The sequence below is a fragment of the Gelidibacter salicanalis genome, from assembly GCF_007997285.1.
GTDB lineage: Bacteria > Bacteroidota > Bacteroidia > Flavobacteriales > Flavobacteriaceae > Gelidibacter > Gelidibacter salicanalis.
In genome coordinates this window covers 692,057-737,818 of the sequence record NZ_VORX01000001.1, presented here as the reverse complement: position 1 = coordinate 737,818, position 45,762 = coordinate 692,057, and the positions used below count along the sequence as shown (strand labels likewise).

40 protein-coding genes (1 of these 40 running past the window's edge) are annotated in these 45,762 nt (G+C 37.5%); 22 read left to right on the top strand and 18 right to left on the bottom strand.

Features of this window, described 5'->3' with window-relative positions:
• The 5 genes from ES711_RS16350 to ES711_RS03215 all read left to right on the top strand — a co-directional run.
• The coding region (locus ES711_RS16350) for a hypothetical protein (protein WP_211363043.1) at positions 1–215 on the top strand (215 nt) is incomplete at its 5' end.
• A gap of 28 nt (positions 216–243) precedes the next feature.
• Positions 244–675, top strand: coding sequence for a DUF6146 family protein (locus ES711_RS03230; RefSeq protein ID WP_146889837.1), 432 nt, complete (start codon positions 244–246; stop codon positions 673–675).
• 36 nt (positions 676–711) lie between these two features.
• Positions 712–1,206 (top strand): DUF6787 family protein, encoded by a 495-nt coding sequence (locus ES711_RS03225; protein WP_146889834.1) that lies wholly within the window; start codon positions 712–714, stop codon positions 1,204–1,206.
• Complete coding sequence (locus ES711_RS03220) at positions 1,206–1,544, top strand: hypothetical protein (protein WP_146889832.1); 339 nt, start codon at positions 1,206–1,208, stop codon at positions 1,542–1,544. Before ES711_RS03225 ends, ES711_RS03220 begins: the two co-directional genes overlap by 1 nt.
• 54 nt (positions 1,545–1,598) lie before the next feature.
• Positions 1,599–3,836 carry a TonB-dependent receptor gene (locus ES711_RS03215; protein ID WP_146889829.1) on the top strand — a complete coding sequence of 746 codons (2,238 nt, stop codon included), beginning with the start codon at positions 1,599–1,601 and terminating at the stop codon, positions 3,834–3,836.
• 38 nt (positions 3,837–3,874) lie between these two features.
• Here ES711_RS03215 and ES711_RS03210 read toward each other — a convergent pair whose 3' ends face one another.
• Positions 3,875–4,147, bottom strand: a complete 273-nt coding sequence (locus ES711_RS03210; protein ID WP_146889826.1) for a hypothetical protein — start codon at positions 4,145–4,147, stop codon at positions 3,875–3,877.
• Between the two features lie 183 nt (positions 4,148–4,330).
• On the opposite strand from ES711_RS03210, the gene ES711_RS03205 reads away from it, so the two are divergent.
• Positions 4,331–4,990: an ABC transporter ATP-binding protein gene (locus ES711_RS03205; RefSeq protein ID WP_146889823.1), complete on the top strand. Its 660-nt coding sequence runs from the start codon at positions 4,331–4,333 to the stop codon at positions 4,988–4,990.
• Positions 4,991–5,152: 162 nt separating this feature from the next.
• Here ES711_RS03205 and ES711_RS16240 read toward each other — a convergent pair whose 3' ends face one another.
• A complete protein-coding gene (locus ES711_RS16240; RefSeq protein ID WP_170245228.1) occupies positions 5,153–5,299 on the bottom strand; it encodes a hypothetical protein in 147 nt (48 codons plus the stop codon).
• Between the two features lie 200 nt (positions 5,300–5,499).
• Here ES711_RS16240 and ES711_RS03200 point away from each other — a divergent pair, with 200 nt between their 5' ends.
• The 8 genes from ES711_RS03200 (at position 5,500) to ES711_RS03165 (ending at position 14,490) form a co-directional block, all read left to right on the top strand.
• Positions 5,500–6,288, top strand: coding sequence for a TIGR02757 family protein (locus ES711_RS03200; protein ID WP_146889820.1), 789 nt, complete (start codon positions 5,500–5,502; stop codon positions 6,286–6,288).
• Positions 6,289–6,318: 30 nt separating this feature from the next.
• The gene (locus ES711_RS03195; RefSeq protein WP_146889818.1) at positions 6,319–7,512 is read left to right on the top strand and encodes a sensor histidine kinase; all 1,194 of its coding nucleotides are present in this window, start codon (positions 6,319–6,321) and stop codon (positions 7,510–7,512) included.
• Positions 7,513–7,663: 151 nt separating this feature from the next.
• Entirely contained in the window at positions 7,664–9,145 is a 1,482-nt protein-coding gene (locus ES711_RS03190; protein WP_146889815.1) for a S10 family peptidase, read from the top strand.
• Between the two features lie 68 nt (positions 9,146–9,213).
• The gene (locus tag ES711_RS03185; protein ID WP_146889812.1) at positions 9,214–10,221 is read left to right on the top strand and encodes a glycosyltransferase family 2 protein; all 1,008 of its coding nucleotides are present in this window, start codon (positions 9,214–9,216) and stop codon (positions 10,219–10,221) included.
• A 106-nt stretch (positions 10,222–10,327) separates the two neighbouring features.
• Positions 10,328–12,253 (top strand): BatA domain-containing protein, encoded by a 1,926-nt coding sequence (locus tag ES711_RS03180; protein ID WP_146889809.1) that lies wholly within the window; start codon positions 10,328–10,330, stop codon positions 12,251–12,253.
• Positions 12,250–13,503 carry a dihydroorotase gene (locus tag ES711_RS03175; RefSeq protein ID WP_146889806.1) on the top strand — a complete coding sequence of 418 codons (1,254 nt, stop codon included), beginning with the start codon at positions 12,250–12,252 and terminating at the stop codon, positions 13,501–13,503. Before ES711_RS03180 ends, ES711_RS03175 begins: the two co-directional genes overlap by 4 nt.
• Position 13,504: 1 nt before the next feature.
• Entirely contained in the window at positions 13,505–13,831 is a 327-nt protein-coding gene (locus tag ES711_RS03170; protein ID WP_146889803.1) for a DUF4870 domain-containing protein, read from the top strand.
• A gap of 2 nt (positions 13,832–13,833) precedes the next feature.
• Complete coding sequence (locus tag ES711_RS03165; protein ID WP_146889800.1) at positions 13,834–14,490, top strand: alpha/beta hydrolase; 657 nt, start codon at positions 13,834–13,836, stop codon at positions 14,488–14,490.
• Between the two features lie 36 nt (positions 14,491–14,526).
• Here ES711_RS03165 and ES711_RS03160 read toward each other — a convergent pair whose 3' ends face one another.
• The gene (locus tag ES711_RS03160) at positions 14,527–14,721 is read right to left on the bottom strand and encodes a hypothetical protein (protein ID WP_146889797.1); all 195 of its coding nucleotides are present in this window, start codon (positions 14,719–14,721) and stop codon (positions 14,527–14,529) included.
• 5 nt (positions 14,722–14,726) lie between these two features.
• Complete coding sequence (locus ES711_RS03155; RefSeq protein ID WP_146889794.1) at positions 14,727–15,488, bottom strand: MBL fold metallo-hydrolase; 762 nt, start codon at positions 15,486–15,488, stop codon at positions 14,727–14,729.
• A 90-nt stretch (positions 15,489–15,578) separates the two neighbouring features.
• Between ES711_RS03155 and ES711_RS03150 the strand changes: the two genes are divergently transcribed.
• A complete protein-coding gene (locus ES711_RS03150; protein WP_146889791.1) occupies positions 15,579–17,030 on the top strand; it encodes a TonB-dependent receptor in 1,452 nt (483 codons plus the stop codon).
• A 59-nt stretch (positions 17,031–17,089) separates the two neighbouring features.
• On the opposite strand, the gene bcp is transcribed toward ES711_RS03150, so the two are convergent.
• Positions 17,090–17,542, bottom strand: a complete 453-nt coding sequence (gene bcp / locus ES711_RS03145) for a thioredoxin-dependent thiol peroxidase (protein ID WP_146889789.1) — start codon at positions 17,540–17,542, stop codon at positions 17,090–17,092.
• A 37-nt stretch (positions 17,543–17,579) separates the two neighbouring features.
• Between bcp and ES711_RS03140 the strand changes: the two genes are divergently transcribed.
• Positions 17,580–18,254 carry an endonuclease III domain-containing protein gene (locus ES711_RS03140; RefSeq protein WP_146889786.1) on the top strand — a complete coding sequence of 225 codons (675 nt, stop codon included), beginning with the start codon at positions 17,580–17,582 and terminating at the stop codon, positions 18,252–18,254.
• 280 nt (positions 18,255–18,534) lie between these two features.
• On the opposite strand, the gene ES711_RS03135 is transcribed toward ES711_RS03140, so the two are convergent.
• Positions 18,535–19,119, bottom strand: a complete 585-nt coding sequence (locus ES711_RS03135; protein WP_146889783.1) for an RNA polymerase sigma factor — start codon at positions 19,117–19,119, stop codon at positions 18,535–18,537.
• Positions 19,120–19,347: 228 nt separating this feature from the next.
• Here ES711_RS03135 and uvrA point away from each other — a divergent pair, with 228 nt between their 5' ends.
• Positions 19,348–22,131, top strand: a complete 2,784-nt coding sequence (gene uvrA, locus ES711_RS03130; RefSeq protein ID WP_146889780.1) for an excinuclease ABC subunit UvrA — start codon at positions 19,348–19,350, stop codon at positions 22,129–22,131.
• An 11-nt stretch (positions 22,132–22,142) separates the two neighbouring features.
• On the opposite strand, the gene ES711_RS03125 is transcribed toward uvrA, so the two are convergent.
• Both ES711_RS03125 and ES711_RS03120 read right to left on the bottom strand, forming a co-directional pair.
• Complete coding sequence (locus tag ES711_RS03125; RefSeq protein ID WP_146889778.1) at positions 22,143–23,195, bottom strand: DUF3667 domain-containing protein; 1,053 nt, start codon at positions 23,193–23,195, stop codon at positions 22,143–22,145.
• Positions 23,196–23,319: 124 nt separating this feature from the next.
• The gene (locus ES711_RS03120; protein WP_146889775.1) at positions 23,320–24,300 is read right to left on the bottom strand and encodes a sterol desaturase family protein; all 981 of its coding nucleotides are present in this window, start codon (positions 24,298–24,300) and stop codon (positions 23,320–23,322) included.
• A 1,018-nt stretch (positions 24,301–25,318) separates the two neighbouring features.
• Here ES711_RS03120 and ES711_RS03115 point away from each other — a divergent pair.
• Together ES711_RS03115 and ES711_RS03110 are read left to right on the top strand one after the other, a co-directional pair.
• Complete coding sequence (locus tag ES711_RS03115) at positions 25,319–26,245, top strand: helix-turn-helix domain-containing protein (RefSeq protein ID WP_146889773.1); 927 nt, start codon at positions 25,319–25,321, stop codon at positions 26,243–26,245.
• A gap of 245 nt (positions 26,246–26,490) precedes the next feature.
• Positions 26,491–27,765 (top strand): hypothetical protein, encoded by a 1,275-nt coding sequence (locus tag ES711_RS03110; RefSeq protein ID WP_146889770.1) that lies wholly within the window; start codon positions 26,491–26,493, stop codon positions 27,763–27,765.
• A gap of 229 nt (positions 27,766–27,994) precedes the next feature.
• Here ES711_RS03110 and ES711_RS03105 read toward each other — a convergent pair whose 3' ends face one another.
• Genes ES711_RS03105 through ES711_RS03090 form a run of 4 tightly spaced genes read right to left on the bottom strand, consistent with a single transcriptional unit; the run spans position 27,995 to position 33,576 of the window.
• On the bottom strand, positions 27,995–29,452 hold the full coding sequence (locus ES711_RS03105; protein ID WP_146889767.1) for an MATE family efflux transporter: 1,458 nt from the start codon (positions 29,450–29,452) through the stop codon (positions 27,995–27,997).
• 47 nt (positions 29,453–29,499) lie between these two features.
• Entirely contained in the window at positions 29,500–30,777 is a 1,278-nt protein-coding gene (locus tag ES711_RS03100) for a glycosyltransferase family 4 protein (protein WP_146889764.1), read from the bottom strand.
• 54 nt (positions 30,778–30,831) lie between these two features.
• Entirely contained in the window at positions 30,832–33,276 is a 2,445-nt protein-coding gene (locus tag ES711_RS03095; protein ID WP_146889761.1) for a YfhO family protein, read from the bottom strand.
• A 30-nt stretch (positions 33,277–33,306) separates the two neighbouring features.
• The gene (locus tag ES711_RS03090; protein ID WP_246139108.1) at positions 33,307–33,576 is read right to left on the bottom strand and encodes a DUF4834 family protein; all 270 of its coding nucleotides are present in this window, start codon (positions 33,574–33,576) and stop codon (positions 33,307–33,309) included.
• A gap of 212 nt (positions 33,577–33,788) precedes the next feature.
• Here ES711_RS03090 and ES711_RS03085 point away from each other — a divergent pair, with 212 nt between their 5' ends.
• The gene (locus ES711_RS03085) at positions 33,789–34,763 is read left to right on the top strand and encodes a transporter (protein ID WP_146889755.1); all 975 of its coding nucleotides are present in this window, start codon (positions 33,789–33,791) and stop codon (positions 34,761–34,763) included.
• A gap of 9 nt (positions 34,764–34,772) precedes the next feature.
• Positions 34,773–35,894 carry a GTP cyclohydrolase gene (locus ES711_RS03080; RefSeq protein WP_146889752.1) on the top strand — a complete coding sequence of 374 codons (1,122 nt, stop codon included), beginning with the start codon at positions 34,773–34,775 and terminating at the stop codon, positions 35,892–35,894.
• A gap of 105 nt (positions 35,895–35,999) precedes the next feature.
• On the opposite strand, the gene ES711_RS03075 is transcribed toward ES711_RS03080, so the two are convergent.
• From ES711_RS03075 to ES711_RS03065, 3 genes are all read right to left on the bottom strand, one after another.
• Positions 36,000–37,259: an aminotransferase class I/II-fold pyridoxal phosphate-dependent enzyme gene (locus tag ES711_RS03075; RefSeq protein WP_146889749.1), complete on the bottom strand. Its 1,260-nt coding sequence runs from the start codon at positions 37,257–37,259 to the stop codon at positions 36,000–36,002.
• Between the two features lie 227 nt (positions 37,260–37,486).
• On the bottom strand, positions 37,487–38,527 hold the full coding sequence (locus tag ES711_RS03070; protein ID WP_146889746.1) for a PLP-dependent cysteine synthase family protein: 1,041 nt from the start codon (positions 38,525–38,527) through the stop codon (positions 37,487–37,489).
• A gap of 168 nt (positions 38,528–38,695) precedes the next feature.
• Complete coding sequence (locus ES711_RS03065) at positions 38,696–40,756, bottom strand: S9 family peptidase (protein WP_146889743.1); 2,061 nt, start codon at positions 40,754–40,756, stop codon at positions 38,696–38,698.
• Positions 40,757–40,959: 203 nt separating this feature from the next.
• Here ES711_RS03065 and ES711_RS03060 point away from each other — a divergent pair, with 203 nt between their 5' ends.
• Complete coding sequence (locus ES711_RS03060) at positions 40,960–41,283, top strand: YbaB/EbfC family nucleoid-associated protein (RefSeq protein WP_146889740.1); 324 nt, start codon at positions 40,960–40,962, stop codon at positions 41,281–41,283.
• Positions 41,284–41,343: 60 nt separating this feature from the next.
• On the opposite strand, the gene ES711_RS03055 is transcribed toward ES711_RS03060, so the two are convergent.
• The 3 genes from ES711_RS03055 to ES711_RS03045 form a co-directional block, all read right to left on the bottom strand.
• The gene (locus ES711_RS03055) at positions 41,344–42,402 is read right to left on the bottom strand and encodes a glycosyltransferase (RefSeq protein ID WP_146889738.1); all 1,059 of its coding nucleotides are present in this window, start codon (positions 42,400–42,402) and stop codon (positions 41,344–41,346) included.
• A 154-nt stretch (positions 42,403–42,556) separates the two neighbouring features.
• Positions 42,557–43,576: a threonine aldolase family protein gene (locus tag ES711_RS03050; RefSeq protein ID WP_146889735.1), complete on the bottom strand. Its 1,020-nt coding sequence runs from the start codon at positions 43,574–43,576 to the stop codon at positions 42,557–42,559.
• A 6-nt stretch (positions 43,577–43,582) separates the two neighbouring features.
• A protein-coding gene (locus tag ES711_RS03045) for a zinc-dependent metalloprotease (protein WP_146889733.1) crosses the window boundary here: on the bottom strand, positions 43,583–45,762 show its 3' portion. 235 nt of this gene lie beyond the right edge of the window; the window shows 2,180 of its 2,415 coding nt (coding positions 236–2,415); its start codon lies off the right edge, out of view; it ends in the stop codon at positions 43,583–43,585.

Below are 45,762 nucleotides of genomic sequence, written 5' to 3'. Positions count from 1 at the left end.
TACATTCCAACCAGAATTACGCTCGAGCTTATAAGCATCAATTTAAAATCGGTCTTGCAAAGAGCACTATCCAAGATACAAAACGTTACCTTAAAGTGATTATTTTTTTTGGGAGAAGAGAGGAATTATATACAACAGATTTAAAGTCGCACGTTTACAGTGCGACTTTTGTTTTGTTAAAAACTGGCAATTCTCATGCTGTCAAGCAGAAATAGTGTAATTTAATTACAAAATCATATAGTTATGAAAACTATGCTCACGCTTTTATTTATAGGAATTCTAGCAGCTTCCTGCAATACAACTAAAATTGCCAATAAAACAGATCCTCAAACGTCCTCCAGGGTTCAAGACACGGTCAGAATAGCGAATGATTCTTTAGAATACGAGATTCTCATTATTGAACCGGGTTTTAATTCTTGGCTAGCTTCTCGAGCGAAACCTGAAGGCTTCTATTCTCAAGAGTATTTAGAAAGCAGAAATAGAATCTACGTATCAGAATGGAATAGCCGTGTTATTCAACCACAACGTTACCCAAGTCATTTGTACGAGCTTCAAATTGATTACCAACCATCTATAGATTACGGTTATGACGTCAACTATAAACTATACAACTATTTTATATATTTTCAATTGACCTACAAACAAAGATTAGGACCTTTTGAACCTCGAATTTAGCAGAATTAAAGTATCTTTGCACCGCAAATAGGTGTGATGGAGAATTTTAAAAAAAATTGGCAAATACAACAGAACTGGCAGTTACTTTTTCCATTTCTTGGTCTTCTCATCCTTGGATTTTCTTCTTATAAATTAGCTGATGTGCTTGTTGGAAACATCAACCTGTTTTTAGTAATCATTCTTGCCATCGTTTTATTTTTTGTCTTTTTAAACATAACGCTATTTCTATTTAAGAAATTAGAACGCAAATGGTCTGTAGAATACCGTTGGGAAATGATACGTGTATTCATAGTTTTTGCAATAACTGGATCTTCATCGGTATTTATAGGGAAACCTATTATCGCTATGATTGGGATTACAAAAGAAAATTTTAATAGTGTTATATATTGGATTTTATATATATTCGTGGGCTTAATCTTTTATCAAATTTTATTGGTAACTTACGGTTGGCTTTTTGGCCAATTCAAGTTCTTCTGGGAATTTGAGAAAAAAATGTTGCGCAGATTTGGGCTGGAACGGTTTTTAAACTAATGAATTTCTTAAGACAACATATCATTTTCAAAGGTCTGACACTTATTTTAGTGTTGGCATTTTTGCTGCCTTCTGCGGTTAAGGCCATGCATGTTTTTGAAGAGCACCAACATGAAATATGTCTAGGTGAGATAGATGCGCATATTCACAATTATGATGTAGATTGCGAGTTCTATAAATTCAAATTGAACAGTCCTTTTACCATTCCTGAAAACAGTATTTTAGTTCTTAACTTTCCGCAAATTGAGAGCACCATTCCAACGCATTATTCATTTTTAAGTGAATTTCAGACCCTTCATTTTTCACTTCGAGGTCCTCCTGTAATTAATTTAACCTAGGTTTTCTGAATGCTATTCAGAGTAAAATCATCTTAAATTAATTACTATACATCTATGAATAAATTATGCTACCTATTGCTATTTTTAGCAATACCAACCGTCTACGCTCAAAATACACTAAAAGGAAATGTTGTAGATAAGAACACCAATGAACCTTTAATTTTCGCCAATGTTTACGTGCCTCAACTCGAAAAGGGCACTACTTCTGATGAGGCGGGAAACTACTCAATGCCGAATATTCCTAATGGCACTTATAAAGTTATTGTTTCGACCATTGGCTACGAAACATTTTCCAGAAGCATCACCTTTCCTTATACCGCAGCTTTTGATGTTCAACTCATTCCTTCGGCTATAGAAATGGAAGAAATAATCATTTCAACCCCATTCCACAAATTACAAAGTGAAAACGTAATGAAGGTCGAACGTGAAACTGTTGCCAATTTAAAAGCAAAAGGAGCTGTCACCCTGGCGGACGGGATCACATCTATTGCGGGCGTTGAAAGCGTCACTACTGGCGTAAGCATCGGAAAACCAGTCATTAGAGGCTTAAGCTCCAATCGTGTATTGGTTTACGCCCAAGGTGTCCGATTGGAAAATCAGCAGTTTGGAGATGAACATGGACTCGGTCTTAGCGATTCGGGTATTGAAAGTATTGAAGTTATTAAAGGTCCCGCTTCACTTCTTTATGGTAGTGATGCACTTGGAGGGGTTTTATATCTAAATCCTGAAAGATTCGCCCAAGCCCATAACAATCAGGCCGATGCCAGTTATAATTATTTTAGCAATACTGAAGGATTCAACACTAATGCAGGTTATAAAGCTTCAGGAGAGCATTTTAAATTTCTTTTTCGAGGCAGTATTGCGGAACACGCTGATTATGAAACCGCCGATTACAGGGTGACCAATACCCGATTTAGAGAGCAAGATTTGAAAGCCGGATTGGGGTACCAAATCCGAAAGTTTAAGACAGAATTGCGTTATAATGTCAATAATTCGAAGCTTGGCATCCCTGAAACAATTGGAGAACAAACTACTCAAAAGACACCGTTATTGCCTTTCCAAGAAGTGACAAACCATGTGTTGAGTTCTAAATCGACGGTATTTTTTGACGGTTCAAGCTTGGATATTAATTTAGGCTTGCTGTACAATGATCGAAAAGAATTTGAAGCTCCGCACCATCATGAAGATGAAGAAGATCATGACGACCATGAAGATGATGATGAAGCCCCCGAGGAGGATGAACATTTAGAAGCGGCCCTTCAGATGAAATTGAAAACCTTTAATTATGATGTAAAATACAATTTGCCTACCTTAGGTAAGTTTGAAACCATTGTAGGTCTTCAGGGAATGAGCCAAAGCAATACCAATTACGCAGAAGAACAACTGATTCCGGACGCTACGACTTCAGACATAGGCGTTTTAGCCACATCACACATTCATTTTGAGAAGGCAGATATTCAAATTGGAGCCCGATATGACTATCGGAGTATTGATGTTTATTCTGGCATTCAGAAAAATTTCTCAAGCTTTAACGGCGCCGCCGGAATTAAAACAAATCTCGCAAAAAAAATAACCACAAGATTAAATTTAGCTTCAGGCTACCGAGCTCCCAATTTGGCTGAACTCACGTCTAATGGCACCCACGAAGGCACCAATAGATACGAAATCGGAAATGATCAATTAAAAAACGAACAAAACTTCCAAGCGGATTTGGCCTTGGAATACAAAAATGAACACATTGAAATCTTTGCCAATGCGTTTTATAATAAAGTTAATAATTATATTTTCCTGTCACCAAATGGAGAACTTATCCAGAATACTCCAGTTTATGACTATTTGCAGGCGGACGCCAATCTTTATGGTGGAGAAATTGGGGTACACTTCCATCCGCATCCTTTAGATTGGTTACACGTGGAGAGTAGTTATGAGACCGTTACCGGAAAACAGGATAATCAGCGTTATTTGCCGCTGATTCCCGCCAATAGTTGGACCAATACTTTACGGGTAGAATTCAACCCAAAAGTTGTGCGTAATTTTTATGGTTTTGTTAGGTTAAAAACAACCTTTAAACAATCGAACATCGGTGACTTTGAAACGTCTACCAATGGCTATTCCCTTTTAGGAGCTGGTTTAGGAGGTGTTGTAACTTTATTTAAAAATGATTTAGATGTGAAAATTTCGGGAAGTAATCTGACTGATAAAACCTATATCAATCATTTATCACGCCTAAAACCGGACGGAATTTTTAATATGGGACGCAATATAAATATTGGATTAACCTATATTCTTTAAAATTTAAAATCCCTTTCAAATTTGAAAGGGATTTTTTTTTATTTAATGGTTATCGTTTTTGGTTTCTTGGCAAACACATAGGTGTAAAACCACATAATTGTAAATGACGGTATCACATCAAAGCCAGGCAGAATCTCTTCAATAAATGAAAACATTCCCGCTACCCTACCTTTTCTGCCCGCATATAATTTGGTCATCAAATATCCTGAAAGAGGAGCCCAGATAATATCAATAAAAGTGATCATTCCTATAGCATCTAACACGATCCCTAAAACTAACTTCTGATTTTTACTTAAGTTATCTAAATTCATGGTATAATTTTTAATTCGTTTTTATAATACAAATAATATACCAAAAAATTATTTTTGATCAATTTACACAATCGTTGGACTTTCAATTTATTAAGATTCGCCATGAATTTTGAGAACATATAAACCAAATCAAAATTGTACAGCAAAAAACAAAATGCTAACTTGCCTTTCATTTTTTAATCTATGATAAAAGCGACCAATATTCACAAATATTACAATGATCTACACGTATTAAAAGGGGTTGATCTCAATATCCAAAACAGTGAAATAGTTTCTATTGTTGGCGCTTCTGGTGCCGGCAAAACAACATTGCTACATATTTTGGGAACTTTAGATAGAGCCTCAAGTAAAGACCAGGGCAGTTTGCAGATCAACGATGTAGATATTATGGCGCTTTCAGATAAGAACTTGGCTAAATTTAGAAATGAGCATATTGGTTTTATTTTTCAGTTTCACCAATTGCTGCCTGAGTTTACAGCGTTAGAAAATGTATGTCTTCCTGCATTTATCAAGAAAACACCAAAAGAACACGCAGAGAAACGCGCTAAGGAATTGTTAGATTTTTTAGGCTTGGGCCATCGGTACGATCATAAACCCGGTGAGCTATCAGGAGGCGAACAGCAGCGTGTCGCAGTAGCTAGAGCCCTAATTAATAATCCTGAATTGATATTTGCCGATGAACCTTCGGGGAATTTAGATAGTGAAAGTGCTGAAAATCTTCACAATCTATTTTTTAAACTCCGCGACCAATTTGGCCAAACCTTCGTTATAGTAACCCATAACGAAGAATTGGCAGATATGGCCGACAGAAAATTGGTAATGGTGGATGGTAATATCGTTTAATTCTCTTGCTTCACACTAGGAATTGTATCCACAATGCGGTCAATCAATCTACTGATTACACCACCTACGTCATGTCCACTTTTATAAAGAGGCACATTACCTAAGACGTTATCAAAATTAGTAATTGAACTACTCACAACATTTAATGTTGAGTCTACGAGATCATCTGTGTTTTCCATTGTCTTCTAGTTTTCGGTTATCTTGAAATTGTTTTAAATCAGCAATAGCATCCTTGCCCAATTTGGTGCCAACACCAATGGCAAAAAGTGCAACAACTGACTTCAATCCAAACTTTAAAAGTGATTTCATGAGCATGTTATTTTGAAAGATTTTGGTCTAAATTAAGTAATTTAATGCAGTCAAAAAACATAAAACTGTTTTGAGTTTAAAATTGTATTGATTGCGTCAAACAGAGGTCTCTTATAGGAATTTTATTGCTTTCTACTGTTCATGGCAAGAAAATTGCTAAGGTTATAGACCTACTATAACAATGAAAAATTCCATCACCATTGAATATACCACAACTCAAAGAATTTTTAGACCTCAAGGTCACCACCTATAATCATCCGCGCTTTATTGAAAGTGACCCGATTCTGATTCCGCATCAATTTTCAAAAAAAGAAGATATAGAAATATCCGGTTTCTTAACTGCTACTATTTCTTGGGGAAACCGTAAAAGCATTATTACCAATGCCCATAAAATGATGCAAATGCTCGACCATGCACCCTATGAATTTGTGATGCAGCATCAAAAATCAGATTTAGAAAAATTGCGCAGCTTTGTACACCGGACCTTTAATGAAGATGATTTCATCCAATTTATTAAAAGTATGAATCATATTTACACCCAATACGGCGGACTGGAGGCTATTTTTTCTAAAAACACGGAAGAATTCTCTACCCAACACGCCATTCACCATTTTAAGAAGCATTTCTTCGAAATTGAGCACCTCCAACGCACACAAAAACATGTGAGTGATCCTTTAAGAAATTCAGCGGCTAAACGCATCAATATGTTTTTAAGATGGATGGTTAGAAATGACAACAATGGTGTAGACTTCGGGATTTGGAAGACTCTGTCACCCGCACAACTATCTTGCCCATTGGATGTGCACTCCGGAAACGTTGCACGCGCTTTAGGTTTATTAAAACGCACTCAAAATGATGCTAAGGCCTTAGCGGAACTGGACCAAGCGTTGCGAAAATTAGATAAAGATGATCCGGTAAAATACGATTACGCCTTATTTGGGTTAGGAGTCTTTGAAGACTTTTCCAAAACTTTAAATCTAAAAAGTTAATTTTTTTAATAATATCCAAGAAACGATACAATGGAAATTCCTAAATTACCTTCAAATGAACAAGAGCGCCTTGAGATTCTTAAGGAATATCATTTATTGGACACTTCTCCGGAAGTCGATTATGACAATATTACCAAATTGATTTCTACAATTTGTGAAGTGCCTATTGCTTTAATTACCATCTTAGACAAAGATCGAAATTTTTTTAAAGCACATTCTGGCATTTCACTGCAAGAATCACCAAGAGAGATTTCTTTTTGCGGACATGCAATACTATCAGATGAACCTGTTTTTATAATTAAAGATGCGCGCTTAGATAAACGTTTTATCAATAACCCATTTATTGATAGCGAAAACACTGTGTTTTATGCTGGTGTTTCTTTAGTAAATCCCGAAGGTTATGTACTGGGAACACTTTGTGTGTTTGATTATCAGCCCCGGACACTAAGCGAAATACAAAAAGATGCTCTAATTATTTTAGGAAAGCAGGTGGTGACTTCGATGGAACTTCGACGTCAGAATTACAAATTGGAATCAGCCAAGAAACAGCTCACTACCCATAATCAGGAGCTGAAAAAATTTGCCAGTCATGTTTCTCACGACTTGAAGTCGCCATTGGCCAATATCATCTCCTTGACGCAGCTTTTAAAAGAAGATTTGGAGGATAAAATTTCAAGTAGCGCCGAGGAGTACCTTTTTTATATTAATGAGTCTGCCCTGATCCTTAAAGATTATATTGACGGTATTTTGCTCCATTATAAAGCCGACGAATTATTAAAGGCTAAAAAGCAGGATGTTCAGCTTTCTGAACTTTGCGAGGATCTTAAGCAACTGCTGCTATTACAATCAGATGCACTGCTTTGCCACGCAACAGAGACTATTAAAAACATCAACAAACCTGCTTTAACCCAAATTCTGATCAATTTGGTGGATAATGCCCTAAAGTATAATGACAAGGTGAAACGGACACTTCACATGACTTATACTTCGCTCTCCGAATTTCACGAATTTTCTGTAACAGACAATGGCATCGGGATTGCTGAAAATCAGCAAGAAATGATTTTCCAATTATTCAAATCCATTCCTCTTAAAAACAACAAAAAGCCAAGTACGGGAATCGGGTTGAATACCATAAAAAATCTCGTGGCTCAATTAGGCGGAGATATTAAGGTTAGCTCCCAGCTGGGTCAAGGCAGTAATTTCACCTTCACCATTGCAAAATAAGTTCTGCTTTTAGTGCTTAAACCAGGTATAGAAGCATGAACTTTTGGTCGTTAAACTATATTTTTACAAAAACAGACATTCAATTTTTTAACACATTTTAAAAGGTCATCCAAGAAATCGTTTTATCTTTAAAGGTTCAAATTCTAACCAAATGAAAAACCTTTTTTTACTGATTGCTACGGTTTCTACGAGTCTGCTCTTTTCACAAGATATAAAGATACCTTTAGACACCATGGTAGTGACCAACCACGCTATTAACATTAATGGTCAAAACCTTTCTTACCAAGCCATTGCAGGCACCCAGCCCATTTGGAACGAGAAAGGAGAACCAACCGCAACTCTATTTTATACCTATTATAGAAAAAGTAACAGTGAAAAAGAAAAACGTCCTATCATTTTTTCGTTTAATGGTGGCCCTGGCTCCGCATCTGCTTGGATGCATATCGCCTATACCGGACCGGTCATTTTAAATATGGATGATGAAGGATATCCTGTACAACCCTACGGCGTAAAGGACAATCCGAATTCCATCTTAGACGTGGCCGATATTGTATTTATAGATCCAGTGAACACTGGATATTCGCGAATGGTAGAAGACAAGGACGGTAAATTGCCAGATCGGAAGTCGTTTTTCGGTATTAATGCGGATATCAGATATCTGGCAGAATGGATGAATACCTTTGTCACTCGAAATAACCGATGGGAATCTCCAAAATATTTAATTGGTGAAAGTTATGGTGGTCCAAGAGTAATGGGTTTATCTCGCGAATTGCAAAATAGCCAGTGGATGTATTTAAATGGCGTGATTTTAGTATCTCCTGCCGATTATAAAATCTACTCTACGGATCAGCCAATTTATTCAGCACTAAATCTGCCTTATTTTACTGCGGCAGCTTGGTATCAAAAAGCACTTTCCCCTGCCCTACAGCAAAAAGATTTATTAGATATTTTACCTGAAGTGGAAGCCTATACCATCGATAAAGTGATGCCTGCAATTGCTAAGGGTGGTTTTATTTCTGAGGCAGAAAGAAATGAAGTGGCTGAAAAAATGAGTTTATACTCGGGCTTGGACAAAGCTGCTATTATAGATCATAATTTAAACGTGCCTACCAACTTTTTCTGGAAGGAATTGCGTCGTGATGACGGGTATACTATAGGAAGATTAGATTCCCGATACTTAGGTATCGACAAAATGACCGCTGGGGACAGGCCTGATTATAATGCCGAGTTAACCTCCTGGCTGCACTCTTTTACACCTGCCATCAATTATTACATTAGAGAAGAATTAAAGTTTAAAACGGACATTAAATACAATATGTTTGGTGATGTGCATCCTTGGGACCGCCAAAATGATAATACTAGAGACGGTTTACGCCAAGCAATGGCCCAAAATCCGTTTTTAAAGGTGTTGGTGCAATCAGGATATTATGACGGGGCAACGACCTATTTCGCTGCAAAATATACTGTAGGACAAATGGATCCGAGCGGACGCATGAAAGACCGCGTGTCATTTAAAGGCTACAGAAGCGGCCATATGATGTATTTAAGAAAAGAAGATTTGAAGTTGGCCACGGATGATATCAGACAATTTATCAAGGATTCTGATTCTAAAGGGAAACCTGCCAAATACTAAACTCATAATTCACTCATTAAAAATTGCCTGATGACACCAATCGTCAGGCTTTTTTATATTTTAGCAGGATGTCACCACCCTTAATTAGCATATTAACCCCTTTTAAAAACAGTTCGTTATTTCTGGAAGACTGCATTGCATCTATCAGGAATCAAAGTTACACCCATTGGGAATTGCTGATCGTCGATGATCATTCTACAGATGAGAGTTTTAAAATAGTCTCAGAAATCGCAAAAGACGAGCCCCGCATAAAACTGTTTAAAAATTCTGGTCAGGGCATTATTAATGCCCTTAAACTCGCTTTTAAAAGCAGTTCTGGAGCTTACATCACTCGGATGGATAGTGATGATCTTATGACGCCTCATAAGTTGGACCTCATGGTGGCCGATTTAGAAGCGGCTAAGATAGGTCATGTAGCATTGGGCCTGGTATCTTACTTTTCTGAATATGATCTTGGTGACGGCTATCAGATGTACGAGAAATGGCTCAACGGCTTAACATCAGAGGGGAACAATTATTCAGAAATCTACAAAGAGTGTGTGATCCCCTCCCCCTGCTGGATGGTGCATCGAGAGGATTTAATAGCTTGTGGCGCATTTGATAGCCCCGTTTATCCTGAAGATTATGATTTAGCCTTTCGGTTCTATAAACATGGGTTAAAATGTATTCCGAGCAAGAACCTGCTGCATTTATGGAGAGATTATAGCAATAGAACCTCACGTACGGACTCTAATTATGCTGACAACCATTTTTTGAGATTGAAATTACACTACTTTTTTGATCTCGATAGACGCCCGCAACAACCTTTAGTCCTTTGGGGAGCGGGGTTTAAGGGAAAGTTTTGTGCGAAATATTTAAAAAAACTAAACCATCCATTTCTGTGGATTTGCAATAATCCGAAGAAAATTGGGAAGCATATTTACGATATTGAACTTCACGCCGTATCAAAATTAAAGGAACTACAGCAACCCCAAGTCATCGTAACGGTAGCGAACAAAACCTCACAAAAAAGAATTGCGTCAGTGTTAGAAAATAGAGACTTAGTGAAAGCGAAAGATTATTTCTTCTTTTGTTAGCATTCTCAACTTAAAAAGGCTAAATTTCTCAAACTCAGAAGCTATTAATAGTCACGTATTTTTTATATTTGACCGACTTGTAAAAAAAGTAAAATCAGAATAGGGAATGCAGTTCAAAAATCCAGAAATTCTTTACGCGCTTCTGCTGCTGATCATTCCAATCATCATCCATTTATTTCAGCTTCGGCGGTTTAAAACAGTTCCGTTTACCAATGTCCAACTTCTCCAACACATTACCATACAAACGCGTAAGAGTTCGCAGCTAAAAAAGTGGCTGACTTTATTCACCCGCCTGCTGCTGCTAACCTGTATTATTGTGGCCTTTGCCCAACCATTTCTAACCAAGACAACCACCTTTACTGCCAAAAGCGAAACCGTCATTTATTTGGACAATTCCTTTAGCATGCAGGCAAAAGGTCCTAACGGTACCCTCTTAAATACCGCAGTTCAGGATTTGCTGGAACATCTGAACGAAGATGAACCTATTACCCTGTTCACCAATGATCGAAGTTTCTTAAATACAAGCCTTAAAGCCATCAGAAATGATATAATTCAATTAACCTTTACGTCCAACACATTGGATTATGAGGCGATGCTTTTAAAAGGTTTAAAGTCATTTTCCACGGATAAGAGCAGTAATAAAAATTTTGTGGTAATTTCTGATTTTCAGAAGAAAGACGATGCACTAACATTTCAAAAGGACAGCCTCGTCAATTATAGTCTTGTGCAACTGAAACCCGAACGTGTTGCCAACGTTAGCATTGACTCCTTATACGTCTCAAAAACAACCCCAGAAACCATAGAAGTCACGGTACAATTGCGCAATCAAGGTGATCCGATTGAAACCTTGCCCGTATCCTTATTTCAAGATGACCAACTTATGGCCAAAACTGCTGTTACTGTTGAGGCCTCTGCTGAAACTGTTTTTACGATTCCCAATAACCAAGCCTTTAAAGGCAAAATTACTATTGATGATGTACAGCTGAACTATGACAATACTTTATATTTTAATCTAGATACCCATCAGAGCATAAAAGTACTCGCCATTAATAACGCTGATGCAGCCTTTTTAGAAAAACTATATACTGCGAACGAATTCGATTTAACACTCGTTGATGTAAACCAACTGAATTATAATACGATTATTGATCAGAATTTGATCATATTAAATCAACTCAAAAGCATTCCAATTGGACTGATTACCACATTACAGGCATTTTCGGAAGACGGCGGAAGCATATTGACTATTCCTTCAATTGAATCTAATCTAACCTCTTATAATCAACTATTTGATAATATTATATTACCTCATTATACCTCCCAAATTTCGGCTGAAAAAAGGATTACCAAAATCAATTTTTCGCACCCACTTTTAAACAGTGTTTTTGACAAAAAAGTCGATAATTTTCAATATCCAAAAGTCAATGCGTTTTACACATTTGGATCCAATGCAGGAAATGTCATTTTAAGTTATGAGGACAATACACCATTTTTAATTGAAGCCAATAAATTTTACGTCTTTACTGCGGCATTGGATGAAACAAATTCAAATTTTAAAAATTCACCCTTAATTGTTCCCGTGCTCTATAATATTGGTAGACAAAGTTTAAAATTACCGCGTCTATATTATACTGTGGGTAGTACCAATACCATCGATATCAACATCACATTACCGTCAGATGCCATTTTAAAGTTGGAGCACGGAGAAACCTCTTTAATTCCACAACAAAAAACATACAGCCATAAAGTTCAATTGACTACGGACGAATATCCTAAAGCCGCTGGAATACACGAGGTCAAAAACAAAGAAGACGTCCTTCAGCACCTCAGTTATAATTACGATCGTACTGAGAGCAACTTATCCTATTTGACCCTATCTGATGTAAAAAATAGCAGTAAAAACACTTCTGTGGCAGCGGCAATAACGGATATAAAAAGTATGACAAATGTTGATGAGCTATGGAAATGGTTTGTTATTTTTGCGATAGCTTTTTTAATTATTGAAATGCTCATCTTAAAATTCCTTAAATGAACGTACTCATAAAATCGGCTACAATAGTAGATTCCAAAAGTGATTTTCACAATGACACTTGCGACATCCTCATTGAAAAGGGCGTCATCACCCAAATTCAGAAGACCATTACAGCGCCCTCTAAAACCAAAGAGATTTCTTTAGAAAATCTTCATGTTTCCCAAGGATGGTTTGACAATAGTGTAAGTTTTGGAGAACCCGGATATGAAGAACGCGAAACTATTGCCAACGGATTAAGAACGGCTGCATTGTCTGGTTTTACGGATGTGGCCGTCAACTCCAATACCAACCCGGTTATCGATAGTTATGCGGACATCTCATTTCTTAAAGGAAAATCTCAAGACAACGCTGTTAACTTGTTTCCTATTGGCGCTTTAACCAAACATAGTGAAGGCGAAGATCTAGCAGAATTATACGATATGAAAAATGCGGGCGCCATTGCTTTTTATGATTATCAAAAGCCAATTCGCAATCCGAATCTAATGAAATTGGCTTTACAATATGCCAGTAATTTTGATGCTTTGGTGTATTCCTTTCCTCAGGAATCTCAAATTTCAGGCTTGGGGGTCATGAATGAAAATGTGATGAGCACTTCCTTGGGATTGAAAGGAAATCCTTCACTTGCCGAAGAGCTACAAATTGTACGCGATTTATTTTTATTGGAATATACGGGCGGAAAATTACACATTCCCACCATCTCTACTGCCAAGTCAGTAGAATTGATTAGAGACGCCAAAGCTAGAAAATTAGATGTGAGTTGCAGCGTGGCTATTCACAATTTAATTTTGACAGATGACGAATTAAAAACATTCAACACACGCTTTAAAGTATTGCCTCCATTACGCACAAAATCAGATTGCAATGCGCTAATTGAAGGTTTAAAAGACGGCACTATTGATATGGTGACTTCTGATCATAACCCGTTGGATATTGAACATAAAAAGATTGAATTTGATTATGCTAAAAACGGCACCATCGGTTTAGAATCGGCTTTTGGCGCATTAAATAGCATCTTTACCATAAAGAAAACAATCGAACTTTTAACCAAAGGCAAAGAACGCTACGGCCTAAATTCCACACCTATAGCCGTAGGACAAAAAGCAAAATTGACTTTATTCAATCCGTCGGAGACCTATACACTGACTAAAGACTTACTGCATTCGTCTTCAAAAAATAGTATTTTTGAAGAGCATCAATTAAAAGGAAAGGTTTACGGCATTTATTCAAATCATCAATTAGTTATAAAATAAGATGCAAAATACCACGATAAAAGAAGGGAAAACCTTGGCCATTGTCAGCTATTTCACCTTTATAGGCCTCATTATAGCCATCATCATGAATTTGGAAAAACGCAATCCCTTTACTTCCTTTCACATCCGTCAAATGCTCGGTTTGATTATGATGCTTATTTTTTCAAATCTGGTAGAAGAATACATCAATAGCTTGTTGGGTACGGCGTTTTGGATCATTACCTTTGTATCCTGGTTATTTGGGCTCTATCACGCCACTAAAGAAGAATATAAACCCATACCTGTTTTAGGCGATAAGTTTCAGGAATGGTTTAAAAATATCAATTAATTATGTCAGAACTTTCATTACATCACGTTACAAGACCTTCAATTTTAAAGGAGAACGCTCCCGTACTTATCATGCTCCATGGTTACGGAAGTGATGAAAATGATCTTTTCGGTTTCTCTTCTGAAATGCCTGAAGAATTGTTTATAATTTCAGCACGTGCACCCTACCCCATCCAACCTTACGGAAACGCTTGGTATGCCATCAATTTTGATGCGGAGATGAACAAATGGAATGACAATGAACAAGCCTTGAAATCGCGAGATTTGATCGCTAAGTTTATTGATGAAGTTGTGGCCACGTATCCCATTAACAAAAACACCATTTCTCTTTTAGGGTTTAGTCAGGGTACGATTTTGAGTTACGCAGTAGCACTTACATATCCTGAGAAAGTAAAAAACGTGATCGCTTTAAGTGGGTATATCAGTCCGGAGATGCTTCCTGATGATGTTGAAACCAAAGATTTTTCGGGTCTTGCTTTTTACTGCTCTCACGGCAGTCAAGATCAGGTAATTCCTGTAGAATGGGCACGGAAAGTGCCACAATTCCTAAATTCATTGGGCATAAAGCACACCTATAATGAGTTTCCCACAGGCCATGGTGTCGCCCCACAGAATTTTTATGAATTGAGAAGCTGGCTTAATCAGCGATTGGAAAAGTAAAATTTTTTGATAAAGAAAGATCCCTGGAAAAGACCCCTATTGAGGCTGAGCTTTGAGTTGCTCCAATTCTTTATTAAGGTGAATGATGGAATCCTTAAGCACCTGCTCTCTTTCAATTTGCTTAGTCATTTTTTCTTGATACGATTCAAAAATATTCTTTGAATTTACATATTGAAATACCATCAATAGCAAAGCAAAGATAAATGCATACATGAAGATCTTACCTTTCATAAGTTTTAAATATTTATTTGGAGGTTATCGTAAGCCAAGAAGACGTTTTTAGGCAACTTCTTTTCAACTTCATCGTGAAAACCCAACATATGGCTTACATGGGTCAAATACGCACGCTCGGGATTTACTTTTTTAATAAGTGCTAATGCTTCTTCTAAATTGAAATGCGAAATATGCTCGGTCTCCCGCAGAGCGTTGACTACTAAAACCTTCACACCTTTCAATTTCGCTACCTCTTCATCTTTAAGAGTTTTCATATCCGTTAAATAGGCAAAGTCACGAAATCTAAAACCGAACACCTGAAGCTTGTAATGCATACCGTTAATGGGCATCACGGTTAAATTTCCAATCTCAAACGGTTTATTTTCAATGCGGATGGGTGTTACCCCAGGAGCACCAGCATATTTGTTTTCGGTTTCAAAAATATAAGCAAAACGTTCTTTAAGAGCTTTGAGCACGCGGTTATGGGCATAAATAGGAATATCGCCCTGTTTAAAGTAAAAAGGCCTAATATCATCCAATCCTGCAGTATGGTCCGCATGTTCATGAGTAAAGATGACGCCATCCAATCGGGTGCATTGCGCGTTCAACATTTGCTGTCTAAAATCCGGACCGCAATCGACAACATAGGTATACCGATCCCACTCAATTAAAACGGAAACCCGTAGCCGTTTATCTTTTGGATTCTCACTTAAACATACAGGGTGAGTACTCCCTATGACTGGAATTCCTTGAGATGTACCGGTTCCTAAAAATGTTACTTTCAAAGGTGTTTTGTTTGGAACAAAAGTAGGTTTATTTTTTCTTTTAAGATAGCAATTCGATACCTTTGTCGCTGACAAAACTCAATCTACACCATGGAGATCACCTTAAAAGGCGACAAGGAATTTGAAGATATTCCGTCACTTAAAACTAAAGCACTTCGTATAAACCTCAATGAAAATATATACGGAACTTTTGCGGAAATTGGTGCAGGACAGGAAACTGTACGTCAATTTTTTAGAGCTGGTGGTGGCTCAGGAACCATTGCTAAAGCCATGTCAGCTTATGATAAGGATTTCAGTGATGCCATTTATGGTATTGAAGAAGATGGCCGTTACGTGACAGAAGCACGCTTGCGTAAAATGTTGAATCATGAGATAAAACTTATTGAAGAGCGCTTGTCCAGGGATAAGCATCCTAATAAAATGTTTTTTTCATACGCCAATACTGTGGCTACCATTGATTTTGCCAAGCAATACAAAGGCCATGGTTGGGTAGGAATTAGATATCAGATTGATCAGGACAAACCTTACAATGAAATCATCCTGCATTTACGTTTTAGAGAGAACGATGCAAGACTTCAACAGGAAACATTGGGCATTTTAGGCACCAATCTTATTTATGGTGCGTATTACAAATACAATGAACCAAAAAAATTGTTGCGCTATTTATATGATCATTTAGATAAAGATCAAATAGAAATCGATACCATAAACTTTTCAGGTCCTGCGTTTGAAAATGTAGATAACCGATTGATGAGTTTGCAATTGGTGAAAAATGGTATGACGGATGCCGTGATGTTTGCGCCAGATGGCAATAACGTGCTTCCTGCAAAAATACTTTACAAGAAAAACATCTTGGCACTTCGCGGTAGTTTCAGACCCGTTACCAAGGTGAATATTGACATGTTTCAGAAATCTTATGAAATGTTCGTCAAAGAAAACAAGGTCGATCCTAACAACACCCAAGTTGTATTTGAGATCACCCTTTCAAATTTAAGAGCTGAAGGCGAGATCGATGAACAGGATTTCATGGACCGCGCAAAATTATTGTGCTCCTTGGGCCACACCGTTCTCATCTCCAATTTCCAAGAATATTATAAGTTAGTCGAATATTTTTCCCAATATTCTAAAAACAGAATGGGATTAGCCATGGGTGTCAACAACCTAGTGGACATTTTCGATGAGAAATATTACCGTCATTTAAGTGGTGGTATTCTGGAAGCTTTCGGGAAACTGTTCTTTAAAGATTTACGCGTTTACCTTTACCCAATGGTTAATGAAGATGGGACACTTACGGATAGCGAAAATCTTAAAGTTCATCCGCGTATGAAAGAGTTGTATAAATTCTTTAAATACAACGGAAAAGTGGTAGATATAACGGATTACGATCCGGATATCCTGACCATCTTCTCAAGATCAGTATTAAAAGCAATTGCGGAGGGCGATCATGGTTGGGAAGCGATGTTACCACCCGGTGTTGCAAAAATCATCAAAGAAAAAAGCCTCTTCGGATTTGAAGCTGAAGAAGTTTTCAGAAACAAATAATAAAAAGACCCTAGCTTTAAAAGTTAAGGTCTTTTTTATGCAGTTATCTTCTTAGAAAATTATTCTAAAATTTGCTCGGTATGAATTTTAGCCTTCACTTTATCAATCACCTTTTCAATCATTCCATTTTCATCAATTACAAAGGTGACGCGATGGATGCCATCAAAAGTGCGGCCCATAAATTTCTTTTCGCCCCATACTCCAAATGCCTTAATGACGTCCTTGTCCTCATCGGCCAATAATGGATAAAGGAAATCATATTTTTCTTTAAAATTGGCTTGTTTTTTCTGGCTGTCAGCGCTCACGCCTAAAATCTCATACCCTTTCTCTTTTAATTCTTTGTAATGATCTCTTAAATTGCAAGCTTCTGTAGTGCAGGTTGGGGTATTGGCTTTAGGGTAGAAAAAAACAACTAACTTCTTTCCTTTATAATCGGCCAAAGTCACCGTATTCCCTTGATCGTCTTTCGCTGAAAAATTCGGAGCCTGGTCTCCTGCTTTTAATTTGGTCATAACTGTTTTAAATTTGATATTTGTAAAAATACAACTAATGACTAAGCAAGAAAAGGTAGAATTTGTTATAAATACGTTAAACCAACTGTATCCGACCATCCCATTGCCTTTAGACCATAAAGATCCTTATACCCTTCTAATTGCCGTATTATTATCTGCACAAAGCACTGATGTTCGCGTCAATCAAATAACGCCGTTACTATTTGCCAAAGCTGACAATCCGTATGACATGATCAAATTGTCAGTTGAAGAAATAAGAGAAATCATCAAACCTGTGGGATTATCGCCCATGAAAAGCAAGGGCATTTATGGTTTATCCCATATTTTAATTGACAAACACAATGGACAAGTGCCTAAAACTTACGAGGCTTTGGAAGAATTACCCGCAGTGGGCCATAAAACCGCTGCGGTGGTATTGTCTCAGGCGTTTGGTATTCCCGCATTCCCGGTAGACACGCATATTCACAGATTAATGTACCGTTGGAATTTTACCAACGGCAAAAATGTAATTCAAACTGAACGCGACGCCAAGCGGCTTTTCCCTAAAGACGTTTGGAACGATTTACATTTACAAATAATTTGGTACGGCAGGCAATACAGCCCTGCACGAGGTTGGAATCTCGAAAAAGACATTATCACTAAAACGATAGGACGCGCAAGTGTGCTCAAGGACTATTATAAAAAACATCCACAGGTTAACCCTGACTTGTAAACTTGCTTACACAAAAAACTAATAAATAGAAAGCATAAAAACGTCCCGATAAGCTAATTCTCGGGACGTTCTCAATCTTAGTTTAGGAGTGCTTTAAACTTCCATTTATGACAATGAATAACAGTTAAAGCCTTTGAATAATTCAGAAGAAGATCAATTGTTTCCTCTTTTGGATTTAGATTGACGTTTTTTTGGGGATACTGAGCGTAAAGTTTTGCCATTATAGGAATTTTTGTTGGGTTATATTCCTATTAACGCAGTTAATTTAACTTTAGTATGTTTAATTTGTCAGAACGATGTTTTTCTCGTCAATAAGTTTCCTTAAATTGATTAGGGCATAACGCATTCTCCCCAGAGCTGTATTGATACTGACGCCTGTTTTTTCGCTAATTTCCTTAAAACTCATGTCACTGTACATCCGCATCACCAAAACATCTTTTTGATCTTCAGGCAATTCCTGAATCAGACGTCTGAGGTCAGATTCTATTTGCTCTTTAATCATGCCTTTTTCAGCATCTAATGCAGAGTCACTCAATACAGAGAAAATACTGAATTCTCCTGTATTATCAAATTTGGGCATGCGGTTACTTTTACGGAAGTGGTCGATGACCAAATTATGCGCAATACGCATCACCCAAGGCAAAAACTTGCCTTCTTCGTTGTATTTTCCAAGTTTAAGAGTTCCAATGACTTTGATAAAGGTATCCTGAAAAATATCTTCAGTAATATCTCTGTCATATACTTTAGAATAAATAAAACTGTAAATCTTTTGTTTGTGTCGGGTGATCAATACGGAGAGTGCTTGCTCATCTCCTTTGATATAATTGCTCACTAAAACAGCGTCTGTGATAAGTTCGTGTTTCATAATAATTACTTTAAATGCTAGGAATGCATCCTGGCTTGGGGTTAATCTATATAAAGTAATTGTATGAAATAGGCGACGGTTTTATTTGAAAGTTTGGGGTCAAATATAACAATAATGCTTATTATAAAGCAAAAATTCAACCTAAACTTTAACATTTTATTGCACAATAACTTTATTTTAGGACTGCTTGAGATGTAGTATCTTTGCATTCTTATATGCAAAATGGCCATGAACGTTAATCTTTCTGAAGTTAATCCGAAGCAAAATATCATTATAAAAGGTGCGAACCTCCACAACTTAAAAAATATTGATGTGGTGATTCCGCGCAATAAATTGGTGGTCATCACAGGGTTATCAGGCTCAGGAAAATCGAGTTTGGCATTTGACACTCTATATGCCGAAGGGCAGCGACGTTATGTAGAAAGTTTGTCCAGTTATGCTCGTCAATTTTTAGGCCGGCTCAACAAACCTAAAGTCGATTATATAAAAGGTATTGCGCCCGCCATTGCCATAGAGCAAAAAGTAAACTCTACCAATCCAAGATCAACCGTTGGCACTACAACAGAAATTTATGATTATTTAAAATTGCTGTTTGCCAGAATTGGTAAAACCTACTCCCCCATTTCTGGAGAATTGGTAAAGAAACACACCACGGCTGACGTTCTGAATTTGGTGAAATCGTTCGAAGAAGGCGAAAAACTATTGCTGTTAGCACCTATTAGTTTAGAAGAAGGCAGGACAATGACCGATAAACTAAAAGTCCTTCAGCAACAAGGCTACGCACGCGTTCAATACAAAAACGAAGTGCTACGGATAGAAGATGCACTGGAAACAAAACTTGGGAAAGATGTGTTTTTGGTCGTCGATAGAATTGTAGTTAAACATGAGGACGATTTTTACAATCGTTTAGCTGACGCTATTGAGACTGCGTTTTTTGAAGGCAAGGGCACGACCATTATAGAAGCGCTTTCAACTAACAAACAAACAGCCTTCAATAATAAGTTTGAATTGGATGGCATGACCTTTCTAGAACCGAATGTGCATTTGTTCAGTTTTAATAACCCTTACGGCGCCTGCCCTAAATGCGAAGGTTATGGTGATGTGATTGGCATTGATGACGATTTGGTCATTCCTAACACGGCATTGTCTGTGTATGAAAATGCAATTTTCCCTTGGCGTGGTGAGAGCATGAGCTGGTATAGAGATCAGTTGGTCAATAATTCCCATAAGTTCAATTTTCCTATTCATAAACCCTATTTTCAACTGACCGAAGCTCAAAAAGAATTGATTTGGGAAGGCAATAAGCATTTTGAAGGCTTGAATGGTTTTTTTGCAGAATTAGAATCGAAAGCGTACAAAATTCAAAATCGGGTGATGTTATCGCGCTATCGCGGGAAAACGAAATGTAGTAAATGTCATGGAAAACGCTTGAGAGCTGAAGCAAATTATGTAAAAGTTGGTGGCGTCACCATTACAGATTTGGTTACTTTACCTCTAGACAAGTTGATAATGTTTTTTGATGAATTAGAACTCAATGAATACGACATCACAATAGCCAAGCGCTTACTAAAGGAAATTTCTAACAGACTAGCTTTCCTCTCTAATGTAGGTCTCGACTATTTAACCCTAAACAGAAAATCCAACACTCTATCAGGTGGCGAAAGTCAACGTATCAATTTAGCTACTTCTTTGGGCAGCAGTCTGGTGGGCTCCATGTATATTTTAGATGAACCGAGCATTGGCTTACACCCCAAAGACACAGAAAAATTAATTGTAGTCCTAAAAGCATTGCGCGATTTGGGCAATACGGTAATCGTTGTAGAACATGATGAGGACATCATGCAAGCTGCTGATGAGATTATTGATATAGGTCCTGAAGCGGGCACGCTTGGTGGTGAGGTAGTAGCCGCCGGAACCTACGATGATATCTTAAAATCTGAATCCTTAACCGCCCAGTATCTCAATGGCAAACTAAAAATTGAAGTGCCAAAAAAACGTCGCACCTCCAAATATCACATTGATATTATTGGTGCCCGCGAACATAATTTACAAAACGTTGATGTAACCCTTCCTTTAGAAATGTTGACCGTTATTACTGGTGTTTCTGGAAGCGGCAAGAGTACTTTAGTTAAAAGTATTCTCTTCCCAGCGATTCAAAAGGAATTGACCGGATTTGGAGACAAACCAGGTCAGTTTTCTGAATTGAAAGGGAATTATAAGAACATCAAACATATAGAGTTTGTCGATCAAAATCCGATAGGGCGCTCCTCAAGATCCAACCCCGTTACGTACGTCAAGGCCTATGATGATATTAGAGCTTTGTTTGCCAACCAAAAACTGAGCAAGATCAGAAATTACCAAGCCAAACATTTTAGTTTTAATGTAGACGGTGGGCGTTGTGAAACTTGTAAAGGAGATGGTGAAGTGACTATTGAAATGCAATTTATGGCCGATGTACATTTAACTTGCGAAACGTGCAATGGAAAACGCTTTAAAAAAGAAGTCTTAGAAGTGACTTTTGAAGACAAAAACATTGATGATGTGTTGAGTATGACCATCGATGATTCGATTGCTTTTTTTGAAGCACATCAACAAACACGAACTCAAAGTAAACTGCAACCCTTACAAGATGTCGGCCTAGGCTACGTCACTTTAGGTCAGAGCTCCTCTACCCTTTCTGGTGGTGAAGCCCAGCGTATTAAGTTAGCCACGTTTCTTGGGAAAGGTAGCAAGAGCGATAATGCTCTGTTTATTTTTGATGAACCGACCACGGGGCTGCATTTTCACGATATAAAAAAGCTGTTGACATCTTTTCAAGCGCTGATAGCCCAAGGCCATTCTATTATTGTGATTGAGCACAATCTCGAATTGATCAAATGCGCAGATTACGTTATCGATCTAGGTCCTGAAGGTGGTGAAAGAGGCGGGAAAATTGTGGCAGCCGGCACGCCCGAAGAATTGGTTAAAAATAAAAACTCTGTTACCGGTAAATATTTGAAAGATAAACTTTAAATGTTAAGAGCTTAATAGAATAAAAATGCCATCAACCCCATGATGACAATGGCAAAAGGGAGGACAAGTGATAAAAACACAAAACTGATCATGTTTGTTTTGACAAAGCTTAACACCCAACCTTGTTCATAATACCGCTTCAATCCCACGTTTAAATAGAAAAATATAGAGAGTACCATTAAAGTGACTAACCATCCTGGAAAATTAGGCCATATTAAATTCCCGATTACAATCAGGGTTAACATGGCAAACACAAAGGCGAAAAAGTAGAAACTGAAAACTAGGTGATGTGCAAATCTGCCCTTTTTAAAATAGAATACTTTTAGAATCAGCGCGAAAATTGGCAACAGAATAAACATGGCCAAGGGGATGCTGTCCGTGAAGGTGTTAAATATGGAGCCTCCACTTTTACTTTTCATAAATTTAAGCACTTGCTTATACATCCGTTTTTTAAAAAAACCATCATCTGCCGTCATTCCCATTCCTTTATAAATATCTTGGTCAGAAGCACCAGCGCTAATCATGGAATCTATTTCCATTTCAGTAATTTTAAAATCTAGGAAGCTGCCGCCTGTACTCTGCTTTGGCTTTAAAATGTTAACGTCTGATGACCCCGCTAGTTCTTTATCCGGGATGGCATCGGACTTTTCAAAATCAAAATTTCCTTTCAGCTTTGTGCTACTGTCTAAAGAATCTTTATAACGTTCACTACGCTCAATATCCTTTTTAATTTGACTATCAATAATGTCGGCCTGATCTCGGCTAATAAAAGAAAATAGGAAGAAAAATATGATGGAAACAAACAAATACATTTGCGCAGGATGCAAATAAAGCAACCGTCTGCCTTTTACAAATTGTTGAGCCAGATAGCCAGGTTTGACCATTAAGGGAATAAAACTCTTAAAAAATCGAGCGTCTACAGAAAAATAATTGCTGAGTGTATTGTTAAAAAGAACCCCGAGTGTTAACTGATCATCCGTTTTTTGTCCACAATAAGGACAAAACGGATAATGACTGTCAAACTGTTGCAAACAATTTTTACATTCCGTAAGAGATCTTGACATGAATTCCTTGTTGGAGGTCTAAATGTAATAAAAAAAATAAGCCCTGATTATGGTTTCAACCAAAAATCAGGGCTTTGCAGTCATTATTTCGTGTCCAATGGAAGTCGTCTTTCCATTCAAAGTGTTACGCACTGGCAGTTAACACCTTTGAGTCGGCTTTATTAAGCTGCGCTTTTTCTTGCTGCGCTTGCTCTATGGCCATCTCCTTTCGGATTTGTTTAACCGTTTTTGTGCTCCCATCATGACTCCATCCTGGAGGGCCAAAGACATACATAAATTTATCCTTGAAGTTTTTAGACTTTTTCATGTCCTTCCAAATATCGGCATATTCATGGGTTAAAATCACCCAAATATTATAAGAATCTGGTGGTTGCGTTACCCCGTAGGCAATGTCTATGCTTTCGTCCAACGGTTTCCAGGTGCCAAAAATTCGATCAAAAACGTTTAAAATTCCCCCGTGGTTTTTGTCCATATACTCAATGTTACAAGCATGGTGTACTTGATGCATGGTATGGGTATTTAGAAACTTATCCAAAACCCCTAGTTTGGGTATAAATACGGTATGCAATTGAAATTGCCAAAGCGCTTCAATACCCAGACACACGACAAGCATCTCAGGAGGAAAACCAATGGCAACAATCCACACATAAAATAGAGGCTTATAAAATATCGTAAACCATCCGTTTCTTACTGCAGTTCCTAAATTAAAATTATCAGAGGAGTGATGAACAATATGCGCCGCCCAAAAGAACCGGACCATATGATTTTGTCGGTGGAACCAATAATATGAGAAATCATCACAGAGCATGCAAAATATCCAAATATACCAAGCATACCCAAATGATTCATACCCCATTATGTTGGTGCGAACCCCATCCACAATAGGATTAAAAAGATCATATACAAAACTAAATAATAGTATGACCGTAATTGTTTTGACCAAAGGCGCTATTACAGCAGAGCCAACACCCATGCCAAGACTGGAGATTAAATCTTTCCATTTGTATAAATCTTTGTGGTCGTGGGTTTTGCTATAGGTAAGTTCTAATAATATCAAACCCAAAAAGAAGGGAACCCCATACACTAGGGGATTTGTAAAATCCATATAATTATATAAAAAAAAGCTTAAAATTAAGGCCTAACGATTAAGTCGGAAAAGATAAGTAATAAATTTTGTGTTTATAGGTCGGTTATGGTTTATTTATGAAAAACCCTGCAGTTAAGGAACAATTTGCATTTCTTTTAAATAGAATTCAATGTTTTACAGTACTGTATTTTAAAACCCATCTTTTTACAAGAGGAAATGCTTTACACTCACTAAAACTTGGCTTCCATGAATATATTGCCTATGTTTACTTTTATAGTTTTTGAGACTTTTTATTGAGGTCTATCCTATCAATCTCTTAATCTAAATAGTATGTTATACATTATGATCATTTCAATAGTAGTCATTGTCGGCACTGCGATCTCAGCACAAATGTTTTTATTTCCAATTCGCAAATCTAAAATCATCTTCCTGAATTATTAAGCACTCGCGAGTGTGCTTCAGACAATCTTCTCAAATCTTGACAATTTTTTCACATGAATGCTCCGTACCTAAACTGGAGGTTCTAATTAACTCGTAATGCCAGATTTGTTGCAGCGAGATTGGGTACTTACATCAATTTATTTTCATTACTATTTTAAAAAATATACATCATGGCGAAAGCAAAAACTTTAAAAGCTCCGAAAAAAGATTTAAAAGCACTGAAACAAGAGAAAATTCAGTCGAAATTAGAACAAAAACAAACCAGAAAACGCAGATAGTTTTTATAAAAAACGTTTAGGAACATCCAACTGGATTTATAGCATCCCTCTTAGCACACTTGCCTAAGAGGGTTTTTTTTAGCGTCAAAAATCAAACAGTCGCTATATGCTCTTAAATCCATATGTTTAAAAATAAATTTCTATTTATCTTAAAAAGAGAGAAATACATCAATAAGCTAATTGTATTTAACATAATTTATGAAGATATTTTAAAAATTTTAACACCCGATTAAGCTATTAATTTAGTCTACAGCCCCATTTTGATTCGTACATATGCTAATCAACTTGTAGTTAAACCTTACTAAACTTCTTTATTTATGAACCAAATTTCAATGCCAGCAACAGCTGATTCGGCAGCAAGTCATAAAATAAAACATCTAATGCACCCAGAAGAATTTTCTTGTGATTCTATTCAAGTTTCAGAATTTGAATTCTCCACTGACACTTCTAAACGTCATCATATTGAATCTCCAAAAGACGGTCTCGTATTTATATTTAATTTAAAATCAGACATTCAATGCAGCTCGACATCGCGCAACGTTCAAATTAACTTAGGGAGCTTTCAAAGTATTATGATATCAGAGCATCAAAATATTCATCTTATTTATCCTGCGAAGGCCGATTATCACTTTTGCATTCTGACAGTTACTCATTTAGCAGACTTAGGCAATTTTAAAGCTAATTTTTTACATGCAAATTTCGATTCCAAAAGCAGTGATGAATGTTGGTATACAGGGATTCCTAACATCAAACTGTCCAACTTTATTTTTGATCTTATGAACTTAAAACATTCTACTGCAAACAATCAACATTTAATTATGGGATATGCCAACATTATCATTGGCTCAAAATTAGCAGAATTTCAACAATATACTGACGAATCACTCCAGCAAGTAGATTTAAAATCTGACGAAATTGATCGGATTCACGAATGTATTCAGTTCGTAAGGGAAAATTTCGCACAGCAAATAGATATTGATCTGCTATGCTTAAAAACAGCCTTGTCCCCACAAAAACTTCAAAAAGGTTTTAGAGAACTCTATGGCAGCACGGTTAACTCTTTTATTAAGGATTTCCGATTGGAAAAGGCCGAAGAATTAATGAGAACTACAGAAATGAATGTTTCTGAAGTTGTATATTCTATAGGGCTAACTAGCAGAAGCTATTTTTCAAAAATATTTAGAGAAAAGTATGCATTATCGCCGAATGACTATTTGAAAAAATTCAAATTTCAAAATGCATAAATGATAAGCCCTCATCACTTAAATTTCTAGGATAGGTGTTCTATTTGGCCTTATTTATAAAATCCGTTTTACTGATTTCATCTTGCATATTGTTAAAGAAAACCTCAATCAATCAACTTTGGGCGGTGTATAGGATTAGGACAACTATATCACAATACTCTTATAATCAGCATCATAACAATTTAATAAAGTTTTTGGCACATTGTTTGTATTGTGCTATTCGTAATAATTTAAAACAGACATTCATGAAAGGTTTAGCTTTACTTTTTACTGCAATGTTCCTAATTGGAATATCGGTACATGCAACTACCACCAACCTAACTAAAGACAATTCATACAGTAATGGTTTAAAAAAAGGAAATGGCAATTCTTTTATTTTTACTGAAGGTGGTATTGAATTTTCTGTATTCCCTGACGGCCAATTTGACTTCTACGCACCACATTTTGGTCCGGATCCTCACGTTTTTATGAATGCTGCTCGCATGCCGTTCAGCTTTAATTCTGGATATGATTACGGTCCTTACGTGCAATATGACGATTATGGAGCCATCGTACAAATTGAAAACATCCCCATATATTATGACTATTATGGGCGCATTACCAAAGCGGGAAATATTAACATTCACTACAACAGCTATGGCCATGTGAGGCGTGTGGGGCAATTACATGTATACTATGACCGCCATCACAGATTTTCCCATTATTCAGGCTATATCAACTCCTATAATCGTGTTTATGTCCCTAGACCCTGGCATCATTATTATGTAGTTCCGGCATATGACTATCGTGTGGTGTATGTACAGCCTTACAGACAGTACTACACGCCCGTGAGACATCACTATTACAGACCTTATGCGAATAACTATAGAGCACCAATAAAATATACGCCGCAACCGCGTCCGTATGTCAATAGTTCTGGCAGAAGAAATGCAGTGGCATCCAATGCGACTGATAGTGATCGTTACTTTCAGGAGGCTTCGCCAAGAAGAAGTACTTCAACAGCATCAAGAGGCAGTAACGCCATGACACCCAACACCACAGCAACGCGAAACATAAATGCAACAACAACCAATAACAGTTCAAGGAATATCCAATCGGCACGAGCTAGCGCTAACACAGAAGGATCAAGAAGAGGTGCAGAAACTAACTCTACCCAAAATACGAAGTACAGTAATCGCTCCGTTAATACACAAGAAGTGAGGCCAATAGAAAACACTACTGAAATCAACACTGCAATTCGAGGCGCATCACGACCGAACACGAAGACTAGAAGTATAGCAAATAGAGATAGAATAAATATCCCAGCAACCTCGGAACCATCGCGATCTTTAGACTCCCGATCGAATCAGAATAACAGTGCTGAAAGAAAACTAAACGCTGCTCCTTCACGTACAAATAATAGAGCGGAAAGTACAAGTAGAACTACAAATGCTTCGCAACAAAATAGCAGAAGGATTACCACGGCAGATAGACAAGTGTCTTCTACACGGTCTGGAACTACACGAGGTAGAGAAAAATAAAACCTACTATATATTTTTTGGTTGGTTAGTTGGAATGTCCTGCAAGTCGTATGCCCCAAAGCACCTTGCGGGATTTTCCTTTTTTTGCTAATACGAAGTTAGGCAACTCTCGAAAACCTAACATACAAATGAATTCTATAAAGAATCTAAATATTTTAGAAAAGTTGCAACCGTAAAGAATTTCAAATTAAGAGTGTAACCATTTACAAATTAGCACTATCATCTCTTCCTATTGAAATCTCAAATACTTTCGGATCAGTCTGCTAATGTCGTCTGAGACATTCAGTTTAAAGACGATTGCGACATATAACACAGTTATCACCACCGATTTTAAGCCGATATTGACGAGAGGATGAAATGGAAACTCCCAAAAATAAAATACCGCTACCATTACAATGAGCAAGGCCAATACTTTTCCTGTATCCGTATTAAAGGGCATCATATTAAATTTCAGTTTCACAAAGTATATTTTGATGGAATTATAAACCGTAACCGCTATAAAAGTGGCGAATGCCGCTCCGTTGATGCCGAATTTTGGAATGAAGAGCATGTTAAGTACCACCGTAAGAATGGTTAAAATAACCCCAAATAACAATACGACTCTATAATAATCACTATTAAATAAAATCACATTATTGCAGCCCATTAAGCAGTCGTACAGCTTCGCCAAACTCACCAGAAATACCACAATTAATCCACCGCTGAACTGTGAAGGGATGGTTTCATAAAGCGAATTTATATTCAATACAATGAGCAAAAAAATCAATCCGCCTATAATAAACAAAGTTTGGGAACTCCTCACATACAAATCCTCTAACGCCACTTTGTTTTTCTCATTTAAATACTTCGCCGTTAAGGGTTGTAGAATTTGTTGCATTGATCTTGACGGCACCACAATAACGGTAGCTATGTAAATGGCCACACCGTAATAGGCTACCTTTTCAATAGAAATATACATGCCCAGCATAAAACTATCCACATCTAAGATTACGGTGGCTATGGAGCCCGCAATGATAATTAAAACCGTGTATTTCAAAATCGGGCTCAACCGGTCAATTCTATGAAATTTGAATACTGGCAGTCTCACGCTGAAGGCATAAAACATCATAATTAACATTCGTAAGGCATACACTGCAATGACTCCAATTATGAAAGCATCTACCGTAAGCCACTCTAAATACACACAAAAGAGCAGCAGCATAATGCCCAGACGATGAAAAACTTCTTTAAGAAAATTTCCAAAAACCGTTTGCATCTGCGTCTTTGTCCAAGCAAAAAACACTTCAAAATAAGCCATCACGATAGCAGCAACATAAATATACCACACATAATCGCCAATAATCGGATTCTTTTGCGCCAGAAAATTCGAAATATTATCATAGGCAATAACGCCAATTAACCCTGTAGGTAAGATCAGTGCTAAGGGTAGAAACAGCATCAGAGTCAGGAAACTGTTGAGGGAATTTTTTGTTTTAAAGGTCGAATAGAATTTGACCATGGTATTATGCACACCAAACGCCATCAAAGGCATCATTATCGTGGCGGTAGATAACATAAAGGAAATGAGACCATAATGCATGTCAGAAATAAAAAACACATATAAATACAAGGTATTTAATGCACCAATGGCAAAACCAAGATACGTGGTGATGGTATTCTTAAAAGATTGGCTGGTGACTATTCCCATAGAATTTTAAAACTCGAAGATAAGAATTTTGAGTTGCTAGACAAGGGTCAGATGAGTTCCGCTAATTTTTTGGTAAGTACCTTTCTACTGTATTGCTGCAAGCCTATGGGATGTGTCACAAGTGATGATGCTTTATAATCCTTGAAACAGGAATCCAAATGGGTTTTTAATTCTGATGCTGCATCATATTCAAAGTACCGTCCCGTATTAGTTGATTTTAATATGCGCGCTACGTCAGTGTCGGGAGGCCCTACTGCAATAATAGGTGTTTCAGCTACCATGTATTCAAACAATTTCCCAGGAATGATGGCTTTGGTGTCTTCAGAATTAATTTCAATTAAGAGCAGCATTTGCGATTGCCTCTGATAAACTATAGCTTCTTGATGGGTGACATAGCCCACTACAGTAATATGAGTATCAGGAATATATTTCTGAATCCCCTGCAGCACATCATCACTTACCACCCCTATCAATTTTAATTCGAATGTATCACTGAATTCCTTCTGTTCTTTTATCAGCTCCCCTAACGCCTTCCAAAGTACCGTTGGGTTGCGTTCAGATAATAAGGAGCCAATATGTGCTATTGTAAAGTTTTGGTCCTTAATTGTATTAGGTAGTTTTTGGTGATCATAACCGTTGGTAATTACCGTAACAGGCTGATCGGATTTAGCAGAAAATTCTTTTTTGGTATTTTCACTCGTCACGATAATATGATCAGCGGTAGCTAACACTTCTTTTTCCATACGGAGGTGTTTTTGTGCAGCACTCGCGGTGAGTTTCAATTTTTTATGATACCCAATTGTGGTCCAAGGGTCTCTAAAATCAGCAATCCAAGTGACACCCAAAGTCGCTTTAAGCTGAAGGCCTATCAAATGCAAACTGTGCGGTGGTCCTGTCGTAATCACGGTTTTAATATTGTGCTGCTTGATATATTCCGATAAGTAGCTCACCGACGGTTTCACCCATCCTTTCCGGGCATCGGGTATAAAATAATTCCCTCTGACGTAGAGCATTAATTTTTGAATGGACGATTGTTTCTTTTCTTTTGGAATAACGCCAGAACTAATGGTTTTGGAAGCGTGCTTGGAGAACAATTCTGCCAACTTATAGGGTTCCCTTATAGGTTGTTTCAGAATTGTGACCTCTTCAGGAATTTCATTTAAAAGCGATTGATCCACCAAGGGATAACTGGGGTTTTCAGGAATATAGACTACAGGATGAATTCCGTAATCTGGCAGATATTTGACAAATTTTAGCCAACGTTGCACCCCAGGACCACCTGAAGGTGGCCAATAATAGGTAATGATAAGTGCTTTTTTTGGCATATTTTATTCCCACGAAAATTAGAAATCTTATGGTATGATTATCGATTATAAACTTTAAAGGGGCTCCTTGCGAGGCGCTTTACCATTCTCCAGAACTTGCTTACGTAAATAAAAAGCACCCACTAACATTAATAGTCCAAACAACGCACTACTGGCTAATGCAATAGAACTGCCTGTTTGGATCACTTGAGGTTCAAATTTAAATTCGATGGTATGTTCACCTTTAGCAACTGGCATGCCACGCAATACATAATTCACTCGGTAATGGGGTTGCAGTTCGCCATCAACATAGGCGCGCCATCCGTCACCATAATACACTTCAGAAAATACGGCAAATCCGTCGTTTTTATTATTAGAGTGATACTTTAAGTAATTCGGCTTATATTCTAATAATTCAATAGTTGCAGTGGAATCTGTGCTAAATTTCGCTGTAGTAAGATTATGAGTGGTGACAGCTTTTAATTTAGTGTCTAAACTATCTAAAGCAGTCATTTCAGCATTCGCAGAATCCATTTTTTCCAATTCAGAGATGAACCATGCATTGCCATTGGCATCTTCATTGTTATACGGAAAAACCCCACCTTTCTCATCATCCGCAATAATGTATTTCGTATTGAGCATATTCAATATGTTGATATTGTTTTGGGTGATATAGAAATTAAAAAGCTCATTATAACGTCCTAATTTAGCCGCATGATATCCACTAAGAGAATTGTGGAAATACGAGGCACGAGCGCCGCTTGAAGTTAAATCCAGAACTCTGTAATGCCCATCGTCCTTTAAGATCTCTAAATCGGCAATGTTAGCCTGATAAGGTTTGCTAACTTGCAATGGCGACACAAAGTTTTCATTGTTTACGTAACGTCGATCTACAGTAACCAAATCAAAGAGAATTAACCCAGCAAATACAATAACAAGCATATTTTGTGACAGCTTCTTCTTTAAGAACAACCATATGGCTCCTGCTGAAAGAAGTACCAAAATAAGTGTGCGCAATGTATCCGAAGTGAACATGGCTTTTCTGTCTGCTTTTAATGCGTCAACAAAGCTCTGGCCGTATTCCCCATACATTTGTCTATAGTAGCCATCATTAACGCCTACAAAATCAAAGGATCCTTTAAAAAGAAGAAATAGAATGGCTAGACCACCTGAGATTGCTGCAGCGATTTTTAGTGCTTTAAGCTTCGACTCCTCCTTTTCAAAATCATTAAACAAGTGGACCAAACCAAATATTGCCAAAATCGGAATACAAAGTTCTAATATCACCTGAATAGAAGTCACCGCCCTAAACTTATCGTACATTGGTATATAATCAATGAAGAAATCCGTTAAGAAGCCTAAATTTTTACCGTAGGACAAAAGTAGCGACATGACTGTACCACCAACAAGCCACCATTTTAAGCGCCCTTTTACCACGAATAATGCAAATACGAAAAGGAATAGTACCACAGCGCCTACATAAGCCGGAGCTTCAACAATAGGCTGACTTCCCCAGTAAGTCGGGGTGTGTTTTACTTCGCGTATGGCCTCTACTGGACTGGCTCCTATTCCCGTGTAAAACTTATACATTTCAGAATCCTTACCAACATCTTCACCATTACCACCACCCAAAAGCCTTGGAATAAATAAGTTGAAAGTTTCTAAAAAGCCATAACTATACTCTGTGATGTAGTCCTTATCCAATCCCGCGGTGACGGCCTTGGCAGTCCCATCAGGATTAATGCTTAATTCACTTTTACCTCGTATGCTTTCTTTAACATATTCTTGCGTGGCCATAATATTAGTTGCATTCATACCTATAGCTAAAACAACAGCTATAAACATAATGCCCACGGATTTGAAAAAATGTGGCAATAAGGCCTTTTTGTAAGCATCAAAAAGATAAACGGCACCCAATATTAAAACCAATAACAATAAGTAATAGGTCATTTGGTAATGGTTAGCACTCAGTTCCAACGCCATAGCTACTGTAGTCAGTAAAAACCCGACAATGTATTTCCGTTGAAACACGAGCAAAATTCCGCTCAAAACCAAGGGCATATACGCTATCGCATGCGCTTTACTGTTGTGACCAACACCTAGAATAATAATAAGATACGTTGAAAAACCAAAAGCTAAAGCACCCAACGCCGCTAATTTATAATTGACTTTTAAGGTCAATAACAAGATGTAAAACCCTATGAAATAAAGGAAAAGATAATCTGCTGGTCTGGGAAGAAAACGTAAAACAGAATCTAATTTTTTAATGTAGTTGTGCGGATAATGAGCTCCTAATTGATATGTGGGCATGCCTCCAAAAGCACTATTGGTCCAATAGGTTTCTTCACCTGTAGCTGCTCTAAAATCAGTTTGTTGTTTAGACATCCCGATATATTGCATGATATCACTCTGAAAAATTTGTTTACCGCTCAAAACTGGACTGAAATAAGCCAATGAAAGTGCAATAAACCCAATACTAATTAAAAAATGTGGTAAGAATCTTTTAAGTGAAAAAGCCATGAAGTCGTGCGATTGTTTGATTGGTGAAAATTAATCAATTTCTTCATAATCCACGTACTCCCCAACTTTTTTATCCGAAGTTTGACGTCGTTCAGGGATTTTATCGATAATTGTTTCTCCTTCTTTTGGATGATTTCTTTCTTCTTGTCTTGGCTGACCTGGTCCACTAAAACGTTCTTGCATTTTTTTAGACATATAACGTACCAAGTATGGCGCAAAAAGTCTCATAAGAATCTTAATGCCATACCAAACCAAAAGAATAATCAAAATGGTTCTTAAAAAACCTGTGAAGGACGCCATTTGCATAGTGAAAAGAAATTTTTTCCAAAAGTACAATTCTTCGCCATTATAAACTGTTTTAAATACTTAAAAAAAATATAAAATACCGCTGTTTTGCAGAGTTCATATACTTTTCTCAAAACATCCCACTAGTGGAAAGTCATCGTTTCAATCGATTAAAAGCGATTCAAAATCAAAAAAAATATGTAGTTTTGAGCCTAATCGATTAGCGCATGAAATCTATCCAAATCTCTTTACTCATTTTAATTTTTAGCTTTTCCCATTTTGCAGTTGCTCAATATACAGAAGTTATCAATTCTAACAGACCTGGCGTCTCCCAAAGTGCTTTTTCCGTAGGTACTAATGTCCTGCAATTTGAAGCGGGTCCTTATCTATTTAAAGAAGAGCATACGCCTTTACAATATGATGTTTCAGGCTTTGGTGCCGATTTTGCTGCACGTTTTGGGTTGCTTTTTGAATCCTTAGAATTGAATATTCAGGGCACCTATCAAAATGACACCCAAACTATAAATTCCTCAGTGATTCCTCAAGAAATTGACCGTGGAAACTTCAAATATTTAACGGTTGGGGCAAAATATATGATCTACGATCCATACCGTAAAGCAGGTGAAGAAAAACCAAACTTATACAGCTGGAAAGCTAACCGTCAGTTTAAATGGAAATCCCTGATCCCTGCTGTTGCCGTTTATGCAGGCGCCAATTATGATACCAAAAACAACCCCTATACTGCACCAGGAATTGAAGGCTTTAGTCCGAAAGTAGCCGTTATATCTCAAAATAATTTTGCTGGAGGCTGGGTGTTTGTCATCAATTTGATAAAAGATAGAATTGGAACTGACCAGTCCGATTTTCAATACATTTTAACATTAACCCATTCTTTCAATCCACAATGGGCTATTTTTGGAGAAACGCAAGCTATAAAAAGTGATTTTTACGCCGATAACCTCTTCAGATTTGGAGGCGCTTACCTTTGGAACAAAAACTTTCAGTTGGACACGGCGTTAACATTTAACACCAAGGACACGCCCTCTGTTTTAGGCGTGAATTTTGGAATGTCGTATCGTTTAGATTTTCATGAAGACAAGGAAATTGACAATGGCGATCCTGCAAAAGATGCATTAAGACTTAAGGAACGCGCTATTCAAAGAAAAAAGGAAACTGACTTTAATAACGACGGCAATTTATAAGATCACTTTATGATTACAATTAAACAAGTAAGTTCCCCTAAAGAGTTAAAAGCGTTTGTAAAATTTCCTTTTGAGCTTTATAAAGATTCCACAAAATGGGTACCTCCTATTATCAAACAAGAATTAGAAACTTTTGACAAAAAGAAAAACCCGATCTTTAATGATGCCGAAGCAACTTTCTTTTTAGCGTACAAGGATAAGCAGATTGTTGGACGAGTTGCAGCCATTATCAATTGGCTGGAGGTAAAGCAGCAGAACCAGAAGAAAATGCGCTTTGGGTGGTTTGATGTTATTGATGATGTGGAAGTGACAAAAGCACTTTTAGAAAAAGTTCATGAGATTGGCAAAGCCAATAATCTGGATTATGTTGAAGGCCCCGTAGGCTTTTCAAATCTCGACAAAGTTGGGGTCATGACCGAAGGTTATGAACATCTTGGCAATATGATTACTTGGTATAATTATCCATACTATGTTAACCATTTTGAGGAACTGGGATACGCAGATGAGAAATTGTATTCTGAGAGCCGTTTTCCATTTTCCAATGTAAAGACGGAGCATTTCTATAAAGCTCAAGAACTCATTAAAAAACGCTATCAGCTGACCGCATTAGGCTTTACCAAAACAGAAGAAGTGATGCCTTATGTTGATAAAATGTTTGATCTTTTTAATCAGTCGTACGCCTCTTTATCCTCTTTCGTGGCTATTACGGATATTCAGAAAGAGTATTTCAAGAAAAAATTTATCAGTTTTGTCAATCCTGAGTACATTAAATTTGTGGTGGATAAGGAGGATACGCTTGTCGCTTTTGCCATCGTAATGCCATCTTTTGCAAGAGCCTTACAGAAAACCAAAGGAAAGCTATTTCCTTTTGGATTCACTCACATTTTACACGCAAAGAAGCACAGTAAAGAGGTTGTATTCTATTTAATAGGGATTCATCCGGAATATCAAAATAAAGGAGTTACAGCGGTTATATTCAATGAATACTACAATGTGTTTACCGAAAAAGGAATTGAAAATTGTGTGAGAACACCGGAATTGGAAGATAATTTAGCCATTCATCAAATTTGGAAGCATTTTAAACCAGAAGTATTTAAAAGGAGAAAGACGGTAAGAAAACCAATTGAGTAATCGCTTTCATCCTTACGACGATTTAGAATATATCCTGAGGTAGAACACAAAAAAATCCCAATATCTAATTGGGATTTTTTTATTGCATCTATATGTTAAACTAAACTATTCACCCATTGCTGCGGCAACAGAAGCGGATAATCTTTTGTAGGTACCATTTTCTAAACGCGTTCTAATTTCTTCAAAAGCATCTAAGGTTTCGTTAATATCAACTAAAGTGTGTGTCGCTGTAGGAATCATTCTCAATAGAATTAATCCTTTTGGAATTACTGGGTACACAACGATAGAACAGAAAATACCGTGATTTTCACGTAAGTCTTTTACCAAGGCCATTGCCTCAGGAATACTTCCTTTTAAATACACCGGCGTTACACAACTTTGAGTAGTACCGATATCGAACCCACGAGATTTAAGACCAGATTGTAAAGCATTGGTATTCTCCCAAAGCTTTTCTTTCAATTCTGGCATGGTTTTCAACATTTCCAAGCGTTTGCGAGCCCCAACTACCAATTGCATCTGTAGTGATTTCGCGAACATTTGAGAACGCAAATTATATTTTAAATAATCGATAATTTCTTGGTCTGCTGCAATAAATGCACCAGTACTTGCCAATGATTTTGCAAATGTCGCAAAGTATACATCAATATCTTTCTGCACTCCCTGCTCCTCACCAGCTCCAGCACCCGTTTTACCAAGTGTGCCGAAACCATGGGCATCATCTACTAAAAATCTGAAGTTATATTTTTTCTTAAGTTCAACAATTTCTTTTAAGCGGCCTTGCTCTCCACGCATTCCAAACACGCCTTCAGAAATCACAAGGATTCCTCCACCTGTTTGTTCCGCCATCTTAGTGGCACGTTCTAAGTTTTTTTCTAAACTTTCAACGTCATTATGCTTATAGGTAAAACGTTTTCCCATATGCAAGCGCACACCGTCAATAATACAGGCATGAGCATCTACATCATAAACAATAATATCATCTTTAGCCACTAAGGCGTCAATGGTAGAAACCATGCCTTGGTAACCGAAGTTTAAAAGATAAGAGGCTTCTTTATCAACAAATTCTGCTAATTCCTTCTGTAAGACTTCATGAAGATCTGTATGACCAGACATCATTCGCGCTCCCATTGGGTACGCGGAACCATAATCAGCTGCAGCTTGAGCATCCGTTTTCCTGACTTCAGGATGGTTTGCCAATCCTAGATAGTCATTGATACTCCATGTAATGACATCTTTGCCACGGAATTTCATACGGTTAGAGATTTGACCTTCCAATTTTGGAAATACAAAATAGCCTTCAGCCTGTGAAGCCCATTTACCTAGAGGGCCTTTATCTCTGTAAATTTTATCAAATAAGTCTTTCATGTAATATTAGTATTATTCGGACACACGCAGTCATCTTTCCCAACCTAGTTATAGGGTTAAAGTATTATGACCTCATCATCTTCAATTAGTCTAATTAGTTTGGGCAAAATTAACGAAATTACTTTTCATTGCATAATTTAGTTATAAACTGCTGTTTATAACATTTTCATGGGAAGAAAACCCTATAACAACAGTATTTGCTACATCTCTATAGCATTGTTATAGAACTATTTAATGTATTGTATGGTTTCTAAAGTGGCCACTTTCTCGCTGTCAAAAAAGCCTTGTTCTTCCATCCATTTATCACTATACACCTTACTCATATAGCGAGATCCGTGATCAGGAAAGATCACAACAACGGTATCTCCTACCTTAAACTCTCCTTCTTCCTTAAGTTGTTTTACAGCTTGCATCACTGCGCCACTTGTATACCCTACAAATAAGCCTTCAGTACGGGAAATTTCGCGTGCGGTGTGTGCACTTTCTTCATCCGTCACTTTTACAAATTCATCAATCACATCAAAATCAGTAGCTGTAGGAATTAAATTTTTCCCTAAGCCTTCAATTCTGTACGGATAAATTTCATCGCGGTCAAATTCGCGCGTTTCGTGATATTTTTTCAAAACTGAGCCATAAGCATCCACGCCTATCACTTTTATTTGAGGGTTCTGTTCTTTCAGGTATTTTCCCGTTCCAGAAATCGTACCTCCAGTACCACTAGCCGCGATTAAATGTGTGATTTGACCTTCGGTTTGTTTCCAAATTTCAGGGCCGGTACCGCTGTAATGCGCATCAATATTAAGTTGGTTAAAATACTGATTGATATAAATAGAACCTTTAGTTTCTTGGTGTAATCGTTTTGCTACTTCGTAGTATGATCTTGGATCATCAGCACTGACATGCGCAGGACATACGTAAACTTGCGCGCCCATCGATTTTAGCATGTCTATTTTATCTGGAGAAGATTTTGAACTAACTGCAAGAATACACTTGTAGCCTTTAACAATGCTCACCATGGCGATACTAAACCCAGTATTACCTGAAGTAGTCTCAATGATGGTATCTCCTGGAGTCAGGATACCTTGCCTTTCAGCTTCTTCTATAATATGTAGTGCAATACGATCTTTAGAAGAATGACCTGGATTGAAAGCTTCAACTTTAGCGTAAAACTCACCGCTATAATCGGCCGTCATTTTGTTTAATTTGATAAGAGGGGTATTACCAATAAGTTGCAATACATTATCAAATACCTGGATGTCTTTTTTCATACGTGTTTCTTAATCTTTACAATAGTACGTATAGTATCGCGTATGTTAACCTTTAAAGGTTTGTTTTATAAACTATGAAAAACATCGCGATTTCATAAATGCTATTCGCCGATTACAATTTAGAAAATTGCAACCTAAAACTTGGCAAAAGTACGATTTTTTTTCCGATTAGGAATGAATGTTCTCTAAGTCTAATAAAAAGGCATATTCTTCAGCATCTTCCTTTAAAGCCTCAAAGCGTCCAGATGCACCGCCATGCCCTGCTGTCATATTCGTTTTTAAGAGTAATATATTGTCATCTGTTTTGTAGACTCTCAATTTTGCTGCCCATTTAGCCGGCTCCCAATACTGAACTTGAGAATCGTGCAGTCCGGTAGTGATTAACATATGCGGATAGTCCTGTCGCTTCACATTATCATATGGCGAGTAGGATTTCATATACTCGTAATACGTAGGATCATTAGGATTTCCCCACTCATCGTATTCCCCAGTAGTTAACGGGATCGAGTCATCGAGCATGGTAGTGAGCACGTCTACAAAAGGTACTGCAGCTATAACACCATTAAATAATTCGGGTGCTTCATTAATGACAGCACCTACCAAAAGACCTCCTGCACTACCACCCAATGCGTAAAGATGTTTGGGAGAAGTGTAGTTTTCAGAAATTAAAAATTTGGAACATTCAATAAAGTCCGTAAATGTATTTTTCTTTTGAAGCAGTTTCCCGTCTTCATACCACATTCGGCCTAAATATTCACCACCTCTTACGTGAGCAATTGCATAAATAAAACCTCTATCTAACAGACTCAGTCGGATGCTAGAGAAATAAGGATCTATGGTATGACCGTAAGACCCGTAAGCATATAGCAACACCGGATTGCTACCATCCATTTTGATTCCTTTTTTGTATACCATTGAAATCGGCACTTTTACCCCATCAGCCGCGGTTGCCCAAACTCTTTCTGACGCGTAATTATCTTTATCGAAATTTGGATCTAAAACTTCTTGTTCTTTTAATATGGTTTTCTCTTTGGTTTCCATATTAAAATCGATGCTGGATGACGGCGTGGTCATGGAGTTATAACCATAACGCAATATATTGGTGTCAAACTCAACATTAGTTGCCGTATAAGCCGTATAAGTTTCATTATCAAAGGGCAAATAATAATCTTCAGTGCCGTCCCAACGTTTAATGCGAATGTGGTTCAATCCGTTGGAGCGTTCACTAATAACCAAAAAATCTTTAAAAATATCGATATCTTCAAGCAGCACCTCAGCTCTGTGGGGAATCACCTCTATCCAATTATTAAACTGCGTACGATCTTCTGGAGTTTTCATCAATTTAAAATTGACCGCGCCATCCGCATTGGTCACAATATAAAATTGATTTTCATAATGGGCTATACTATATTCCAAACCTCTGATACGCTCCTGAAAAACAGTAAATTCGCCATCAGGAATATCCGCATTCAGAATATGATATTCATTGGTTAGCGTGCTATAACACGCAATGATCAAGTATTTTTTTGACTTCGATTTGTACACGGCAACGCCAAAAGTATCGTCCTTTTCTTCAAAAATCAAGAGATCATTGCTATATGAGGTCCCTAATTTATGCTTAAAGACTTTGTCTGAACGAAGTGTTTTTTCATCCTTGACGGTATAAAATAAAGTTTTGTTATCATTGGCCCAGGTTGCAGATCCCGTGGTATTTGGTATTGCATCTGAAAACACTTCATCCGTCACCAAACTCTTAATTTGCAGGGTGTAATTGCGTCTTCCAACCGTATCGATACCAAACGCAATCATCGCGTTGTCTGGGCTTACGCTTAAACCTACCAGTTTAAAATAATCATAACCTTCTGCCATTATATTACAATCAAAAAGCACTTCTTCGGGATTGTTTAAGGCGTCTTTTTTACGAAGGTAAATGGGATAGTCTTTTCCTATCTCATATTTCACAATATACCAATACCCGTTAAATTTGTATGGAACTGACGAATCATCCTCCTTAATCCTAGCCTTCATTTCCTGAAAAAGTGAATGCTCAAAATCTTTATATTTAGCAGTCATTGCTTCATAATAGTCGTTTTCAGCATGTAAATAATCAATTACCTCTTCATTTTCGCGCTCGTTTAGCCAAAAATAGTCGTCTTGGCGTTCATCATCATGAATGCTCAGGGTTTTTAGGGCTTTTTTTGCTTGTGGGGGCTGAATATGATTTATCATTCTTATTTATTTAAAACGGATTGCAAAAGTACTCTTAATATATTGAGAGCACATAAAGCAAAGATAGAGAATTGCTCAAAAAAAAGGTATTGAAAATGTAATCGACCCTTAAAGGTGGTTTTGTGAGATTTATAACAGTTGGCATCTAAACGAATCCTAAATCTTTTCTTAATTTTGTTTTACTAATTTTAAAACTCAAGAATATGTTTGGAGATATGATGGGCATGATGAATAAACTCAAAGAGACCCAAAAAAAAGTAGAAGAAACCAAAGCGCGATTAAACCACGTGTTGGTGGATGAACAAAGTTCAGATGGCAAATTAAAAGTGTCTTTAACTGCCAATCGCACAATAAAATCTATAGCTATTGACGACGAATTGTTACAAGATAAAGAAATGCTAGAAGATTATTTGATCATGACTTTGAACAAGGCTATTGAAAAAGCGACTCAAGTTAATGAAGCGGAATTGGCAGCGGTGGCAAAAGATGGCATGCCGGACATCCCTGGCTTGGACATGTTTAAATAATATTTTTCTTATTTAAAAAAAAGGCGTTTCCAAATAATTGTATTGGGAAACGCCTTTTTTTTATACTTGTTTATAGGATTTATTTTTAATTTTAAACATGGGATTTAATAGTTTAAAGAAATAATAAAATCGGCTTTTCGAATTAAACAGCTTGCTCAAGGCTTGGTAAGGCAACCCATTATAATCCTTCCCTAAAAAAGAGGTTAAAGGATAAGCTTTAATTTCACTCATTTCCTCCATGCGAGCTTTGACTTCCTCAAAACTCATCGTAGATTCGATCATTCGTAGCATTGAAAAAAAGACGAAGCTTTGTTGCCTGGCTTTAATACGGGTAATGGCCTTAGGATTTCCATTAGAGTTTTCTAACTTTTCGATAATCGGAACGTGAACATTGGCCGCATTGTGAAGATCTCTGATCACTTTTAAATAATGCTTCGGTTCTTTACTAGTCATTGCTGTTCCTGGCCCAAACCGATGTCGGTGTGCATCTAATTTTAAATGCGCCATCCTTTTGGCCTCCAAGATCAACTGAAGTGAAAAAATAGCATCTTCCATCCACCCCGTTTCAATAAATCTGATGTTGGTACGCAGCAAGAATTCACGATTGGTTATAAACCACCAGATCTCTCCTCTATAATTGACGTTTGCTAAATAGTCTTCGCCATTTACAATTGGTGACAGCTCTTTATCACCAAAGGACACTCTAAATTCCTTATTTTTTACAAGGGTTTCTATTTTAGAGATCGCCGTAGAAAATGAAGTCGACAAAAATGTCAACATATCCAAATTATTGTTCTCACAGGTATCGATTAGTTTTTTTAAACTATTCTTGATGAGATAATCATCTGAATCAATAAAATAAATATATTTCCCAATAGCAAGGTCCATCCCACAATTTCTGGCGCTACCCACGCCACCGTTCTCTTTGTCGATAACTTTAATGTTGGTGTTATTTCTTGCATAGCTGTGCGCAATTTCGGCACTACTATCGGTTGAGCCATCATTCACCACTATAATCTCATACTCTTCAGGTCCCAGATCTTGGTTAAGCACGCTGTCTAAACATTGAGCAATGTATTTTTCAACATTATACACTGGTATGATGATACTTAATTTCATTAAATAGGGTTATGACTTAGGGTATACTAAGATATTGAAAACTTTATAAACAATAAATACTTGTTATAAAACATATACAACAAGTTATTAGGCTTTCATACACCTACACCAAAGAATAGAAAACATTTATAATCAGGGATCTAATTCTATAATCTTATAATTGTTTCAACACACTTAAAAATTTATCATGCATTTCATTTGTATAATCAAGGTGAGTGACGATGCGGAGTTTACCGCTGCCCATACTACTCAACTTAACACCTTTCTCCGCAAAGGTGTTTAAAAATTTCGCATCGTTATTTTTATCTTTTAATTCAAAAATAATGATGTTGGTTTCTACAGGGGCTACACTTTTAATGCTATCTAAGCCCGATAATACCTTGGCAATATCTTGTGCTTTTTGATGATCGTCACCTAATCTGTCCAAATGATAGTCCAGAGCATATAATCCGGCGGCAGCTAAATAGCCTACCTGACGCATGCCGCCGCCAAGAATTTTTCTGATGCGCAAGGCATTCTGCATTATTTCTTCATCCCCAATTAATACAGACCCTACAGGACATCCCAAACCTTTGCTTAAACATACGGACATGGTATCAAATAATTGCCCATAATCGCGAGCGGTTTCCGGTTTTGCCATTAAGGCATTCCAAATTCGAGCACCGTCCAGATGATAACCCAAGTGATGCTCATTACAAACCGTTCGAATTTTTTTTAATTCTTCAAAATCCCAGCAGGAACCTCCGCCCCTATTGGCTGTATTTTCTATTTCTACAAGTTTAGTGAGCGGACTGTGATAAAAATCGGGCGGATTAATGGCTTCAATAACTTGTTGGGCTGTAAACATACCGCGATGCCCATCTATCAACTTACAGGAAATCCCGCTATTAAATGAAGCGCCTCCACCTTCATAATGGTAAATATGGGCGTTGGAGTCGCAAATTACCTGATCTCCGGGATTGGTGTGCAATTTTAAAGCCGTTTGATTGGCCATGGTCCCCGTTGGGAAAAACAAGGCTTTTGGCTTCCCGAACATATCGGCTAATCGCTCTTCCAATGCGTTTACGGTCGGATCTTCTTTATATACATCATCCCCAACCTCTGCACGCATCATTGCATCCAACATGCCAGGCGTGGGTTTGGTTACGGTATCACTTCTTAAATCTATAATCATAATTTATTAATTTGAATTGTAATTACATACATCAGTACCTATTGGCGAACCATCAGGAATACGTGGTGCGGTTTCTAATTTAAAATTTTCAGGATGTTCGCGAAGCTGCAGAATAAGACGTTCGTATTGCGCTGCATAAACGGGTGCGACATATTTTTTATCCTTTAATATTTTAGAGATTTCATTAATTGCTGTATTTGCCTGAGCTTGAACCTGAAATATGGCAGCATCAGAAACAGCAAGATTCATAATGTATTTTAAGACAGTGACATTGATGGATTGTTGCACTTCATTATAATAGGCATCTTTATGTGTCTTCTCAAATGAGTTTTTGATAAGTTGCTGAAATACCTCCTCGAGGCCCAATTGTTTAGGGTCTAAACTTTTTTGTTGCACAAGTCGGTTGGCACGCTGCGGAATCAACAACAGTTCCAACACCATGTCGCTAGCGGTTTCTGAAGCACTTAAGGCATCAAAAGAGACACCGGTTTTTCCGGAAAACGATTCCCGAGTTTTTCCGTAACCAAAGGCCCGCGGTGGAAACAAATTCAATTTCTCTTTAGGTATGGCCAAGGTTTCAGCGCTGATGGTAAGCATCAAGGTTTCTAATGCTTCTTTTTGAAGATTTACTTCCAAAACTTTCGAAATAAGCTGATCATCACCTTTAACGGCATAGTTATAATCCAAACCACCAACCAATTTTGTAGTGGCTTCGGCTTGGTACCTGTGGAAGAAATAAAGCGGCACAAATACATCTTCTAAGACCGAATAGGGTTCATAAGTGCGAATATTGTCTTTAGAAAAATTAGCGATGGCCTGAGCGCGTACTTTAATAACACGATCCAATTCATCGGAAGCACTGGTTCCATTGTCCCATAAATGCGCATAGGCATGAGCGCCACCTGTAGCACGCGCATCCGTATCTGAAATAAAACGCAGCCCTTGTTCCTGGGCACTTTTTAAAATTTCACGTAAAGCTTCCTGCTCATCGGTGTCCTGATTAAATTCTGAATAACTATAAGCCACCGTGGTTTTATCCCAAATCCCAATGCCATCCGTATAGGCATGGTCTAAACTGATCTCCCCGTCTTTTAATGTCATTTTAGGATGCGGATAATCCATAACTGAAGCATCTGCCGTACTACTGGCAGCAAAATTATGGGCAAACCCGAGCGTATGACCTATTTCATGTGCACTTAATTGCCGAATTCTAGATAAGGCCATTTGCAGCATGGGCTCATTATTAGTATCATAGGTGGCAAAAGGTTGGTTCAATAACGCCTGAGCGATCATAAAATCCTGACGAATACGCAAACTCCCCAAGCTCACGTGTCCTTTAATGATTTCTCCTGTTCTAGGATCGACCACGGAGGCGCCGTAGCTCCATCCTCTCGTAGAACGGTGGACCCACTGAATCACATTATAACGACAATCCATAGGATCAGCATCTTCGGGAAGCATTTTAACTTGAAATGCATTTTTAAAACCAATCGCTTCATAAGCCTCGTTCCACCATCGGCCGCCTTCCAACAAAGCTGTTCGCACGGGTTCTGGTGTACCTGGATCTAAGTAATAAATAATGGGTTCAACCGCTTCACTCATGGGGAGTTCAGGGTTTTTCTTTTCCAATCGGTGCCGGATTGCAAACCGCTTGACAATCGGATCTTCAATTGGCGTCGCATAATCCATATAAGAGATAGAAATGGCACCACTACCCGGATCAAAAGTCCGTGGTTTATAATTGGCATCGGGAAGTTGAATAAAGGAATGGTGCTGAATCACACTCACTAAGGATGCTGTTGGGGTCACACTTTTAATATTCTGGCCTTTAGGTTCACCATCAAAAGTCAACAAGGCTTCAAACTCTACATTCTTAGGAAATGCTTTGGTACGCTCTAAAGACAGCGCACTTTTAGAAAGGTCCAATTTATAAGTGCCTTCATTTTGAGCTTTCAAACGGTCCACCACACCGTGGGTGTCCTGCATCAAAAATGGGGTCAAATCGATTACATAGTTACCGTTAATCGTATCTTCAATCTTAAAACCAAACAATACTGATGTTGCAAAAGCCTGCTCAATACTTTTCTTCTCTAGTGCATTATCAGTAATTGCTCTAAAATTTTGGTTGGGCTGCACTAGCAGCAACTTATGCCCCGCTTTCTTAAATTTCACCAGGCGTTCTGAGC

Bases quoted from the DNA above. Each gene is read 5' to 3' on its own strand.
- ES711_RS03230 (WP_146889837.1), top strand. From the start codon at position 244: ATGAAAACTATGCTCACGCTTTTATTTATAGGAATTCTAGCAGCTTCC.
- ES711_RS03225 (WP_146889834.1), top strand. From the start codon at position 712: ATGGAGAATTTTAAAAAAAATTGGCAAATACAACAGAACTGGCAGTTA.
- ES711_RS03220 (WP_146889832.1), top strand. From the start codon at position 1,206: ATGAATTTCTTAAGACAACATATCATTTTCAAAGGTCTGACACTTATT.
- ES711_RS03215 (WP_146889829.1), top strand. From the start codon at position 1,599: ATGAATAAATTATGCTACCTATTGCTATTTTTAGCAATACCAACCGTC.
- ES711_RS03210 (WP_146889826.1), bottom strand. From the start codon at position 4,147: ATGAATTTAGATAACTTAAGTAAAAATCAGAAGTTAGTTTTAGGGATC.
- ES711_RS03205 (WP_146889823.1), top strand. From the start codon at position 4,331: ATGATAAAAGCGACCAATATTCACAAATATTACAATGATCTACACGTA.
- ES711_RS16240 (WP_170245228.1), bottom strand. From the start codon at position 5,299: ATGAAATCACTTTTAAAGTTTGGATTGAAGTCAGTTGTTGCACTTTTT.
- ES711_RS03195 (WP_146889818.1), top strand. From the start codon at position 6,319: ATGGAAATTCCTAAATTACCTTCAAATGAACAAGAGCGCCTTGAGATT.
- ES711_RS03190 (WP_146889815.1), top strand. From the start codon at position 7,664: ATGAAAAACCTTTTTTTACTGATTGCTACGGTTTCTACGAGTCTGCTC.
- ES711_RS03185 (WP_146889812.1), top strand. From the start codon at position 9,214: ATGTCACCACCCTTAATTAGCATATTAACCCCTTTTAAAAACAGTTCG.
- ES711_RS03180 (WP_146889809.1), top strand. From the start codon at position 10,328: ATGCAGTTCAAAAATCCAGAAATTCTTTACGCGCTTCTGCTGCTGATC.
- ES711_RS03175 (WP_146889806.1), top strand. From the start codon at position 12,250: ATGAACGTACTCATAAAATCGGCTACAATAGTAGATTCCAAAAGTGAT.
- ES711_RS03170 (WP_146889803.1), top strand. From the start codon at position 13,505: ATGCAAAATACCACGATAAAAGAAGGGAAAACCTTGGCCATTGTCAGC.
- ES711_RS03165 (WP_146889800.1), top strand. From the start codon at position 13,834: ATGTCAGAACTTTCATTACATCACGTTACAAGACCTTCAATTTTAAAG.
- ES711_RS03160 (WP_146889797.1), bottom strand. From the start codon at position 14,721: ATGAAAGGTAAGATCTTCATGTATGCATTTATCTTTGCTTTGCTATTG.
- ES711_RS03150 (WP_146889791.1), top strand. From the start codon at position 15,579: ATGGAGATCACCTTAAAAGGCGACAAGGAATTTGAAGATATTCCGTCA.
- bcp (WP_146889789.1), bottom strand. From the start codon at position 17,542: ATGACCAAATTAAAAGCAGGAGACCAGGCTCCGAATTTTTCAGCGAAA.
- ES711_RS03140 (WP_146889786.1), top strand. From the start codon at position 17,580: ATGACTAAGCAAGAAAAGGTAGAATTTGTTATAAATACGTTAAACCAA.
- ES711_RS03135 (WP_146889783.1), bottom strand. From the start codon at position 19,119: ATGAAACACGAACTTATCACAGACGCTGTTTTAGTGAGCAATTATATC.
- uvrA (WP_146889780.1), top strand. From the start codon at position 19,348: ATGAACGTTAATCTTTCTGAAGTTAATCCGAAGCAAAATATCATTATA.
- ES711_RS03125 (WP_146889778.1), bottom strand. From the start codon at position 23,195: ATGTCAAGATCTCTTACGGAATGTAAAAATTGTTTGCAACAGTTTGAC.
- ES711_RS03120 (WP_146889775.1), bottom strand. From the start codon at position 24,300: ATGGATTTTACAAATCCCCTAGTGTATGGGGTTCCCTTCTTTTTGGGT.
- ES711_RS03115 (WP_146889773.1), top strand. From the start codon at position 25,319: ATGAACCAAATTTCAATGCCAGCAACAGCTGATTCGGCAGCAAGTCAT.
- ES711_RS03110 (WP_146889770.1), top strand. From the start codon at position 26,491: ATGAAAGGTTTAGCTTTACTTTTTACTGCAATGTTCCTAATTGGAATA.
- ES711_RS03105 (WP_146889767.1), bottom strand. From the start codon at position 29,452: ATGGGAATAGTCACCAGCCAATCTTTTAAGAATACCATCACCACGTAT.
- ES711_RS03100 (WP_146889764.1), bottom strand. From the start codon at position 30,777: ATGCCAAAAAAAGCACTTATCATTACCTATTATTGGCCACCTTCAGGT.
- ES711_RS03095 (WP_146889761.1), bottom strand. From the start codon at position 33,276: ATGGCTTTTTCACTTAAAAGATTCTTACCACATTTTTTAATTAGTATT.
- ES711_RS03090 (WP_246139108.1), bottom strand. From the start codon at position 33,576: ATGGCGTCCTTCACAGGTTTTTTAAGAACCATTTTGATTATTCTTTTG.
- ES711_RS03085 (WP_146889755.1), top strand. From the start codon at position 33,789: ATGAAATCTATCCAAATCTCTTTACTCATTTTAATTTTTAGCTTTTCC.
- ES711_RS03080 (WP_146889752.1), top strand. From the start codon at position 34,773: ATGATTACAATTAAACAAGTAAGTTCCCCTAAAGAGTTAAAAGCGTTT.
- ES711_RS03075 (WP_146889749.1), bottom strand. From the start codon at position 37,259: ATGAAAGACTTATTTGATAAAATTTACAGAGATAAAGGCCCTCTAGGT.
- ES711_RS03070 (WP_146889746.1), bottom strand. From the start codon at position 38,527: ATGAAAAAAGACATCCAGGTATTTGATAATGTATTGCAACTTATTGGT.
- ES711_RS03065 (WP_146889743.1), bottom strand. From the start codon at position 40,756: ATGATAAATCATATTCAGCCCCCACAAGCAAAAAAAGCCCTAAAAACC.
- ES711_RS03060 (WP_146889740.1), top strand. From the start codon at position 40,960: ATGTTTGGAGATATGATGGGCATGATGAATAAACTCAAAGAGACCCAA.
- ES711_RS03055 (WP_146889738.1), bottom strand. From the start codon at position 42,402: ATGAAATTAAGTATCATCATACCAGTGTATAATGTTGAAAAATACATT.
- ES711_RS03050 (WP_146889735.1), bottom strand. From the start codon at position 43,576: ATGATTATAGATTTAAGAAGTGATACCGTAACCAAACCCACGCCTGGC.